Below are 57671 nucleotides of genomic sequence, written 5' to 3' on the forward strand. Positions count from 1 at the left end.
TTAATTTATCAGCAACTTCCTTTGCATATTCCAGATGCACTTGAGGTGATACTGGAATTACCTTCACTTGTACAGGAGCAAGCCAAGTTGGAAATGCACCTTTATATTCTTCAATTAAGAATGCGACAAAACGTTCCATTGTAGAAACCACCCCACGGTGAATAACAACTGGACGATGTTCCTTTCCATCCTCACCGATATAGGTTAAATCAAATCGTTCAGGTAATAGCACGTCTAATTGCACAGTTGATAATGTTTCATCCTTACCTAAGGCAGTTTTAACTTGTACATCTAATTTCGGACCGTAGAATGCCGCTTCCCCTTCCGCTTCCACATAATCCAATTTTAAATCTTCCATTGTCTGTTTTAAAGTAGACTGTGTTTTTTCCCACATTTCATCATTATCGATATATTTTTCTTTATCTTCAGGATCACGATAAGATAGACGGAAATAATAATCCTCAATGCCAAAATCTTTATAGACATGTTGAATTAACTCGATTACACGAACAAATTCTTCTTTTAATTGATCAGGTCTAGCAAAAATATGTGCATCATTTAGTGTCATTGCACGCACACGTTGTAGCCCTGCTAATGCACCACTCATTTCATATCGATGCATGGTCCCTAGTTCTGCTATTCTTACCGGTAGTTGACGGTAACTCCACAATTGATTTTTAAATACCATCATATGATGCGGGCAGTTCATTGGACGCAACACTAATGTTTCATTATCCATTTCCATCGGAGGAAACATATCTTCCTGATAGTGATCCCAGTGTCCACTTGTCTCATATAATTCCTTACTACCAAGTACAGGTGTATAAACGTGGTCATATCCTAAACGTTCTTCCAAATCAACGATATAACGTTCAATGTTACGACGGATTGTAGCACCTTTTGGTAGCCATAATGGTAATCCTTGTCCAACTTTTTGGGAAACAGTAAAAATACCTAGTTCTTTACCTAATTTACGATGATCACGTTCTTTACGTTCTTCTAAAATATGAAGATACTCTTCTAATTGATTTTGTTTTTCAAACGCTGTTCCATAAATACGTTGAAGCTGTTTATTATTACTATCTCCACGCCAATAAGCCCCAGAAATACTTAAAAGTTTGAATGCTTTGATTTTACTAGTGGAAGGGACATGAATTCCTCGACATAGATCAAAGTATTCACCTTGTTCATAAATAGTAACTTGTTCCCCTTCTGGAATAGCATCGATTAATTCAAGTTTCAATTCATCACTAATTTCACGGAATCGTTCCTTCGCCTCTTCGCGAGAAACTTCTATCCGTTTAATTTCAAGATTCTCATCAACAATACGTTTCATTTCTTTTTCAATCTTTGGAAGATCCTCTGGAGTGATTTTATGTTCCATGTCTAAATCATAATAAAATCCTTCCTCAATTACAGGACCGACACCAAATTGAACATTTTTATATAATCGTTTAATCGCTTGAGCCATTAAATGCGCTGTGGAATGACGCATTATATCAATAGATTCAGCATTTTTATATGTTAGGATTTCTATTTTTCCACCATGATCAAGCTCACGTCTCAAATCTACTTGTTCCCCATCTAATTTAATCGCAATTGCTTGTTTCTTTAATCCTGGGGAAATAGATGCTGCAATCTCCTCACCTGTTGTTCCTATTGGAAACCCTTTTTCATTACCGTCTGGAAATATTATTTTAATTTCTTCTGCCATGTTGATTGCTCCTTTCTTTCTGCTAACCAAATATAAAATTAAAAAACGCCCATCCCAATTGCATGAAGCAAAAGGGACGAGCGTTGGATATACTTTCGTGGTTCCACCCTAGTTTCCGCTAAATAAAGCGGCTCTAGATCTTTAACGCAGATGATACGCCATTCCTTACTGAAAAAATTTTCGGGAAAGGAGTTCAAAGGTGGTAATTATTAAGGTCTATAGAGGAAGCTTTCAGCCAAATGACTTCCCTCTCTAAACTATAATTCCAAAATAATCATGTCCTTATCAATACTTTTAATTTTGATAACGAATCTAAATTGTATTATAGCCCTATCAAATTATAATTGCAAGTTTATTTTATTGGTTTTTATGAATATAAAAAGGAAACTCTCGAGTAGATTGAAACTCCACTTTTTCTTGAAAAACATTAATGACAGTTAATGTTTTCGGTTCAGCGGGGTCATCTCCATAGATTTTCACTTTCTCTGGTGCCATCGCAATTAGCGGTGATAAATTCAGTTCACTTTCATCTAAGCCGAAAAGATATAAAGGTTCCTTCTGCATTAAAGCTTGTAAATCCACTTTTGAAAGATTTTTTCCATCTTCTAAAAAAAATGAAAATGTACTACCTTGTAAAATATGAATGACTGGAATTCCTGGATCCTTTTTACTAATGTAGGTGCGCAGAGAGTTAATAAACTCTTGATGCTCTTCTTCTCTCTTGTATTCGTCTATAGCCAGCCCTATATAATTAATCATTTCATCCCTAAATTCTTTTAATCCAAATTTCACTATAGAGTCATAATGGATTGTGTTTGTATTTTTTATATTATTTAGGAACAAATTTTCTAATAAATTCTCCGGGAAATCCCTTTTTATTCTCTCCGTTTGCAGAAGACTTACTGCATTATTTCCAGACAATATCCCATTTGTTATTTCATGAATCCTTTTAATTTCTTCACAATCTGAAAAATAATAGTTTTTTTTAATAATGTTTTTAACAATAGTTCCGAAGCGATGTGCAATGAATACTTCAGCCATCAATTTCGCAATAAATTCTATGAAGTCGGAGTCTTGTATTTCTGATTCAATTTGGAGAAGAATCCCCCATTCTTTTTGGTGTTTCCAATGTAATTCAATATTTTTATCAAGATAAAATAATTTTTCACAAAACATTAGTACTTCTTTTTCTGATTCAAAATATACCCTAAGCAATCACCATCACCCTCACCCACAATCAAACTGTTACAATTATATGGACAAAGGTGCGAAAAAATGATTAAACCACAGAAACTAGTATATTTCCTAACTATAAAAAGTAAAAACTAGCACTATTCCATGCTAGTTTACGTTAATTTCTTCTATTTTCGCCATAAATCGGCACTTCTTTACTTACTTGTCTTATTCGTTCGATAATTCTACCCGCTTTAACTTCTTCAACGCCATCTCTAGTCGAAGCTAATATACCTTGTAACTGTTCTAAACTATAGTTACTTGTAAAACAAACAGGTAACTGTTCCATCATTCGATATTGTAAAACAGAACCTAAAATCTCATCGCGAAACCATGATGACTGCATTTCTGCACCAATATCATCTAACATTAATACATCTGCTTTTTTAAAGTATTCTATTTTTTCATTTGTTGTATCATTTTTAAAAGACGACTTTATTTCACGGACAAACTCTGGCATATAAATAATCATAGATGAGATATTCATTTTCTTTAGTTCATTTGCTAATGCACCAAGAAAATAAGTTTTACCAACGCCAAATGGTCCATAGAAATAAATTCCCTTACGAGGCAATTTACCATTTGCCTCACGCAAAAAGTTAAACATTTCCATAACACCATTATTTCGACTATTATCATCTTCAATATTATTTATCGATGCTTGTAAAATTTCCTTAGGTACATGGACGCTTTGTACAAGTTTTTGTTGTGATTGCTCTTTTTCATACATAACACGGCTATGACACTTTTCATAGGCTAGATGAATTTCTCCATTTTCTACTTGTAAAATAGGCGAATATCCTTGTAGCATATTTTTACATTCATTAAGAGAGCTACATTGATCACATTGCTTGGATTGAGTCTTATACTCATACAACTTGACTAAACTTTTATTTAGTTCCCTGTTTGATATTTCTGGATGTAAAGATAAAAATTCCTTAATTTCAGGGTCGTTTAAAACTTCACTCTTTATTTTAATGAAATTTTCCTGAAAATTTTTATTCTCTTTCATCCACTTTGATAAAGAGTTCTGAATAGGTTCCATTTAAACCATCCTTGAGATCAATTATTTTTCTGATTTAACAAAGCTTGTAATTTTTCTTTTTCTTTTTCTAAGTTTATTAATGGTTGCTTCGGATTTATTTCTGGCTTTTCTATTTGAATTTCTTTGCGATTACCGTTTCTTTCCTTAAACCAATCCGGAATAATTTCCTTAGAGTTCTTTCTTGTATAGGTCGGATTTTGTTTTTTATAATTCGTTTTCTGAAATTTATCTCTTTCTTTTTTAGCAAATTCCATTGCCTCTTTTGCTGTCTTAATTTTTGCTCGTGACCAGTGACTTGCAATCTTTTCCAAATAAGCCTTTGATAATTTCATATTCGATTGTAATAATACGTAATGTATAAGAACATTCATGACTGGTGATGGTAATCCTTGAGAAGTCATTACATCTCGTATAATCCTCATATCTTGTTCAGAAGCTTGATGTCCACCAGACAAGTCTTCTAACAACTGTTTTGGTGTAATAGTTTCTAATTTATGAATTAACATTTCCTCTTTCGTTTTCGGCTTTGTTTGTTCCTTTTGTTTCGGAAAAGCAATTCTTTCCGTTAATTTTATAGTTGAATTATTATGTTTTGATTTAAATAAATCATGACAGGCATTTTTGAATTCATCACTATCTAAAAGATTTTCCTCGTTTAATGCCCATAGAATCGATTTTTCAACCTCATAATTATCCAAATCATACAGTTCCATCATTTGTGAAATTAATTTCCGATTTTCAAGTGTTAAGACTTGCCCAACAGGGATCATTCTTTGTTTTAACATTTGTTCCATCCATCGCAAGTCAACGGAAATCGATATATCATTTAAATCATTACTAGATACAGGTTTTACAACTTCTAATGTTGGGGTAATAGTTTTAAATACGTCGTTAAAGGATGCGGTAATATTTTCCCCTAAATCCTCATGAGTAATCTCTTTATATCTGTTTTTAAGCATAGAAAACTTCTCATCACCCAACTGATGAAATAGCAATTGAGAAAGCATCGCATCATGAAAGAAATCACTAGGCGAAAAAGGACATTGTATTTCATAAGTAAAAATTGTAGCCTGCTCTAATTGTTTTTTATAAGTCTTTAATAAGCCAATTCCTTCTAAATTTAATCTTGCTTTATATATTTCATCCAAAGGAATGTTTAAGTAATTCATTAGCGTATGATGTGTTTGTGGTGAATCACTTTTCTGAAATTCTAACTCGTGTAAAAGAGTTTGATACAGCATAGCTGCTTGCATTCCTATTAACGGTTGATACAGATGAGTTAATGATGTTGTATAATCAGCGGTTAATTGGCCCTTTAATAATACATAGTACCCATCAACTGGTAATACTCGTCCAATAAAGTTCAAATTTCCTCACCCTTATCTAATGTAGTACTCTTTATTCACTTTTCCTGTCAACGTTAATAAGGTCTTTTAATTCATCTAAAAATACAGTAATATCTTTAAATTGACGATAAACAGATGCAAAACGGACGTAAGCCACTTCATCGATTTCCGCCAAGCGGTCCATCACTTTTTCGCCAACATCCTTGCTATCTACTTCAGAATAACCAGCGTTTCTTAATTCTTTTTCAACTTCTAAAGCGATTAATTCAATTTTCTCTAATGGTACAGGTCGCTTTTCACAAGCCCTTATTAATCCCCTTATTAATTTATCCCTTGAGAATTCTTGTCTGACACCATCTTTTTTCACAACAATTAAAGGTGGCTCCTCCATTCGCTCAAAGGTAGTAAAACGATAATTACATTTTTCACATTCTCGGCGTCTACGTATAGATCTTCCTTCGTCAGTGGGACGTGAATCAAAAACTTTTGTGTTTTTATATTGACAGTTGGGACACCTCATTCTTACAACCCCATTCATTGTTACCAAACTTCATATAATTAAAGTTGTGGTAACTCTTTATTTAACTTATCATACAATCGATTAATTAACTTAGTAATATATCCAAAATTCAATGGAATCGCGGAGTCTAATGAAACCGAAAAATCAACAGCTGTTTTATTTGGACTTACCATAATGACTGTTATAACAATAAAGGCTTTTTTTCCTTTTTTCGTAATAACACTCATCTCACCACGTTCTTTTGATAAAGAATTTATTTCAAATTCAGAACTGGCTTGAAATAAATCTTCAAGTGTGTGAAAAACTTTATCTTTCATCGCTTTATAATAACGTGTTTTTAATGACTCATCTAAACGGTCTTCACCTGTTTCTAAATGGTTACCAAAATATTTACGTAATGTGCTACTAATAGACATCTCCATTCTCCCCGTCCTATTGTTTACCCTATATTGTAACACGTTTCACCTATTTCCTCCATCAAAAAACGGAAGCTTTAAATCACATAATTAAAGGGCTGACGTGGAAAGTCAGCCCTTTTATTCGTATTTAAAATCGTATTTATGATTAACTTATTTTTTATTTATTAATATACTTTTTCGAAATTCTTTAGTTTTATCGGACCCATTCCCCGTGGTAATTCCACACGATCGTAAGATTTACATTCTAGTACATCAGCAATATAATCTGCTGCAATATTTGGGTCTATAATATCTCCACAAGTATATACATCAATACTTGCATAACCATGTTCTGGAAAACTATGAATCGTTAAGTGAGATTCTGAAATGATTACTACACCACTAACACCTTGTGGCGCAAATTTATGAAAAGCAACTTCACGAATTTCTGCCCCAGCTTTTAAGGCAGCGTCGACAAAAATACGTTCAATTAACCCCATATCATTTAATTTATCTACATTACATTCCCATAGTTCAGCTATCACGTGTCTTCCCATTGTATCCATTACTGCATTCCCCCTCAACACTAGTATTGGTAACTTTTTTCATTTTATTTTCTGCCACGGGGGAAAGTTAGTACGGATGAGGCCCTAACCCTTTAAGCAGAAAACATCATTCAGTTTTCAAATCGTAACATGAGAAGTATATAACGTTTTTCCTTCATTTGCAATACAAAATCGCATTTTAAATATTGCAATTCACCGAAGAATAAAAAACCATCTATTTCCTGTTAAATAGATGGTTTAAGCGTATTATATTTTAGCGTATTCCTTTAAACTCCTACCGACTAATTTTGTTAAATCAAGAACTCGATTCGAATAACCCCATTCGTTGTCATACCAAGCCAATATCTTTATTTTATTTCCTTCCATTACCATTGTAGATAACCCATCAATGATAGATGAAAATTCGGTTGTCGTATAATCTATCGATACAAGGGGTTCTTCGCTGTAGTGAACAATGCCATTCAATTCATGTTTAGAAGAATGTTTAAATGCGTTATTCACTTCTTCCATTGTTACACTTTTTTCCACGTCTACAACTAGGTCAACTAATGAAACATTTGGTGTAGGAACTCTCAAAGCCATTCCATGCAATTTACCATTTAAGTGTGGTAAAACCTCCCCTAATGCTTTTGCAGCCCCGGTTGATGTTGGAATAATGGATTGGCCACAACTTCTTGCACGTCTTAAGTCTTTATGGGGATTATCTAAATTATTTTGATCGTTAGTATACGCATGAACAGTAGTCATTAATCCATTTTTAATTGTAAAATGATCATCTAACACTTTCACTACCGGTGCTAAACAATTCGTTGTACAGGAAGCATTAGAAATCACATGATCCAATTCAGGTTGATAAGTGTGTTCATTTACCCCCATTACGATTGTCTTATCCACTTTTTTACCCGGCGCTGTGATTACGACTTTTTTTGCTCCTGCTTGGATATGTAATCCAGCACTTTCTTTCGTATTAAATTTTCCTGTAGCTTCAATTACTACATCTATATTTAGTTCTTTCCATGGTAATTTATTTGGTTCTCTTGAATTTACAACTTCAATTATTTTGTTATTTACTTTAATAGCCGATTCAAGCGCATTAACCTCTTCATTAAAAACACCATGAATACTGTCATATTTAATTAAGTGTGCAAGCGTTTCAGTAGGATATCTAGCATTAATCGCAACAACTTCCATATCTTCATCCACAATAGCCTGCCTAAAAACCATCCTTCCAATTCTCCCAAAACCATTAATCGCAACACGTGTCTTCCCCATTAGAATCATATCCCCCTATTTATGTTATACTTATTTCCCTTTTATAATAAATAGTATAACATATATTAGTTAAGTGTGATTCATTTTTTATAGAAATATTCAAAATTAGGTTAATGATATAGCATTAAAACAAAAAATAAGCCTAGACTGTTATGTCCAGGCTTATTATTAGATAACATCCCATTTTCTTAATATATCTTCAAGCTGTTCAAATGAAGCTGTTTTCGAATTATTATTATTTATGACTTCATCTGCTAATTTCGCTTTTTCTCTTACAGGCATTTGAGATTTAATACGTTTTAATGCTTCACTTTCCGTAAACTCGTCTCGTTCCATTAATCTTCGTAACTGAATGTTCTCATCCACATAGACAACGATTGTTTTATCAACATAATTTGTTAATTTACTTTCAAACAATAATGGAATATCTAATACGACACATGAAGCACCATCTTGAACAAATCCATCTCGTTTTTCTATAATCCTTTTCCGTATTGCCGGATGAACGATTTGATTTAAAGCTTTTAATTTTTCTTGATCATTAAATACAATATCTCCAAGTTTTTGTCGATTCAATGTTTTATCATCTCGTAATATATGGATTCCAAATGTCTCTATAATTTTGTTATACGCTTCTTCGCCTGGATATACTACCTCTCTGGCTATTTTATCGGCATCCACTACTGGAATTTGAAATTCATCAAACATTAAACTAACCGTACTCTTTCCACTTGCAATACTACCTGTTAGACCAATAATTAATGCCATCTCATAATCCCCCTATTCTTTTTGGCAATCAGGACAAATATGTGTACCTCGTCCAGCAACCTTTGTTTTATAAATTAGTTTTCCGCATCGTTTGCATTCTTTATTTTCTTGTCCATAAACAAATAACTCTTGCTGAAACATCCCCATTTCACCTTGGCCATTAACATAAGAACGGATGGTTGTTCCGCCTTGTTCAACTGCATCGGATAACGTAAGGATGGATTCATCATGAATTCGTTCAACTTCTTTTTTTGTTAATTGGTTCGCCTTCTTACTAGGGTGTATTTGTGCACGAAATAATGTCTCATCGACGTAAATATTTCCGAGGCCTGTTACAACCGTTTGATCTAATAATGCTGCCTTAATAGGACGTACAGTCTTTTTCAACTTCTCGTATAAATAATCTAACGTAAAATTCTCGTCAAATGGCTCAGGCCCTAATTTTTTTAACGGTTCGCTTTCGAATTCCTGACCAATAGGATAAACATGCATTGTACCGAATTTACGTACATCATTGTAACGAAGGTCTTCACCATTAGTAAATTTGAAAATAACATGAGTATGTTTCTCTTTTTGTTCAGTTGAAGGAACGACACGATATTTCCCTTCCATCCTTAAATGGGAGATTAAAACGACATCATCGAAATAGAATAATAAAAATTTTCCTCTTCGTCCCATTCTTTGAATCGTTTGCCCTTCTAATAACAATTTAAAATTCTCCACATCATCAGGGACTTTCACTATTTTGGGCCAGTATACTTCTATTTTATCTATTGTTTTATCAGTGACTAGTGGAATAAGCGTTTTTCTAATTGTCTCCACTTCAGGTAATTCTGGCATAACTACTTCTCCTTACTTTGCATCGAACCAACTATCCCCAAAGGCATAATCCACTTTAAGAGGGACCTTTAATTCTACAGTACTTTCCATCATTTCGGGTACGATTTTCTTTAATTGTTCCACTTCTTCCTTTGGAGCTTCAAGAATTAATTCATCATGTACTTGAAGTAACATACGCGCTTGCATTTTCTCTTCAATCAATTTCGTATGCAAATCAATCATAGCTTTTTTAATGATATCTGCAGCACTTCCTTGAATAGGAGAATTCATCGCTGTCCGTTCAGCAAAACTTCGCACATTGAAGTTTCTACTGTTTATTTCCGGTAAATACCTTCTGCGATTCATAATTGTCGTTACATACCCATTTAATTTAGCTTCTTGCACAATTTCTTCCATATAATTTTGTACACCTGTATAAATATCAAAATAACGTTCAATAAATTGTTTTGCTTCTTTTCTAGAAATTTTTAAGTTTTGCGATAAACCAAAATCACTAATCCCATAAACAATGCCAAAGTTTACAGCTTTCGCTTGCCTACGCATGTTCGCTGTCACTTCGTCCGCTTCGACATGAAAAACGTCCATAGCAGTTTGTGTATGAATATCTAAGTCATTTTGGAATGCCTGAATTAGTTTTTCATCATTTGAGATATGGGCTAATACACGTAATTCAATTTGAGAATAATCCGCAGCAAACATGATCCAATCTTTTTTCGACGGTACAAATGCTGTACGGATTTTTCTACCTTCTTCTAATCGGATTGGAATATTTTGTAAGTTAGGATCAACAGAACTCAATCTTCCGGTTTGTGTTAATGCTTGATTATAGCGAGTATGAACTTTATTCGTTTCCTTATTGATTACCTTTAATAATCCTTCAATATAAGTCGATTGGAGTTTACCCAATTGTCTGTAAAGCAATAATTTCGGAATGATTTCATGTTCATCTACTAATTGTTCCAAAACATCTGCAGCAGTGGAATAACCTGTTTTTGTTTTCTTAATAACCGGAAGTTCTAACTTTTCGAATAAAATGGGTCCTAATTGCTTTGGAGAATTAAGGTTGAACGTCTCCCCCGCCAGTTCATGAACCTCTTTCTCGAGATTGTCGAGTCTTGCTTTTAAATCTTCGCCCATTTCTTTAATTACATTTGTATCAACAAGTACTCCCCGATGTTCCATTTCTCCTAAAATAAGGGCAAGGGGCATTTCCAATTCATTTAATAATGTGAATTGCTCATTTTCTTTTAATTTCTCTTCCATTTTTTCTTTTAAATTAAACAATGTGTTTGCCTTACGCACAATATGCTCAGCTAGTTTTTCTTGTTCAGGAAGCTTCCACTTTGCGCCTTTTCCATATACTTCTTCATCAAATAAGACATCCTTAAATCCCATTCGACTTGCAATGGCGGGTATATCATGATTATTTTCTGAAGGGTTCAACAAGTATGACGCCAATAACATATCAAATTGAATTCCTTTAATATGAATTTCTTTTCGTAATAAAGTTACTAACGTTTTTTTAGCATCAAAAACATGTTTTTCCTTTGTTTCATCTTCTGCCCATTTTTTAAATTCATCTGAATTTAAAGCAACATCAACCGGTACAAAAGTTTTAAAATTTTCATTTACAACACTAAACCCCAAAATATCATCAGAATGATAATTCTCCCCAGCCAATTCTACGATAAACGCATCGTGATTAGTAAATAATTCTTCATTTACCTCATCAACAATCGTAAATTCAATCTCTGTTAATTCTGTAGGGGCATCACTATCGCTTGTTTCTGTAGAAACTTTATTTAAAAGGGATAAAAACCCTAATTCTTTAAACTTAGTACTCACTTCATTTTCTGGATAACCTTCATATGCAATATCGTCTATTTTTATTTCAACAGGAGAGTTCCGATTGATAGTTGCTAATTCTTTACTCATAAATGCGTCATCTTTATGTGTAACCAATTTTTCTTTTAGTTTTTTTCCGCTGACATCCTCAATATGCTCATAAATTTCCTCTAAAGTAGGGTGTTGTTTAAGTAGTTTTGTAGCCGTTTTTTGCCCTACTCCGGGTACACCCGGAATATTATCCGAACTATCTCCCATTAAGGCTTTCAAATCTATAATTTGTTCTGGTCTAACTTCCAATTTTTCCATTAAAAATTCTGGTGTGTATTGATCCACTTCACTTATCCCTTTTTTCGTAACACTTACGGTAACTTTATCTGAAACGAGTTGCAGCATATCCTTGTCACCTGATATGACTGTTACGTCATAGTCACTTTCTTTCCCTTGCAAAGAAAGTGTTCCAATAATATCATCGGCCTCATATTGATCTAATTGGTAATGCTTAATTTGAAAGGCATCCAATAATTCCTTCAAAACAGGAAATTGTTCAGAAAGTTCTGGTGGAGTTTTTTGACGGCCTCCCTTATATTCTTTATACGTTTCATGCCTAAAGGTTGTTTTTCCCGCATCAAATGCTACTAATAAATGGGTAGGTTTTTCATCTTGTAATATCTTTAATAACATCGTTGTAAAACCATAAACAGCATTTGTATAAACCCCTTTATCATTATTCAATAACGGGAGCGCAAAGAATGCACGATAAATAATACTATTTCCATCAATTAAGACTAGTTTTTTTGTTGTCATGTATAATCCTCCAATTATCATTACACTTAAAGATTATTTTATCATTTAAAGCAGAGGAAAGAAAAACAAACACCTACTTTGTAAGTAGATGTTATTTCCTAGGTAGATAAATATGGATAGTCGTTCCTTTATTTATTTCACTATCAATTTCTATTTTACCATCATGGACATCCACAATGTGTTTAACGATTGCAAGACCTAACCCTGTCCCACCAGTGTTCCTACTTCGCGCTTTGTCGACCCGATAAAATCTTTCAAAGACACGTGGTAAAACAGCCTTATCAATCCCCATACCAGTATCAGAAACTTTAATATGTATGTATTCCTTAGTAGAAGTAATGGTTAAAGAGACTTTCCCTTGTTCTTGTGTGTAGTGGATTGCATTATCTAATAGATTAATAATAATTTGTTTAACTTTTTCCTTATCCGCTTTAAATTTTACATTTTCTTCCACAGAAAAAGCAATACTTATCTTTTTCTTCATTGCCTTCATTTGATACGCCGGAATGATGACCTTTAATAACTCTTCCGCCTCAATTTCATTCACAACAAGCTGAAAATTCTCCTGCTCTAAACGAGACAATGTAAGTAAATCTTCAATTAATAATTGCATTCGATCACTTTCGTTATAAATAATAGTTAAGAATTCTGTCGCAACTTCTCTATTTTTTAAATTATCTTCTAATAACGTCTCAGCAAAACCGCGAATAGAAGTAATTGGAGTTCTTAATTCATGAGAAACATTAGCAACGAAGTCTTTTCGCATTAATTCTAACTTTTTCAATTCTGTTATATCATGAATGACGAGCACAGCACCTTTTAAGCGATTTTTTTCGTTAAAAATGGGAACTCCAATGATTTGGTAATATACTTTTTCCGTTCCTACATCATGTGTAAATTCATTTTTAACATTTACTTCATATAAGAAGGCGTTTTGAATGGTTTTATGAAACACTTCTTCTTTCAACACTTCATAATAAAGATAACCTATATAATCCTTCATCGTTTTCCCATAAATCGTTAAAAATTTCCGATTCACTAAATGAATATATCCTTTTTCATCGATTAACACTATCCCATTTTCTGTGTTTTCAATAATGGTCGTTAATTGTTCCCGTTGCATTTTCTCTTGAATGGAATATTCACTCATATTTCTTGCTAAAGAGTTTATTTCTTTGCTTAACGCGCCAATAATATTGTCATTGGAAAAGTGAAACCTTACCCGATAATTGCCTTGATTGATTTCAGAGAGAGTATGAACTGCTTTCCTCAACGGCTTCATATGATTTACGATAAAGAACTGCAGAAATAATGTTAAAATAAAAAAATTAATAATAAGGATAGCAATAAGCATGATTAAATTATCTACTATAGGAAATAAAAGAATTCCAGTAATTACATTAAGGATAAAAAATACAACCACATAATTTGCAAATGGTTTTTTTAAAAGACTTTTCATACTATAGGTTCCTCCAGCTTATAACCAAGACCACGTACTGTCTTAATATAAACTGGCTTTTTTGAATTCGGTTCAATTTTCTCACGTAAATGACTTATATGTACATCAACGATTCGAGTATCCCCAACAAAATCATAATCCCAAACCCCACTTAATAACTGATCCCTTGAAATGACCTTTCCTTTATTAGTTGCCAAAAAGTATAGGAGTTCAAATTCTTTCCTAGTAAATGTAATCATATTTGAATTCATTTCTGCTTCATATCTTTCAGGATATATGATTAATTCTCCTATACGAATTGTAGAAAATTGTGTGGTCGGAGTCATATTAGACCTACGCAGAATTGCTTTAATACGTGCAATGACTTCTTTTGGGCTAAAAGGCTTCGTTAAATAATCATCAGCTCCTAGCTCTAAACCAAGTACTTTGTCAAATTCATCGTCTTTAGCTGTCAACATTAAAATTGGTGTATCGTTTTTATTACTGCGCAAATGTTTGCAAACTTCCATCCCATCTATTTCCGGAAGCATTAAATCTAAAACTACTAAATTATAATCATTATTTTGTTCTATTTTTTGAATTGCCTCTTTCCCATCAAATGCTGTATCAGTTACATAGCCAGCTTTCTCTAAGTTATAATTTAATAATGTTACAATTGATTTTTCATCGTCAACAATTAGAATTTTTTGCGCCATTTAAAATACCCCCTATAGAAGTAAAGTTTTCTTTAAAACAATATTACCATTGAATAATGACAAATAGGGAACCGTTCAGTAAATTTTACACTGTCTTTACATTAAGAGTCCCTATTTATTAAAAATTATTTAGTTTTATACAAAAAACAAAAACTTCTACTTAAATATTAAGTAGAAGTTTATATGACCTCTTATTCTAAAACATTAAGTACCTTTTTTACTGATTCGGCTGATTTATCAAGGGCTGCTTTCTCTTCTTTCGTTAGGTCTAATTCAATAATCTCTTCAATTCCATTACCACCTAATATGGTTGGAACACCTAAGTATATATCATTGTATCCATATTCGCCTTCTAAGTATGCAATAGATGGAAGAATTCGTCGTTGATCTTTAAGTATAGCTTCTGCCATTACCGTTAGGGACGCAGCTGGAGCATAATATGCGCTTCCATTTCCAAGTAAGTTAACAATCTCACCTCCACCAGTACGAGTACGTTGAACAATTGCATCAAGACGATCTTTAGGAATTAATTTTTCTAAAGGAATACCACCAGCATACGAATAGCGAATGAGTGGGACCATATCGTCACCATGTCCTCCAAGAACAAAGCCAGTTACGTCTTTTACGGATACATTAAGTTCTTCCGCAACAAATGTTCTAAATCTTGCTGTATCCAAAACACCAGATTGACCAATAACACGTTCTTTAGGGAAGCCAGATTCCTTATAAACGGTATAAGTCATAGCATCAACCGGATTCGTCAAAACAACAATCGTAGTTTTGGGTGAATACTTAACGATTTCTTGCGTAACAGATTTCATAATTTTTGCATTTGTATTTACTAAGTCATCACGGCTCATTCCTGGCTTACGGGCAATACCTGCAGTAATGATAACTAGATCAGAATCTTTTGTATCTGCATAATTAGCTGTTCCTATTACCCTTGCATCATACCCTTGGACAGGAGCGGCTTCCGCCATATCTAGCGCTTTACCTTTAGTGGAATTTTCCATATTCGGAATATCTACTAAAACAACATCCCCTAATTCTTTCTGTGCAATCATTAAAGCGGTAGTTGCTCCAGTAAATCCAGAACCGATAACAGAAATTTTATTACGTTTTAATCCCATAAAAAATTACCCCCTTTTAGCCTTTAATACTAGTTAATTTCCTTTTAATAGAAAGGAAGGGTTCACCACAGATTACGTGGTGATACCCAATACTTTACCAGATTAGATTTATCCTAGATTTTTAATTAACTCATCAGCGAATTCAGAACATTTCACTTCTGTAGCGTTCTCCATTAGACGCGCGAAGTCATAAGTAACAACTTTGGATGCAATTGTTTTATCCATAGAATTCATAATTAATTGTGAAGCCTCTCTCCAACCTAAATGATCCAGCATTAAGCAAGCGGATAAGATAACTGAAGATGGGTTTACTTTATCAAGTCCAGCATATTTAGGTGCTGTTCCATGAGTTGCTTCAAAAATAGCATGTCCTGTGTTGTAGTTAATATTAGCTCCAGGTGCAATACCAATTCCACCCACTTGAGCAGCTAATGCATCGGAAATATAATCACCATTCAAGTTCATTGTTGCTACTACATCAAACTCTCTTGGACGTGTCAGAATTTGCTGTAAGAAAATATCTGCAATAGCATCTTTAACTAAGATTTTACCTTGAGCTAATGCTTCATCTTGTGCTTTATCGGCAGCATCTTTTCCATCTTTCTCAACGATTCGATCGTACTCTGCCCATGTAAATACTTTATCACCGAACTCTTCTTCAGCAACTTCATAGCCCCATTGCTTAAATGCACCTTCCGTAAATTTCATAATGTTACCTTTATGTACTAATGTAACACTCTTACGATTCTCATCTAAAGCATATTGGATTGCAGAACGTACTAGACGTTTCGTACCTTCAGCAGAGACAGGTTTAATTCCAATTCCAGATGTTTCTGGGAATCGAATTTTATTAACGCCCATTTCAGTCTTTAAAAATTCAATTACTTTCTTAACTTCATCAGAACCTTCTTGCCATTCAATACCAGCATAGATATCTTCTGTATTTTCACGGAAGATTGCCATATTTACATCTTCTGGACGTTTAACTGGGGATGGTACACCATTAAAATAACGAACCGGACGAAGACATGTATATAAATCAAGTTCTTGTCTTAGCGCAACGTTTAACGAGCGGAACCCACCACCGATTGGAGTTGTTAAAGGCCCTTTAATTGCAATTTTATACTCATCAATTTTATCTAATGTATCCTGTGGTAGCCATTCACCAAATTTATTAAATGCTTTTTCACCAGCATAAACTTCTAGCCAATCAATTTTCTTAGAACCATCATATGCTTTTTCCACTGCGGCTTCAATAACTCTTTTCGCAGCTGCCCAAATATCAGGACCAGTTCCATCTCCTTCAATAAATGGAATGATGGGATTATTCGGTACATTCATTTGTCCATTCTCTACTAAAATTTTTTCTCCTTGTGTCATGAAAATTACCTCCTAGTATTATACAAACTGAATAGTAGGGATAACTTTAACCTACTATTCAATATTCTAATAGATTCATAAGTAATGGTAAAATAATAACTATTTTATTAATATTTAGACTACGAACGTTGAGTTATAGGTACATATTTCTGTTTTTGCGGGCCAATATACTCAGCTCTCGGACGAATTAAACGATTATCCTCATACTGCTCTAATATATGAGCTAGCCAACCTGAAGTACGGCTCACTGCAAAAATTGGTGTAAATAAATCATAATCTATGCCTAAGCTATGATAGACAGAGGCACTATAGAAGTCAACGTTTGCAGGTAATCCTTTATTTTTCTTAATATAATCTTCTATTTTAACAGACATGTTATACCATTTTTCTTGCCCTGTTAATTTAGTTAATTGTTTAGACATCTCTTGCAAATGTTTAGCACGCGGATCACCAGTCCGGTACACACGGTGGCCCATACCCATTACTTTTTCCTTATTTGCAAGTTTTTTCTCAATGTATGGGATTGCATTTTCCTCTTCGCCAATTTCCAATAACATTTTCATAACTGCTTCGTTAGCTCCGCCATGCAACGGCCCTTTTAATGCACCAATTGCTGCAGTAATACCAGAATATATATCTGATAATGTTGCCACACACACCCTTGCAGTAAATGTAGAAGCATTTAATTCATGATCCGCATGTAAAACTAACGCTTTTTCAATTGCTTCTACTTCAATAGAATTTGATTCTTTTCCGTTCAACATATATAAGAAATTTTCTGAATAGCTTAAGTCCTTTTTAGGTTTAACAGGTTCTTGCCCTTTACGAATTCTAGCAAATGCTGTTACAATTGCAGCAATTTTAGCTTGAATACGAATTGCTTTCCGCTTGTTTGCATCCGCTTCCATAACATCAGCTTCTTCATCGTATAATGCAAGCATCGATACAGCAGTTCTTAAAGCAGCCATCGGATGTACTTTTGACGTGTCATAAGATTTTAAATGCTCATAAATCTCATTCGGAACTTCCATATTTTCGGCAAGCTCTTTTTTAATAGCATCTAGTTCTTTTTGATTAGGCAATTTTTTATTCCACAATAAAAAAACTACTTCTTCAAAACTAGCATTTTCAGCTAAATCATCAATAGTATATCCAACATACGTAAGTTGGTCATCTATTATCGAACTAATTTGGGTTCTTGATGCTACTACCCCTTCAAGCCCTTTCGTAGTTGTTGTCATATGAAACATCTCCTTTTCTATATATATATTACTTATAACTTTCAGACAATATTTATATTATTTAGTATATCATTAATTCAATTTTTAGGAAATATTCATTTATTTGGTTATAAATATTGTCTCCCCCAAAATCAATTATAAAGTAAAATGAACAGAATGTGAATTGAAACCGTTTAACTTTTTAAATTTAACGAAAAATATCTATTAAATAATACAAATTAGTACGGTAAATTCTATGTCTATTTTTCTTGTATATAGCATAAGTAAAGTAAAAGAAAGATTGTAGTTGCAGTTCATTGGGAGGTCATTATGTATAAACAATATGGGATGCAATTTTTACGATTTTCACTTTTAATAGTTTTATTAGTGACTGGATATTTTATCCTTATTCTTTCATTTCCTTATGTATATCCAATCATTATTGCATTATTATTCGCTTACCTTATGAACCCATTTGTAAACTTCTTACAAAGATCATTACATTTCCCAAGGGCTCTTTCTGTCGTAATTAGTATTTGTATCATTTTTTTAAGTTTGTTTGGCTTTCTACTTATAGTTATCTTTGAAATTTATCAAGGGACATTATTTCTGGCGGATAAATTACCAATCTATTTCCAAGAATTCGTCATTTATATGAAGGATTTTATTAATACTACTATTTTGCCAATTCAACAAAAAATATTATCTTTTTTCTTAGCGCTTGACACCACACAACAAACTACTATAAAAAATAGCTTAGAAGAAATAATGAACCATATTGGAACAACAGGGTCAACCTTTTTACAGGACTTTCTTATCTTTATTCCAAATTTTCTAGGTTTGCTTCCTAATTCAATAGCTATTTTTATCTTTATTATTATTGGAACATTTATCATTTCCAATGAATGGTATTCATTAAAAAAAAGAGTAATAAAGCTCATTCCTAAAAAAGTTAATTCTATCTCAAAAGAACTAAGCATTCATTTTAAAAAAGGGATAGGGGGATTTATGAGGGCACAATTTATGTTAATTAGTATCTCTGGAATAACCATTTTTATCGGGCTTCTCATTCTTAATGTTGACCAAGCCTTAACAATTGCGATATTCAGTGCACTTGTTGATTTAATCCCTTTTGTTGGTATTGGTATTATATTTATTCCTTGGATTATTTATTTGTTTGTAAGTGGAAACTACGCTCTTACTATTGGTTTGTCCATCCTTTATATGATAGTTATAATTAGTAGACAAATTTTGGAACCGAAAATTTTATCATCTAATATGGGGATCCATTCGCTTTTCGCTTTAATTGGTTACTTTATTGGGTTTAAAATTTGGGGGTTTTTTGGATTGATTATTACCCCACTTATTCTCATTCTAATTAATGTATGTTATCAGACTGGTGTATTTAAATTACTTAAGACATTTGTAAAAGGATGAACGATTTACCATCTACGGAAAATAAAAGTTCCGTTATCCATTTTACTTTTTATTAGGTTGTATAAAATCTTTTTTATTGGCTTCCTCATGATTGGGAGAACAAGAGAAAGGCCGATGGCATCCGTAATAAAACCTGGAGATAATAAAAATACTGCACCAATTAAGATACAAATTCCATCCATGATTTGTTCTGTTGGGATTTTCCCACTATTCATGGATAACCTTGCTTTTTGTATAGTCTGGGTACCTTGCATCTTGGCAATCGTTATACCTATTACTCCTGTAAATAGTATTAGAAATACTACCCACAATGGCCCGATTTTTCCTCCAATCCACACAAAAACACCTATTTCACAGGCAGGAAGAATTAATAAAGCTAATAATAACCATCGCAATCGCATTTACTTAATCCACCTTATTATAACAATAAAAATCGGCAAAATAGCCGATTTTTATTGTTTGTATTATTTGAACATCCAATTAAAGAACCTTTCAAAAAGGAGGATGAAAAGGACCAAGCAATTCAAGGCGGCGTAGCTTTGAGCAGCGAAACGTATACTATTAATACGTGAGCAGCGGAAAAGCAAGGCAACGAAGAAATGCGAAGTGTCTTTTTCATCAGACTCTTTTGAATATCCTATTATAGAACCTTGGCATGGCCTTTATAAATATCACCTTTGGTCCCATCAATAGTAAGTTCTTGACCATCTTCAATAACTTCAAATGCGTTGTCAACACCTACAATTACTGGAATCCCAAGATTTAAGCCAACAACAGCAGCATGTGATGTTAAGCCACCCTCAACCGTAATAATTCCGCTCGCTTTTTCTAAAGCTTGCATCATATCACGGTCCGTACCATAGGCAACTATAATATCACCATGTCCAACTTTTGCAATAGCCTCGTCTGCATTTTTTACTTTCACTACCTTTCCATAGGCAGTTCGCTTACCAATTCCTTGGCCTTTAGCTATAACATCACCAATGACATGGACTTTAATTAGGTTAGTTGTTCCACTTTCCCCAACCGGAACCCCTGCTGCTATAATGACACGGTTTCCTCTTTGACATAGTCCTGATTCAAGACCACTGTCAATAGCAACATCTAACATTTCGTCTGTAGAAGTGGTTTCTCTTCCCATCACTGCATGAACACCCCATACAAGCGAAAGTTGACGATTAACTTTTTCATTGAATGTCACAGCTAATATACTTGCTTTCGGACGATATTTGGAAATCATACTAGGAGTATGTCCACTTTCTGTCGGAGCAATGATTGTATCAATACTGAGATTCATTGCAGTATGAGAAACAGATTGCGTAATTGCTTCTGCAATATTCATATCCACTTCTTTAGAACGTTCTTCTAAAATAGCATGATGATCTAGTGCTGATTCTGCTTTTAAAGCAATATTATTCATTGTTTGAACCGATTCTACTGGATAATTACCTGCCGCTGTTTCACCAGATAACATAATAGCATCTGTACCATCAAAAATAGCATTAGCAACGTCTGAAGCCTCTGCTCTTGTAGGACGTGGGTTACGCTGCATAGAATCTAACATTTGTGTAGCTGTTATAACTGGCTTCCCTGCATTATTACATTTTTTAATTAGATCTTTTTGTACTAGCGGAACATCTTCGGCTGGAATTTCAACACCTAAGTCTCCTCTAGCAACCATTAATCCATCACTAACTTGTAAAATGCGATCGATGTTATCAATCCCCTCTTGATTCTCAATCTTAGGGATGATTTTGATATGGGCTGCATTATTATTCTCTAATACCTCTCTAATTTCCAACACATCGGATGCACGACGAACAAATGAAGCAGCGATAAAATCAACATCTTGTTCAATCCCAAACTCAATATCTTTTTTATCTTTTTCGGTTAAACCAGGAAGTTTTACAGAAACATTCGGTACGTTTACACCTTTTTTATTTTTAATGGTGCCGCTATTTAATGCGGTTGTTCTAATTTCATTAGTATGTTTATCTATAGCAGTTACTTCTAATTCAATCAATCCGTCATCAAGAAGAATTTTAGAGCCTTCATGAACATCATCAATTAAACCTGGGTATGTAACTGAAAAACGTTCTGCTGTTCCTTCTATTTCATTCATGGAAATATATACTGTTTTACCAGCAATGATTTCATCTTGTCCATTTACAAAATTACCTGTTCTTATCTCAGGACCTTTTGTATCTAAAAGGATTGCTACTGTTTTCTTTTTATTTTCTGCTGCTTTACGAATATTTATTATTCTTGCGCTATGTTCATCAAAATCCCCATGCGAAAAATTTAATCGAGCCACATTCATTCCAGCCTCGATTAGCTTTTCCAATGTTTCAATAGACTCAGAAGCCGGTCCAATTGTACAAACAATTTTAGTATTTCTCATTATTGAATTCCTCCTCAGCGGTAATTAAATCGATAACTCTTTGGATAAATTATACATCCCCTTATTAAGATGGTGTTTACCTGACAGAATATCATTGATGTCATTATCCACTATTTCATTTTGTTGTATTCCTACCATTCGGTCGGATTTATTCTCGATTAAAAGTTCAACAGCTCTGGCACCAAGACGACTTGCTAACACTCTATCTTGAGCAGTTGGAGAACCTCCGCGTTGAATATATCCTAATACAGTAACCCTTGTTTCTATACCTGTTTCCTTCTTAATTCGGTCACCGTATTCGAAACCATTTCCAACGCCTTCTGCTAAAACAATTATACTATGTTTTTTACCTCTCTCACGACTGCGCTCCAACCTATGACAAATATCTGCAAACTCTTCATCCATCTCGGGAATAATTATACTTTCTGCACCACCAGCTAATCCAGCCCATAAAGCTAAATCACCTGCGTCTCTACCCATCGTCTCAATAATATATGTACGCTCATGAGATGTAGCTGTATCACGAACTTTGTCAATTGCTTCTACGACTGTATTTAGAGACGTATCGAAACCAATGGTAAAATCTGTTCCAGGTATATCATTATCAATCGTCCCTGGCACCCCAATGCACGGAAATCCTTTACTTGTTAATTTTTGTGCACCACGGAAGCTACCATCTCCACCGATAACAACAAGGCCTTCAATTCCCCATTTATTTAGTTGTTCGATAGCCCTCTGTTGTCCTTCTTCTGTTTTGAATTCCTGACTTCTAGCTGAAGCTAGGATAGTACCTCCACGATGAATAATATCACCAACAGAACCGATATCCATTCTTTTTATGTTACCCTCCATCAATCCTTGGTAACCATATTTAATTCCGTATACTTCAACATCGTGGTATATTGCTTTTCTAACTACAGCACGAATTGCTGCATTCATACCAGGTGCATCTCCACCACTTGTTAACACACCAATTTTCTTAACCATTTTTCCACCTCAGTAGACTTAAATTTTATTTATAAGAGCTGTACTAACTCATTTTAAACAACTGTTTCATAATAATCTATATATGTTTAAGATAAATTAAAACTCTACAAATATCAACAAATATCCTTGAAAATAGTCGAAAAATAAATTTTTGAAATAAAGAGAAAAATGAAAGACTGACAAATATCTTATCAGTCTTTCATCAGTTTTGATTATAACAGTTTATAATCACCTATATTTTTATATTTTTCCCATCTTTTTTCTAATAATTCCGATGTTGACAAATTATTTAATTCCTTTAGCGAGTTCTCTAGAGATAAATCAATATTTTTAACTTGTTCTTGTATGTTTTGATGTGCGCCACCTTTTGGTTCCGGAATAACTTGATCAATGACATTTAGTTCTTTCAAATCATTAGCGGTGATTCTCATAGATTCCGCTGCTTTTTTAGCTAAAGTAGCATCTTTCCACAAAATGGAAGCTGCTCCTTCTGGCGAAATGACAGAATATGTAGAGTTCTCTAACATATGAATATGATCACCAATACCCAAACCTAAAGCTCCGCCACTACCACCTTCACCTATAACAATACATACAATAGGAACAGTAAATCCAGCCATTTCCATAAGGTTTTTGGCAATGGCCTCACTCTGACCACGTTCTTCAGCTGCTCTTCCGGGATATGCACCTTTAGTATCAATAAATGTAATAATTGGGCGATTGAACTTTTGAGCCTGTACCATATGACGTAAAGCTTTACGGTACCCCTCTGGATGTGGCATACCAAAATTTCGTTTAATATTTTCTTTCGTATCTTTTCCTCGTTGGTGACCTATAACTGTTACAGGATTGTCCTTATAATATGCAATACCCGCCACAATAGCATGATCATCACCAAAACGACGATCCCCGTGAAATTCAATAAAGTTAGTAAATAGATGTTGGACATAATCAAGCGTAGTTGGTCTTTCAGAATGCCTTGCCATTTGAACACGGTCCCATGGTTTTAAATTGCCATAGATATCATCTTCTAACTGTTCCAACCTATTTTCCAATGTTTGTATTTCTTCAGTTAAGTCAATCTCACTATCTGCTGTAAACTTTTTCAATTCGGCAATTTTTTCTTTCAAATTAATAATCGGTTTTTCAAACTCGAGGATTTGCTTCACGTCAATCAACCTCCTTTTGATGCATCTCTAGAATCGTCGTAAGAAGGTCTTTCATTTCGTGTCTGTGAATAATTTTATCTAACTGCCCATGTTCCATTAAGAATTCCGACGTTTGAAAATCCTTAGGGAGCTTTTCACGGATGGTCTGTTCAATTACTTTTCTACCAGCAAATCCTATTAATGCTCCCGGCTCTGCAAAGTTATAATCCCCAATCGATGCAAAGCTAGCTGAGACTCCACCAGTTGTTGGATGGGTCATAATAGAGATCATTAAACCACCATCATTACTAAACCTCTTAATTGCTATAGAGGTTTTTGCCATTTGCATTAAACTAAGAATTCCTTCTTGCATTCTGGCTCCACCTGAAGCTGTAAAAATGATGAAAGGGAGAGATTCTTTCCTAGCATTTTCTATTGCTCTAGCAATTTTTTCTCCGACAACAGAACCCATGCTCCCCATTCTAAAGTATGAATCCATTACAGCGAAAGCAGTTTTTTGTCCATTAATCATCCCTTTACCTGTTACTACCCCTTCATTTAGTCCAGTTTTTTCACGGTCTTTTAATACCTTTTCTTCATATCCTGGAAAATTTAAAGGGTTTGACGAGGTTATATTGGCATCCCATTCTTTAAAGGTATTATCGTCAAATAAAATATCAACGCGTTCCCAAGCTGAAAGCGGATGATGATATCCACAATTGGGACAAACGTTTAAAGACTTTTCCATTTCTTTACGGTAATATATTTTGTTACAATTTTTGCATTTTTGCATTAATCCACGTGGTACATCAATCTTACTATTTTCATTTGGAATTGTTGCATATTTCTTTCTTTTTGTAAAAATTTCTTTAAGCTGCAAAATGTTTCCTCCTTTGCTCTGCACATCTCTACCTTTTCATTAGAAATATTTGACCATTGCTAAGATAACAAAGATCTGTCAATGATAGACTTTCCTGAAGTATAACAAAAGGCATTTAAAAATATTGTCATAATTACGGGAATAAGAATATATTTAACTGAATAACTGTTTCATGAATAAATTTTCAATTAGTGAATAATCTTCTTTAGTATAGAGATGAACTAATTGTTGATAGAATTGAGATTCATATAATTCATTATCAAACGTTTGGGAGAACTCCATCATCAGTTGCCAGATTATCAACAATAGTTCATTCTCTGTTTTATTTAAAAGAAGAGAGAAAAAATCGATGTGCATTTGCTTTGGATTATTATTTAAGTCATGAATTATTTTTTTAAATTGTATAATATCTTTATCTTCTAATTTTCCAATTGCTAGTTTTGCTGCTTCTTTTTCTATTAATTTGCGTGTTGCAATAATATCATCTTTCGTACTATTATTACCTAAAATAAAGGATGCTAATATTTCAACTGTTTGAAAAGGACGGTAGGAACCTAAAAAAGTCCCTTCCCCTTTCCTAGTTTCGATAATTCCTAATAATTCAAGTGCACGAAGCGCCTCACGTACGGAAGACCTTCCCATACCTAAAGTTTCTGCAAGTTCTCTTTCAGATGGGAGTTTATCACCTGGTTTTAAAAGGTTTTTATGAATAAAAATACGAATTTGCTCTAGTACACCATGGTAAGCTTTCTGATTTGGTATCCTTGACACAATCAGTATCTTCTCCTTTAAAGGATTGACCGGAATTTTATTTTTTTGTTAGTTTTCTTGTTTTTTCAGCAATTTCTTCTGGATCCAGTGTAATTCTTGCCACTCCTGTTTTCATCGCAGCTCTTGCGACACTTGCTGCAACAGCAGGAGCAACACGTTCATCAAAAGGAGCAGGAATCACATAATCATCATGAAGTTCTTTTTCTGTAATAAGGGAAGCTATAGCCTCCGCAGCAGCAATTTTCATTTCCTCATTAATTCTTGTAGCACGAACATCTAAAGCACCACGGAATATTCCTGGAAATGCCAAAACGTTATTTACTTGGTTTGGAAAATCAGAACGTCCTGTACCGATAACTTTAGCTCCCGCTTCCTTTGCCACTTCAGGCATTACTTCAGGCTCTGGGTTTGCCATCGCAAAGATAATAGGGTTATCATTCATTTTTGAAATCATTTCTTTAGTTAGTGCCCCACCAACAGAAACCCCAATAAAAACATCGGCTCCTTCTAATACTTCGTTTAAACTACCTTCGATTTTGTTTCTATTTGTATATTTTGCTACCTCTTCTTTCACACTGTTCATTCCATACGTTCTACCTTCAAATATAGCACCTTTAGAGTCACACATAATCACATCATGCACTCCAAAATGTTTAAGCAGCTTAATAATAGCAATACCAGCAGCTCCAGCACCATTAGCCACTACACGTATATTTGAAAAAGATTTTTCAACAAGTTTTAATGCATTAATTAATCCAGCTACCGTTACAATTGCAGTACCATGCTGATCATCATGGAATATAGGAATATTTGTTTCATTTTTAAGTCGTTCTTCAATAATAAAGCAATTAGGAGCGGCAATATCTTCTAAATTAACACCACCAAAAGTTGGTTCCATTAATTTAACAGTTTCCACAATTTTATCTACATCATGCGTATCTAAACAGATAGGAAATGAGTCCACACCCGCAAATGCTTTAAATAATACAGATTTACCTTCCATGACAGGAAGAGCTGCCTCAGGACCAATATTTCCAAGACCTAATACCGCTGAACCATCACTAACTACAGCAACCATATTCCCTTTCATTGTATAATCATATACTGTTTCTTTGCGATCATGTATTTCTTTACAAGGCTCTGCCACACCTGGTGAATATGCTAAACTTAGATCTTTTGAATTTCTAACTGGAACTTTAGATTCAATAGTTAATTTTCCTTTATTTACCTTATGCATGTGTAGTGCTTCTTCTTTTAGACTTGCCATTTTTATTATTCGCCCCTTTGATTTATAAATAAATATAATAACAATTGCCCCTAGTGGTCTGACCACTTATAATCCTACATTATATCAGATGGATGAATCATGTAAAGTAACGCCTTTTTTATTTATCGAAAAAACTTGCGCTTTCCAGAATGCACTATAATACTTCAATTATTTTTTTAATACTACATTTACATCACCAAAAAAATGTTTTAATGCTTTTAAACTTTCATAATTAGCATGAATATTATAACCTTGAGAAAGTTGATAAGTTTGTTTCGTTTCCTCGTGATAAATAATGATAGATGTACTCCCAGGATATTTATTAGCGATTTGCTGAATAGTTTGTAAAGCATCATGTTTTTTATTCGGCAGAACTTTAACAAACATTTTTTTATTTGAATTTTGATCTAAATCATTTGCTCTAAATGGTTGAACATCCTCCAAGACCCACTGTAATTTGTTATTTCTATATTCTACTTTTCCTTTAATAGTGATCATTAGCTCCTCTTTCAGCCATCGGTTAATGTTACGATAAAGTTCTGGGAATACAACAGCATCCACCTCACCCGTCTCATCACCAACTACAAGAAATGCCATCGAATCTCCACGCTTCGTTCTAATTTCTCTAAGTGATTGAATAAGTACAACGGAAGAAATATGACGCTTACCAATAAATCTTTGTACTTCCCGCAAAGCGAGATAGCCATTTCCTCTGAGGTCTGGACGGAATTCCTTTAACGGGTGACTTGAAACGAATGTCCCTATCAACTCTTTCTCATCGGCTAATTTTTTTGCTATACTAAAATCTTCAATTTGCACATAATCCATTTCGAATAAAAGTTCATTTCGAAAGAAACTAGATTGACCTGAAAATTCACTAAATAATTCACCTTGTTCTCTCGCTTGATCCAAGGATGCTAATAAACTTGCGCGATTTGAATAACTATCGTCAAACACGCCGGCCATAATTAAATTTTCCATCGTTTGTCGATTAACAAGTTTTAAATCTACTCGTAAACAAAAATCATATAAATGTTTAAAGGCACCGTTTTTCCTAACATTTAGTATTTCTTTAATCGCTTGATTACCCACACCTTTAATTGCTGCAAGTCCGATTCGAATTTGTCCTTTTTCAACGGAATACCTACCATAGCTTTTATTTATGGAAGGTGGAAGAATGTTCATATTCATTTCTCTTATTTCTTTCAAGTAAAGATTCCATTTTTCCTGCTGATTTCCAAAAGAATTTAATAATTCGGCAAAAAAATTAGCTGGATAATGTGCTTTTAAGTAACCCAAATGATACGAAATCTTACTATATGCCACTGCATGACTTCTAGGAAAACCATAATTAGAAAATCTAACAATCCAACTAAATATTTCGTTTGCTACCCTTTTTTCATACCCGTTCTTCATACAACCTTCTATGAAGGCCTCTTTTTGTTCTTCCATCACTTGATGATTCTTTTTACTAACAGCCCTTCTTAAAATATCAGCTTCCCCTAAACTAAATCCAGCAATTTTATTAGCGATTTGCATAATTTGTTCTTGGTACACTAATACACCATATGTCGGTTTCAAGATAGGTTCCAAGTCTGGATGTGGATATTGAATGGATTCACGTTTCTCTTTACGAGCAATATATACCGGAATAAAATCCATTGGACCGGGACGAAACAGCGCATTTACCGCTACAATATCTTCAAAGGAATCTGGCTTTAATTGAGTTAATACGCTTTTCATTCCTTGAGATTCAAGTTGAAAAATCCCATTCGTTTTCCCGCTTCGTAATAAAAAATATGTTTTTTGATCATATTCTGGAATTTGATCAAGAGTTACTCTTTTATAATCTGTAAACTGGATTGATTTTAATATTTTTTCTATAAAGGATAAATTACGTAATCCTAAAAAATCCATTTTTAACAAACCTAATGACTCTAGATCATTCATCGTAAATTGCGTTAATTGTGTTTCATTCGTTCCAATAGTGAGAGGTATATGGTCTAATAATGGATTATTACTAATAACAACACCAGCCGCATGAGTTGATATATGTCTTGGAATTCCTTCTAGTTTTATTGCCGCAGTAAATAGCATTTTTAATTTAGTAGAAGAAGTAATATATGCCCTCAATTCTTCTGACTCTTTTAAAATTACGGTCAGACTCTTTGATGACTGTTGTGGTAATTTATTTAAGATAAAATACATGTCTTGTTGTTCCACATTCAATGTTTTCATAAGTTCCCTAAGTAATGATCGTGCCGCAAACGTACCAAAAGTAATAATTTGCGCAACATGTTCAACACCATATTTGTTCCGTACATATTCAATCACTTCATCACGACGTTCATCCGAAAAATCCACATCTATATCTGGCATTGTTTTTCTTTCAGGATTTAAAAAACGTTCAAATAAAAGATTATATTTAATTGGATCGACATTCGTAATACCTAAGAGATAGGCAACAAGGGAACCTGCAGATGATCCTCTTCCCGGTCCAACCAATATATTTTTTTCTTTCGCATACTGTATAAAATCTGCAACAATTAGGAAGTAATCACTAAATTTCATCTTTTGTATTGTTTCTAATTCGTATTCCAATCTTTTGGAAATAACATCCGTAACAGTAGTATATTTTTTCTTCACATTTTCCCAACAAACCTTTTCTAAGTGCTGATCTGCACTTATATTATCAGGAAGAGGAAATGAAGGTAATAACTTCTTATTAAAGTCAAAAGCTACATTACATTTATTTTTTATAATCTCGGTCTCTTCTAACACTTCAGGCCACTCACTTTGGAAAATATGTTCCATTTCCAATGTCGACCTTAAATGTTTACGTTTTACGCTTGGTGAGGACAATTTCATATCCCATTGTTTTCCCTTTTTCATGGACTGCAAAATATCAAAAGCTACATCATCTTTTTCATCTAAATAACGTACATCACATAAAGGAACGACGGAGATTCCTGACATATCTTGAAATGATTTTAATGATAGAAAGAGTCTTTGTTCATCCGGTTGAATCCCTAAATAAAAATCACCTACTAGGAATAACTCCAGCCAATCCCCTAGGAAATGTTGCATTTCCCCATGTGGTTGATGAATCAACAAATTCTCTATTACAGGATTATTTGTTGGTAATATTCCGATTACATCATTAGTAAATTCCGATAACATCTTCCTTGAAATAACATGTTGTTGATTTAACTGTATGTGCGAGCTTAATTGAGTAAGACTTTGATAGCCATTATTATTTTTAGCTAAAAGAACCAGCTCGAACATATTCTCATTCTGTTCGACAAAAACAGTCATACCTATAATGGGCTTTATACCATTTTTTACACATGCCTTGTAAAATGGAATAACCCCATAAAGAACATGTTCATCAGTTAAGGCTAGTCCATTAAATTGCAGCTTTTTAGCCTTTTCTATTAATTTATCAATCGTTATTGTACTATCCATTAAACTGTAGCCACTTCTAACATGTAAATGTGTAAAAGCCATTTTAAATCACGCCTTCTTTCTATATCCTATTATACCAATTATAAAAGAACATGCATCCGGTAAGATTCCGTTTAGATCCATACAGAATATCATAACTCGTCCATCGATTTCATAAGATGTGTTAGAACCTTGAACAAAAGCGCAAGCGCTCGTTTAGCGACGTACGGACTGCGCCTGGCCATGCCAGGTGGTCCGATGTTGCCGCGCAAAGCGGCGGTCTTAATCGGACATTCCCTGTCGTAGGAGATTAGATAAACTTGATTTTACGAATGTAAAATCATAGTGAATCTTATGCTGGATGCGAAAAGGAAACACGCCCCTTCATAGGGGTGTGCCGACGTTGGCCGCAAAGGCCGTTCTTAGTCGGCCTTCCTTCTTCTGTGAGTCGATGTTGACTTTCACCGCAAGGGTATAAGTGCAACTAAGCCTCTGGTTTCACCAATCGGCAAGTCTTCTTTATCGTACGGAGGTGAAGGAAGTCTCGCTAGTCGCTGAGCGCTGGAGCTGGACGTGGCCTTCCCAATAAAAAGATTTAATAGGCTAATTTTTTACACTTTCTTATTTGTCCATAAAGGAGGTAAAAATATGGAAGAGCGTTTTTTTGATACTTTTATCCACTGTTACTTCATTGCGTTTGGGTTAATTATAGGTGGTTCTATAATAGGAAGTATCGCAGCATTTGCAATTGGGGAGGCACCAGTTAGTTCCATTACTCGAATTGCAAATAATTTACGAATATGGGCTATTGTTGCGGCCATTGGAGGAACATTTGACGCAATAGAAAACTTTCAGAAGGGCTTGCTTGATGGATCAACATTAGATTTATTTAAACAAGTTCTTTTAATACTCTCCGCAATGGGAGGAGTTAAAACAGCAACTTTACTACTTGAATGGCTTATCCAAGGAGAAATTTCATAATGCATATTCCACCTTACTATAAAAAACCTTCATGGCAACGTTTTTTTGTCGGAGCAGTTTTAGGTGGGATCATTGCATATGTCATACTTTTGTATATGCACGGATCGATGTATGAATCGTTATTAGAAGAAAACCAACAATTAAAGTCTAAAATTAGTGAACTAACGTTACAAAACGAAGCATTAACAAAAAGTAATGAAGATTTGAATGAAAAAACAAATAAATCTCCTATCGTTGAGAGTATTGAAATAAACATTGACAACTGGGAAAAATATAAGTTGGACCGATTAACCGTATATGAACTGGAAGAATTGGTTAAAGATGAAATTAATCATTTAGTTGGAGAAAAAGTTTCCATCGTCGCTGAAAGTGATTTCCTTTTAGAACGGGCTATTGAAAACAAAAGTTATAAATTGAATGACGTTACTTATTATTTTAATACTTCTAAAATGATTATTTCTGAAACGTTAAAATTAACATTAGAAGCAAAATTAACGGAATAAAGGGAGATGGAATTCCACCTCCTTTTAATCATTTTTACAAGCCTTATCTAAATCACTAATCACAGCCTCCGCTTCATCCCATGAATAAATTGTTGCACCGGATGCTAATGGATGACCTCCTCCATTATATTTTTCTGCAATGGTATTAATGATAGGCCCTTTCGAACGCAATCTAACACGGATTTGTTCTTCTTCCTCAATAAAAAACACCCATGCCCGTATCCCTTCCACATCACTGATTACATTAACCATTTGTCCAGTTTCAGAAGGTGTAACACCAAATTTGGCCAAAATTTCCTTTGTTAACTTAATAACACATAGACCTGATGAGTATAGGTTAAATTGTTGTAGTATATACCCTTTTAATCTAGAAATATTATCCTTTACACTATATAAATCTGTAAATAGTTTCGTTCTATTAAAATCATATGTAATTAGTTCAGAAGCATATTGAAATGTTTTTTCAGTAGTATTGGGAAACATAAATCTCCCTGTATCCCCAACTATCCCAGCAAATAATAATCTTGCAGCTTCAGAATTTAGTTTTAAACTATATTCCTTACCTAATTTATAAAATTCATAAATCATTTCACTAACTGAACTTGCTTCCGTATTTTCCCAACGAATATCACCATATTCATCTACAATTGGATGGTGATCAATCTTGATTAGCTTTTTCCCCATATTATATCGTTGGTCATCAATACGAGGCGAGTTTGCTGTATCACAAACAATTACTAAGGCATTTTCATAATAAGAATCTTGTACTTCATCCATTCGTATTAAAAACGTTAAATCGGGATCATCTTCACCAACTACATAAACTTGTTTTTCTGGAAAGGATGCTTTTATTATTTCTTTTAATCCACCTTGAGAACCTAATGCATCAGGATCTGGACGAACATGACGATGAATAATGATGGTTTCATAGGATTGGATGGAATCAATTATTTTATCGATAGACATGTAAAAACTCCTCTTTTCAGTAATTTCATTGTTAATATCTAGCAACCCTGCTTAAAAAAAGATACAATAGGATTGTATTTCATTTTACCTAGGAGAGATAATATGATTATTTTACCAATTCTTATTGTTTTATCACTTGTACTCTATGTATATTATAAAGTTGCTATCCTTAAGAGTAAAGATGGCCTTACTCAACATTATTTTAATGCGAGATCAAAAATCTGTCTTGGTAGTTTTGTTTTTTGTTTCGGGATTAATCAATACTTTTTCTATCTAACTCGTATTTCTTTATTTATCGGAATTATTTTCGTATTACTCGGAATGTATCAAATGTACGATGGATTCAAACAAAATAAACATTACCGTAACGAGTGGAAAAGATTGAATCCTTATAACTAAACCATGAATAAACCAAGCTGAACGATTCAGCTTGGTTTTTTCTTTTTTAACAAACGTCATTTAACGATGGATTAGTTGAGCCATGATTAATCCTTTTCCTACTAATTTATTTTCGCTAAATACTTCTACATCTATCTTTGCGTATAATCTCCCTACACCTAGGACAGTTGGTTTGATTGTTAATATACTTTCAATTTGCACAGGCTTATTAAAATAAACCGTTATATTTTCAATTGCGATATCCGCTTTTCTATCTTTTTGCAATAATCTTGAACTAGCTTCTGTCATAAGTGCTGTGAAAACCCCATTCGACAATGTCCCCAACTGGTTTGTCATTTGCGGAATTACTTCTGTCGTATATACTTCTTCATCCTCTAAAAATTGCAAGTTACGCGAAACAATATCATCAATCGTTTCTCCTACTTGCGGTTGTCTTTGTACATACTGAAGTGCCTTTAGCACATCTTGTCTGGAAACAACCCCTTTTAAAATTCCGGAACTGTCAACTACTGGAACCACTTCTATCCCTTCCCAAACCATCGTATGGGAAACGGAAGCAAGAGATGTTTTTGATTGTACAACTAGGGGTTTCTTACTCATCACCCGGTCAATAATAATATTTTTATCTTTTCCTACAATATCTTTAGAAGAAACCATTCCTATCACACGTAATTTTTCATCAACTATCGGAAAACGAGAATGCCCTGATTTTTCATTAAGTTCATACCATTTTCCAATCGTATCCTTTGTTTTTATATAACTCGTTTCCTCCAAAGTAGTGGCAATGTCACCAACAAAAATAATTTCCTTCTTAATTAATTGGTCATATATTGCCCGGTTAATCATAGCCGCCACAGTGAACGTATCATAACTTGTGGATATAATTGGCAACTCTTTGTCATCTGCTAATTTTTTAATATGTCCCTCTGTATCAAATCCACCAGTAATTAAAACAGCGGCTCCTTCATTTAAAGCTAACTCATGCGCTTTAATTCGGTTCCCTACAATAAGTAAAGAGCCCGCCTCGGTATAACGCATCATCGCTTCAAGTTGCATCGCACCTATAACAAATTTACTTAACGTTTTATGAAGACCATTACTACCACCTAATACTTGTCCATCGATAATATTAACAACTTCAGCAAAGGTTAACTTTTCAAAGTTCTCTTTCTTCTTACGCTCAATACGAATCGTTCCTACACGCTCTATCGTACTAACGAGTCCTTGATTTTCAGCATCTTTAATCGCTCGATATGCAGTTCCATCACTCACATTTAATTGTTTGGCAATTTGCCGTACAGAAATTTTATGGCCAACATCTAATGAAATGATATGTTGAATGATTTGTTCATGTTTTGTTGTCACCATTAACATCACCAGCTTTCAACTGTACTATCTCATCTTTTAAATAATATTATACAGTTGAAACTGTAGAATCTCAATGCATATCTACCTGCCTTGCAGTTAGCTCCTTCTGTTCCATTACAGGTGGTTTAGTCATTTGTAAAAGCGTGGCTAAATTCGCTCCTATCACAAGGAATAGAAATACTAGCCAACTCCCCCAAAATAGTTTTTCTACAGTCGTTGCAGCATACGGAAAATACGGCCATGCTACATAAAGGAAAAACGCAGCTAATAGTAAACGTAAAATTGCGTAGTTTTTCATAAAATCCCCCTTTCTATCTATAAATATGAAAACCAGAACCCTTTAGAACTTATTATTTTAGACAAGATGATCATTGTAAGAGTTGTAAGGAAAGAGTTATTATTCGGGCAAAAAAAATAAGCCTGCTTTGGCAAGCTTTATCCTCTTTGTTCTTGAAGAATAGAGATGTCCGCTTTTGCTTCTAATAATTCGTTGGAAAGGAGTGTTACTTTCTTGTCCACTTTTCGAATATCTTGCTTAAGTTCCGTTCTCATTTCTTTTACTTCATTTTCTAGATTAGAAACTCGTCCTTCTAAATTGGTTAATCTTTTTTTACACTTCCTAATCTAACATTAATTTCTTTAACCGTATTAGCCACTTCTTGTATCGCCATAAATAAATCATTATTTGAAACTTCCGCCAATTCGATTCCCTCCTTCTTCTATGGTGCTCAAATATTAGCATGTGATACTTATTTCAACAACAACCAAAAAGACAAAACAAACGACATTTGGAATTCAAAAATATAGTTTCACTCTAGGTAAAAATCGTTTTCGAACATGTATGCATACCTATTTTTAAAAAACAAACTAAGATTATTAGTAATCTTCCACCACCAACGCTGTACAGCAGTGGGGATTGACAGTAGATTAAAATAGCCCCCTTCCTAAGAAAGAGCTATCCTTTATAAAATATGGTAACCGTTAATGTAAGATAAACATCTGTATCCGTTTGTTCTATATTTACCGTATCAATTCTCATAAGCCTATCACTTGTAATGACTTTATCCATAAAAGAGTTTATATCTTTTAAATTTCTACCTTCTACGTCTAATGCATAAGACCTTTCCTGCAAATTTGTATCTTCTTCGTCATGATCGCCTTCTAATTCTGATGAAGAAGCGATATTGTCTATATTGACATTTGCAGAACTAGCAATATTGTTTATATTTATTAACATACTGTCTGGGGAAGGTTCATTTGGAACAAAATCGGCAACCCGTAAAAGTTCGTCATCTAAATCTTCGGTTGTTTGATTTTGTAATTTATCTAATTGGTTTTCATACATAGAAACCTCTGTAGCTAGTGCCTCTTTATCTACTTTAAGCGGCTTTATTATTGTAAAGTACGAAATACCATAAATGGCAAATACAGCAGCAATTACCGCTACTAATATATATGTTCGCTTTTTCGGCCAATTTTTAATCATCTGTACTAAACTCCTTTAACAAAGCAGCCTGATCAATAGTTAAAGTTAACGTAGCTTCATATGTGGATTCTTGTTTACCAATATTGGTTAATTCCGTTTCTCTTACATAATCTAGATTGGATAAAGATGAAATATTTTTAGCAGCATCATCCAGTGAAGTGAATTCTGCTCGAATCACAACTGTATCTTCCCCAGAAAAATCATAGTTCAATAGATCGTCCGAATTGATGATGTTTAATAAATCATGATAAAGAGGAACAGTAGGAATTGTTTCACTTTGTAAGACCTGAATATCTTTTTGAAGCTGCTTAAGTTCCCTTTTTCCAGTATATTCCTTTTGTATTTCTAAGATAGATGCTTCGATTTGCTCCTTCTGATTATTCAAGGAAGCCATTTCTGTTGTATATTGATTTTTTTGATAAAGTAACATACCAACTACCACGAGTAAAAGGATTATAAATGCTATTCCCCACCAAAGGAAAGCTGAATATTTATTTGTCTTTTTTTCAATAAAATTTATCTCTGTATTCATCGCTTTCCTTACACATCCTTCTTCAAAGCTAAACCTAGCACATCCACATAGGTTGCTTTCAGTTCATCTCTTTCAAAGTTCTCTATTGGTATTTCCACCATCTCGAATAATAACTGTTTTATTTTTGCCAAATACAGAAAATCACCAGATAAAATCAATTGGTTAATCTGGTATTCACCTTTTGTAATAGAATAACGATAGAAATCAATTATTCGATTAATTTCAATAAGGTAATCATTAACATACTGCATCAACGATTCTTCCTCTAAATCCGTACTGATATCGTTCACTTTTATATGTCGGGTAAAGACAGCCTTATGTTCCTGAATAATGGTCAAACTTAATGAATCATTATTCCAATGGATGAGCAGAACATGCTTTTTGTCATCAGATTTATTTTTATAATAGTATCGATATATAGATAGAGAAGTTAAGTCCGCAGCCGTTGGATTTAATCCTGCATTTTGAAAGGCATCTATGTATTCTGTTAATTTTTCTTTTGGATAAGCATATAAAAGTACATGGTGTTTACCTTCCTCTGTATCCAATAATTCGATATCGATAACTGGATTAGAAAAAGGTAAATAAATTTGATTTCCAATTTGTGTATAGATATAACTTTTTGCTTCATCCTTCGTTAAGGAAGCAGGTATTTGAATTTGTCTTATCACAACCGTATCATCCGGCATAGCAATAAAAAGATTTTTACGTTTCCATTTATGTTGATGGACTAACTGATTGACAACTTCTGTAAATACGGCCTTATTTATTAATCTTCCATCTTGGATGGTACCCTGTGGTATTTCAATCTGTCCATGTTCCATTAATCCGTTCATCGTATTTGATTTGTGAAAAGCATAACGCAAAACATGATTCGTTATAGCAATATTGACCCTACCTTTATTTAAAAAACTCATGCTGTCACCTCTTATAGCAAGTTTATATACCAGTTTAATAATGTATCACCGTAAAAATACGCAATAAGTGATCCAAAAACAATATATGGTCCAAATGGGACTGGCTGTTTTCTTCCTACTATTTTAGTTAATAGTAAAAAAACGCCAATAATAGCACCGATCATACAAGATAAGAAAAAGGCCAATAAAACCTTTTGTACACCAAGCACAATGCCTAACACACCAAAAAGTTTCATATCTCCAGCACCCATTCCACCACGACTTAAAATAATAATAATAGCCAAAAGTACTACCCCAATGATAGCACCTATAATCGGTGACCACCATGGTTCAAGCGGAACTAGGACTCGCATCAAAATAAAAAATGGCAGAAAGAAAAGTAAAACTTTATTAGGGATTAGCATATATTTGATATCTGAAACAAATATAATCATGAGCATGGATACAAGTAATAGGGCTGTGATCAATTCGAATTTAAAACCAATGATTGAAAAACTCAATGCAAATAGAACACCTGTGAATAGTTCTATAGTTGGATAGATATATGAGATTTTCCCCTTACAATGTCTACATTTCCCACGTTGAATCAGGAAGGAAAAGAGCGGAATATTTTCGTACCATGTCAGTTGATGATTGCAATATGGACAAGCGGAACGGTCATTTGCGAAGGGTATATTTTTTGGAAGACGTAAACCGACGACGTTGAAGAATGAGCCGAAAACGAGGCCTATGAGGAAGAAAAGTAATATATTGATAAAAATCATTATTTTGCTCCTTCGTATTGTTAATTAAAGAAAACGCCCTAGAGTTAGGGCTAGGGCGTAAATTATTAATTAAAAAAAACCTATATTTTTATAAAAAACATAACTACAATAATCTATCTAAAAGGGTTAATAAAAAATTTCTATAATCAACCTAGGACTAACCTTGTCCATCCTAACCGTTAGAACCTTTAGTAAACTTGAATACCCCGTCACTCTTGGAAACAGATCCAGAATACGCATTATCTGTTGTAGGATCAATTGGAACTTCTTCTAGATATCCTAATTCATGTAATTTATCAACTGTCATTCCTTCTGTAAACTCACCACTGACGTCTGCCAACCTTGCTGCGTTTTCTATTAATTCTATGTTAGCTTCATCTGCATCATCTTTTGACTTACTTACTATGTTCCCAACTGCTGGAATAGCAATGGCCAAAATAATCGCCAAAATCGCAATAACTGCTAGTAACTCAACTAGCGTAAATCCTTTCTCTTTCTTTACCATCTTTTTAATGCGTTGTAACATTAAAATCGACTCCTCTCTTTTTTAAAAATCTAAAATGTATGAAGTCGGCCGGTTGCACTACTTGCTCCAGATTACCAAAGTGCCCAAATAACAGTAATCTATCATCACTTCCTACTTATTACCTACTTAAATTATATATGAATCTATTAAAAATAACCATACATAATATGACAAATTTATTAAAAAAACACTAAAATGTTTCAAACATACTAAACATCGGAATAACCATTGCAAGAACAATTCCGCCAACTAATAAACTAAGAATAACAACCATAATTGGCTCGATTAACGTTTTAATTCTATCAGATAATTGATTCACTTCTTCTTCATAAAATTCAGCAGCCTTCCTTAACATGTGATCCAATGTACCGGTTCTCTCTCCGATTTGGATCATTTGTACAATGAGTGGTGGAAATGCCCAGTGTCCTTTCATTGCCCTTGCTATGGATTCCCCGGAAGTTAGTTGCTCCCTAGCCTGTCCAATGACATCCCGGATGACACGATTTCCAACTACTCTTTCGGTAATTTCCATAGACTGTAAAATTGGAACAGAACTGTTTACCAAAGTGCTAAGGGTTTGGGTCATTCTAACTAATGCCCCTTTATGTGCTAAAACACCTAATAGAGGAAATCTCATTTTAATCACATCTACTTGATAAGCGAAACGATCAAATTGTATGAAATATTTATACAAAACAGCAGCAAGAATTACAACAGCAAATAGAATCCACCAATATTTTCCAACCCAATCACTTAAATTCAGTACAAATTGTGTATAAGCGGGAACCTCCTCCCCCATCGAACCAAACATATTAACAAAAGTTGGTACGATAAATACGAGAAGAAAGATACTTAATAATATCGTAATGACCCCAACCACACTCGGGTACATAAGTGCTGAAACAACTTTCTGCTTATTACGATAATCTTTCTCATAATAATCAGCCATTTCATTTAAAATATCATCCAGTTTACCGCTCGCTTCTCCTGCATGAATCATATTAACTAGTAATGAGGGGAATACTTTTGGATGCCTCTCTGCTGCCTTTGATAGTGCTACCCCACGACCTAATTGTTTATCAATGTCAGTTAATGCAGTTTTTAATGCGTAGTTCTCCGTTTGCTCTATCATCGTTTTAGTTGAATCGGAAATAGAAATCCCAGCTCGTATTAATGTAGCATACTGCCTTAAAAATACGACAAAGTCTTTTACTTTAACTTTTTTATTTAAAATAATATCCTTATTCCAAGGTTTTGTTTCTTCAATATTTAAAATGATAAGACCACTAGATTCTAATTCACGCAAAGCTTGTGCCTTAGAATCTGCATCAATTTTCCCTTTTATTTTCTGACCAGATATTCGTTTTCCGCTATACTGAAAATTCATAACTAATATTCCTTTCATTTAAAAAAGGTGCGGCAGTTTCAAATGTAATTTGGTCTTCTTGGACTAAACGTTTCAAATCCATTTCCAATGTATGCATCCCTTGTTCCCGTGAAGTTTGTAAAACATTCTGCACTTGGTGTAATTTTTCATTACGGATTAAATTTTTAACAGCAGACGTGTTCAATAAAACTTCCGTTGCCACCCTACGTCCAGTCTGATCTTTGGTAATTAATAATCGTTGAGAAATAACAGCTCTAAGAATAGTAGACAGTTGAATACGAATCTGTGTTTGTTGTTCTGCAGGAAAAACATCTATAATCCTTTCAATTGTAGAAACGGCATCTGTCGTATGTAAGGTAGCCAGCACTAAGTGCCCAGTTTCTGCAGCTGTTATCGCAGTTGAAATCGTATCTAAGTCACGCATTTCTCCTACTAAGATGACATCAGGATCCTGTCGTAAACATGCTCGTAATCCTTGAGAAAATGATTTTGTGTCAAATCCGATTTCCCGCTGATCGATAATCGACTTCTGATGTTTATGCATATACTCTATCGGATCCTCCAGGGTTATAATATGATTCTCCATTCCCTGATTCATGTAATTTATCATCGAAGCTAGAGTTGTACTTTTCCCGCTTCCTGTAGGACCAGTGACCAATACTAATCCTTGGGGATAATGCATGATATCTTTTGCAATTTGCGGCAAATATAATTCTTCGATAGATGGTATCCTTGTCGGAATCGTACGAACAGCAAGAGATAGCTCTCCACGCTGATAAAAAACATTCATACGAAAACGAGATAAACCTTCAATTCCATAAGAAAAATCAAGCTCCCGTTTATCTTCTAATTTTTTATATAAATCATCTGACAATATTGCCTTCACAATATCTCTTGTATGGGAAGGGATTAAAACAGATTCACTAGTTTGTTCTACTAAACTACCATTAATTCGAAAGATAGGGGCCTTGCCAACGGTTAAATGTACGTCAGATGCATTTACCTCACATGCTTCTTTTAGCCAATTATCAAATATCTGTTTCATATATATCCCCCTATTCAGAAATAGAAACTTGGATAATTTCATCCATTGTTGTTAATCCCGCTTTTACTTTTTCTAACCCATCTTGCATGAGAAATGACATACCATTCATTTTGGTATGTTCTTTAATATCTGCCATAGAAGCATGATTTAAAAGCAATCTTTTTACTTCATCATCTAAATCTAACACTTCATGTACAGCTAACCTACCTCGATATCCTTTTTGGTGACATGCACTGCATCCCTTACCATAAAAGACTTTGTCTATTTCTACACCATTCTTTTTAAAAATTTCTTTTTCCATTTCTGTTAAATCTCTTTCCGTTCTACAATCCCGGCAAATCCTTCTTACTAACCGTTGTGCAACGACACCGGATAAAGAAGAAACTACTAAATATGGTTCAATCCCCATATCAAATAAGCGCGGGATTGTTTCGATTGCATTATTTGTATGCAACGTACTAAACACTAAATGTCCTGTTAAGGAAGCACGAATAGCAATTTCAGCGGTTTCTTGATCACGTATTTCTCCCACCATGATAATATTGGGGTCTTGTCGTAAAATGGAGCGTAACCCTTCAGCAAATGTCAGTCCCACTCTACCATTTACCTGAACCTGGTTAATCCCTTCTAGTTGATATTCCACAGGATCTTCAACGGTAATGATATTAACATTTTCTTTATTTAATTGGTTAATAGCTGCATATAACGTTGTTGATTTACCAGATCCGGTTGGTCCTGTTAACAGAACAAGGCCAGATGGTTGAGCGAGGAATTTTTTAAACTTTTGTTCATTCTCATTAGAAAAATCTAGTTCACTTAAGTCTAATAAAGTATTGGTTAAATCTAATATACGAATAACTACTTTTTCTCCATATACGGTTGGTAATGTTGAAATACGTAAATCAACAGGTGTAACACCAACAGTTGTTTTTATCCTTCCATCCTGAGGCAAACGAGTTCTCGTAATATCTAAATCAGCTAAAATTTTAATTCTAGCAATTAAAGAGTTTTGCAACTGTTTAGAAACAATTTTTTCCGTTTGTAATTGTCCATCAATACGATATCTTACGTAAACACTTGCTTCATGCGGGTCAATATGAATATCGCTAGCTTTTAATTGGACTCCTGTTGTTAGCAGTTGGTCCAACAACTTAATAACTGGAGATTCATCCCCTTCGTTTTCATTAATTGCTAAAGCTTCTGCTTCATTTTTATAATAATATTTATTTATCGCATATAAAATATCATCTCTTGCCGCAATAACAGGTGAAATACTAATACCTGTGGATAATTCTAAATCATCAATAACGAAATAATCCATCGGGTCTTTCATGGCAACCAATAGTTCATTATCTTGAATCCGTAATGGCATAATATAATGTTCTTGTGCCATTTCTTTAGAAATAAGTCCGAGTACATTTTCATCTATTGGGTAACGATATAATGATACATGCGGAATACCTAATTGATATTCAAGCACTTCAATTAATTGTTGTTCTGTTATATAACCTAAATCAAGCAAGGCGTCACCGAGCTTTTGATTTTCATTTTTATTTTCTAAAGCTTCTCTAACTTGATCCTCTGTTACCAGACTAGCTTCTTGAAGTAAATCCCCCAGGCGTTTACGAACTAACATGTTCTATTCCTCACTCTCTGACTGCAATTGAAGTACTATTTGTCCATCTACTGATTTAGATTTTCGATATGCCTTTCCGCCACTTTTACTAGTAAACTTAATCGTTATTTCATTATTATCTTCATCATATTTGGGATTTTCTTTCAACTCTATTTCGAACCATCGTTGTTGACCATCTACAGGAATCTTAAGCTCGGATTTATTAATAATGTCTATAATTTCATCTTCTAAACTACCTAAATTATTACTATTATCATTTGCGATCATTTGTAATTCCTCTTGATGTCCTTCTATTTTTTTTTGAAAATAGGTGATCCCCATCTCAGCAACTAATTGAGCATCCATTTGCTGTTCCATTGTTGAAACTTGTCTAGTTGTATTTGTTATTTGTGTAAATAAGCCTAATATAAAAATAGATATTAATGTAATAATAAAAAGACTATATATCAAAGCTATCCCTTGCTCATTCTGTAATTTCATCATTTTGATCACCTGAAATATAAGTAAAGGACTTACTGATTGGTTCTCCTTTACTATTATAAATGATAATTTCGGTTCGGTATAAATCAACATCTTCTCTGCATGCTTTTAATTCAGCACTGAAGAGACTATTTTTTGTAGGATAAGAAACCATGGTTGTATAATTCTCATTATCACATGTTTTCTTATTTACTTTAGATCCGAAAAGACTATCAGCTTCTTTTTCTTGAATTTCATAAGCTACTTGACTTAATAAATTACTTGCAATTAATTCATCTTCTGTATTTTGATTCCAACTCATCATTTGTGGAAAAAATGGCATAAGTACTAGAACGATTATACTTAATATCGTAATTGATGCTATAATTTCAATTAGGGTGAATCCTTTACTATTTATTTTTTTAAATTTAAGATACACTAGAATTCACTCCATTTATCATACTTTTATCCTATTATATCATTTTATAAGGTGTGTAAATATGAAAAATCGACATTTTTTTAACCAAAAGGGGTTGACTTTAGTAGAGTTGCTTGCAGCACTTGGTTTGTTTGCTGTTGTTATCGCACTATCAGCTACGGTCATTGTTCAATTTATTGGAAGTAATGAAAAGACTAGCGGGCAAATTTCGTTACAACAAGAAGCGAATATAGCTATTAATGAACTCCGAAATCAATATATTCAAGGGCAAGATAAACTCTGTATAAGTCAGTCAGAAATTGACTTCACATTTGAAAATGTCAAAAATGGAAATGCAATCAATGAATGTATAGAAGTAACTGGAAATCCACTTAGCTTCTCCTTGGGGGCAACTAGCCACTCTGATGATTCTATAATTCTACAAACCACGTTTAATAATAAAAAAGAGGAATTAGTTATACCTTTACCTATTAAAAATAATGATGAAGGTACGGAAACACCTAAACCACCTGAGGATTTTGATAATGAAGATAATATGAATAAGTGTACTTTTCCAAATGATGTTCAATTTAACAAATACGTCTACATTGCAAACGGAAACAGTACTAAACGGTGTCCAGATGGATACTTATTCAAAAAGAATGCAGCCTTTACGAACGGTTTTTATATTCACAACCATAATAAAGTAACTGTAGAAGGTAATTTGTACGTATTAAGTGAATTTTATATTAGTAATCATGTAGATGTTGTTGTTTTAGGTAATTTGTATGTAGAGGATAGAACCGTAATAAAACCGAATGGAAGTTTAGATGTTAAGGGGAAAATTTGTCAGGTCAATGACATTAATAATATAGAAGAGATTGATGGTTGTGAAAAAGAAATCGAACTTTAATCGAAATTAACAGTATGTAATTTGCATAACTAAGAAAAACACGCATTGTTTGAATTTCACCACAATGCGTGTTTTTAATTCTATTCGCTTAAGAAGATAGCAGTTACATTTTTTACAACTCTATTCCTTCCCCTACCTTCAACACTCTACCTTCCCCAGTCCTCACCTTACTTACAAAATCATCCGGATCCTGCTCAATAACTGGGAACGTATTATAATGTACAGGAACAACAATCTTCGCATTAATCCAATCCGCAGCCACTAACGCATCGTCAGGTCCCATTGTAAAATTATCACCTATTGGAATAAAGGCAACATCAATATCATTCATTTCACCGTACATTTTCAGATCTGTAAATAATGCCGTGTCTCCAACATGATAAATCGTCTTACCTTCTACCGTTAGTAGAATCCCTCCCGGCATACCGCCATATACGACATTGCCATCTTCTTCTGTATAAGAGGAGCCGTGAAATGCTTGTGTGAATTTAACTTTTCCAAAATCAAATTCACGTGAACCACCAATATGCATTGGATGCGCATTTAAGCCTTTAGAAGACAGATAATTAGCTAATTCATTTGGAGCAACTACTAATGCATCATTACGTTTTGCTATTTCAAAGGTGTCTCCAACATGATCGTTATGTGCATGTGTTAATAAGATAACATCAGCCTTAACAGTACTTGCATCCAAATCACATGCTTCATTGCCAGATATAAACGGGTCAAATAAAATCGTATGATTCGTTGTTTCAACTTTTACAACAGAATGTCCATGATAAGATACTTTCATGTTTGTTCAACTCCCTTTAAGAATGTATATTTTTCATTCTACTAGAAGATTATTAATTCTTCCAATGTTTAATAGTTTTGCCATGATTTCTCATAAATACCAATTAAATGCGGATCAATTAAGGTATTTGGCTTGAGCTTAATCTTTTCTCCTTTTTTTGATTCAATCTGTTTATCTTCATCTTTTCCAAAATAGGTCAAACTAGGTAATATATCAGTTGTCAAAAATTTAGTTGGAGCATGAATGTCGATACGATTTACATCTATTTTCTGCCTAGAGGCCATGACAAAGCCCCAATTACCAAAGCTTGGTATATCCACATGGAAATTCTCCACTTGTAATCCTGTTGATGCAACGGTTTCTGATATCGTCCAGTATACTTCTGTTGCAAATACGGGACTTGTACCTTGAATCATTGTTGCTCCATCTGGGGATAAATGATTCCTTACTAATGAATAAAACTCCCATGTATACAACTTATTTAAACTTTCATCATTTGGATCTGGTAAATCCACAATAATGACATCATATATTTCATCACTATTTTCGAGAAATTGAAAAGCATCCGTGTTGATTACCTCAACCTTTTCATTTTTTAGTGAACTCTCATTTAATTCTAGAACTAGACGATTGTTATTGGCTAATTCAACAACTGCAGGGTCTAAGTCTACGAGGGTAATCTTTTCCACATCATCGTATTTTAGTATTTCTTTCGTGGCAATTCCATCTCCCCCGCCGAGAATAAGAATATTTCTTGGATGTTCCACATAAGACATCGGCGGATGAACTAATACCTCATGATATCGATGTTCATCAGCGGAACTAAATTGCAAGGAACCGTTTAAATAAAGCCGTACATCATTTGTGTGATAATCTTGGGTAAGAATAATTTTTTGATAACTACTTTCCTCCATATGTATCATGGGATCCTTATATAATTTTTGTTCAAAATGAAAGGCCGCTTCTTCCCCAAAGAATATACCAATAATGAGAGCAATTAATATTGCTATCCCAAGGAAGGCATGTATACCAAACCTCTTAATTTCATAACGGAACAGCCATAGAACTGTAAGTGCAATAATTACATTAACGCAACCAACGAAAAAGGCAGATTTAACTAAACCGAACTGTGGACGAAGTAAAAAGACGAAGAGCAAACCTCCAATTAACCCACCTGCGTAATCGGAAAATAACACCCTTGCCGTACTACGATTTAACTGCACCCCAATATCATTAGCTTTACGAATGAGAATTGGCAATTCGAATCCTGTTAATGCACCGATAATAATAGTAATAGCGTATAAGAAAAAGGCATCCGTTCCCTCTGGTGCAAATGCGGTTATTCCGAACATCATAAAACTAGAAAAACCACCAATTAAGCCTACAGAAAATTCTACCCACACAAATGCTAAAATTAAATTTTTCATTACCTTTTCACTAAGACTAGCCCCAATTCCCATCCCAGTTAAAAATAAGGAAATGGTTAAGGTATATTGTTTTACCCCATCACCTAAAATATAAGAACCTAACGCACCAAATAACACTTCAAAAACAATTCCACAAATAGAAACAATCCCACTAGACCAATAAATAATATTACTTTTTCGTATTGCCTCATGATTCATCTTTTACTTCACTCCGAAACCAAAATACATGCTAAATAAACAACGAATAAAGAAGACCAAGCATTTGCCTGGCCATTAACTAAAGAATTTTTATTATGTAATTGATGCTCCCACTACGAAACCAAGACCAATCGAAACACTCATAGACAATATACCAACCGCAATATTATTGTTTTTTAACTGTTCTTCAATCGAAAATGTTCGTGTCAATAGTTCCACAATAACATAGGCAACCATTTGTAACACAACCCCAACAAGTCCCCAAATGATCGTGTCGTAAATGTGGGCACTATTATAAATCGCAAAAGCAAGAATTAAACAAATTCCTATTATTTTTCCTGATACAGATAAGGAAACTGCAACATTACCATTTTTAATTTCTTCATAATCTTTATACTTTCGGGTAATATTTTCAAAAATAAACAATCCAATTAGGACAATTACTATTGATATAAAGAAATACACTATTGTTCCTATAAATGCATTCATTTATAAACCTCCTCTTATTTACCAGCTCCTGGTCCACCACCACGATAAGTCGAGTTCCCACGATTAGGTGTTCCAGACATAGAACCGCCATAATATCCCCCAGTGTAACCACCATAACAACCATGATTCACACATTCTTGGGATCTTCTTGAACTCCAATTATTGCCAAATAAACTGTCTAGCATTCGTATCGTAAAATATGTACTTAAAAAACTAGGCGAATAATTCCTCTTAACGAATGTTTCGCTCGCCACTTCAATTAATAAGACATCACGATCGGCTTCACTTAGTTTTAAAGTGACAAAGTAATCTGGATAAATAAACATTTGTGAATCATCTACAACTTCACTTACCTCATTGGGTTGCACTTTTTCAGTTAATAAAGTACTCAATTCATTTAATTGAAATTGTGTTGTAGCATAAATTTCCGCCATACTATCATCTTCCATCACAACATCTACCTGAGGAAAATTAGAAGCAATAATCGCATCAATTTGATTACTAGGACTTTCTTTTAAGTTATTCAAAATAGTTTCTTTCGGCGATTGTTCAGGAATATCTTCGGCCATAATCTCCATGTTTTCTTCCATTCCACGGTTCGAACTATCTGGCATAGGGGATGAACATGCTGTAATAAGTAATAAAAATAAAATAAGCCCAGTCCAAACTATCCACTTTTTATACAAAGTAATCCCCCCTTCAACTATCTTCTGAAAATAAAAGGAGCAGCAATAACTGCTCCACTTCTATTTATTTCCCTAGTTTTTCTTTAAGGGCTGCCAATTCATCATCAATATCATTTGTTTCTAATTCTTTAAATTCATCATCAAGGGAACGACTTTCTCTTGATAAATCTTCACTTGTTTCAGCTTCTGCTTCATATCGTAACACTTTCTCTTCCATACGTTCAAACCCTTGTTTGGACTCATCATTTCCAATCGATGACATGGTACGGTTGATTTTCGTTCTTGTTTTTGCGGATTCTGCACGAGCTTTCAAGGAATCTTTCTTCAATTTCATTTCATTATATTCTTTTTTCATTTCATCTAATTTATCACGAAGCATGTCTGCATCTTGCTTTGCTTGCTCCCAAGATTCATTTAAACTTTGAGCAGTTGACTCATGATCTTTTTTATCTTGTAATGCTCGACGTGCTAATTCGTCATTCCCGGCTTCAATAGCTTTTACAGCTTGTTCCTGTCTCTTTTCTACCATGGCATTTGCATCGTTCGCTTTACGCTTCAGCATTTTTTCATTTGCAATTTGTTTTGCGACCGCAGCTTCTACTTCGCGAATATCCTCTGCCATATCACGCATGTATTGATCAAGCATTTTTACTGGATCTTCCGCCTTTTCTAGTACTGAATTCAACTCTGAACTAACAACTGTTTTAACGCGTTTGAAAAAATTAAACATATATTTTCCTCCTTAAAATGATCCTGCTATAATTTTTAATTCATAGGCTTCAATAGAATAACCAAGGCTAACTTCAACCTCAGTACCCCATGACTCAACACTTAAATAACCTTCCTCATTCTTATCAACATAGTCCGCATAGTGAGTTTCCATTCCTTGAAGATTAGAACCTCTTCCTTCGCCGAGCACGCGTGCAGTTCCTTCTTCCTCTTTAAAATATGTTTTATTTTCATATGTTATCTGTTTAGGATATGGTTTAGATACTGGAACTTGAACTCTTTTATATATGCCTAGTTCTAATTCATCATCCATTTCTGCGGATAGCCAAATCGTCTGATGTCCACCCTCTTCCAGCAATTGATAGCTTAACCACTCATACCCACCATCACGATATGTGATTTTTCCTACTACTTCATAATCTCGAAGATCGTAGGTAATAATATCACCAATTTGTATGTTCAAAGCATTTCTCTCTTTTGGTTCAACTTTATCTGCTTTTTTACTAGAAAAAAGTTTTGAAAATAATCCCACAAATTCACCTCAATTCACTCATTTATCATCTTTAATTAGTAATACGGTTCTAGTTTAAAAAGGTTTCAAAAAACATTTCATAAATTTTATTTTTTCATCTTTTATTTTATCATATGTAGGGAGATGTATGGCAAGTGGGGTAGCATTTTATTTTACTACGAGATTGATCTTTTCGAGGTTTTAAAATTCATATTATCGCGGTCTTTACAATTAAAGCCCAATAAAAAAGGAAACCTTAAGGCTTCCTTTTTTATATTACGCTTTTCGATTATTAAAATGATGGATTCCAATATTATTTTGTAATTCATCTTCCACCACACCACTTTGATAACTTTCCATCAGTTGATTCTGTACAGCTTGAATCCCATCTTTATCTTCAATAAATTCTCGCTTCACATTGTTGATCATTTGTGAATCCACATTATTTTTATTAACTTTCGTCACCACAATCACCTCCGTAAAATTAGTATGTCCTAAAATGTTGTACTAATGTTGTAACATTCTTTCCAAAAATTAGATTGTAGCGCTTACAAATTGGGTATATAATGAAAGTGAAAGGGGAGATCCAGATGGAATATAAAAATATTGTAGTTGCTGTAGATGGTTCAGAAGCTGCGGAAAAAGCTTTTAAGAAATCGATTGAAATAGCTAAACGAAATGACGCTCGACTAATTCTTGCTCATGTCGTAGATTCACGCACTTTTGCTACTGCTGAAACGTATGACCGATCTTTAGCTGAACGTGCCGAAGAATACGCTAAAGAATTATTAAATAATTACGTGAATAAGGCTAAAGATGCTGGAGTTACTGATGTAATACGATGTATTGAATATGGTTCCCCGAAAGTAAAAATTTCAAAATCAATTGCGAAAAATTTTAATGCGGATTTAATTATTTGCGGTGCAACTGGCTTAAACGCAGTTGAACGTTTTATTATTGGTAGTGTATCAGAAAGTATAACAAGACATTCATCGTGTGATGTTTTAGTAGTTCGTTAATTATTAAAAAAGGTTTTGTTAAGTTAACAAAACCTTTTTTACTCAAAAATAAGAAATTATAATAATTTAGTTGATCCTACATATTCGCTAAACGCACTGTATCTCTTGCAATCATTACTTCCTCGTTTGTTGGAATGACGATGACTTTTACTGGTGAGTGTGGATAGTTGATAAACTGTTCTTTACCTCTTATATTATTACGTTTTGGATCCCAATACACACCCATAAATTCTAATCCGGTGAGAATCTTTTCACGCATTGTTATACTGTTTTCCCCAACACCTGCTGTGAAGACAATTGCATCAACACCTGACATTTTAGCAGCATAAGATCCAATATACTTATGAATTCTTCCAGCGAATACATCTAATGCTAGTTGCGCACGTTCATTTGTTTCTGCTTCCGCTTCAATATCACGAAGGTCACTTGAAAAGCCAGATAAAGCAAGTAGTCCACTTCTCTTATTCAAGACATTGACAACTTCTTCTGCTGTTTTTCCTGTCTTTTCCATAATGTATGGAATTAATGCAGGGTCAATGTTACCTGAACGGGTTCCCATAGTTACACCAGCAAGTGGTGTGAATCCCATCGAAGTATCAATAGACTTTCCACCTCGTACCGCTGTAATACTTGCCCCGTTTCCAATATGACAGGATAATAAACGTAGGTTTTCTAAAGGAACTCCCATCAATTCTGACGCGCGTTGTGTAACATATTTATGAGATGTACCGTGGAAACCATATTTACGAATGCCATATTTTTCATAGTATTCATAAGGCAAACTATACAAGTAAGATGATGACGGCATCGTTTGATGGAATGCTGTATCAAATACTGCTACCATCGGAACATTTGGTAATATTTCTTTAAATGCATGAATCCCTGTTAGGTTTGCTGGGTTGTGTAATGGTGCAAGTTCTGAAACCTTCTCAATGTTCTGGATTACTTCATCTGTAATTAATACTGAGTCATTAAAATACTCACCACCATGTACGACACGATGTCCGACAGCATCAATTTCATCAAATGATTTCACTACCCCAGTAGATATTAGAGATTCTAATAGCATTTTAACTGCTATTCCGTGATCTGGAATATCTCCAACTTTTTCTTCTTTCTTACCATTTGCTTCGATAGAAAAAACAGAATCATTTAAGCCAATTCTTTCTACTAAACCAATTGCAGCCACTGATTCCTCAGGCATTTGAATCAATTGGAACTTTAAAGACGAACTCCCTGCGTTTACTGCTAATATGTTACTCATTGATGTCACTCCTACTATTCATTTCATTATTAGTATGATACTTTTTGAACCATGCATTCATTTGGCCTAAAATATCCGCCATCGCATTTGCATTTTTAAAAGAGGGTAATTGTACGAGTAAAGGTTGTTTAATTTCCTTCGTGTCATTACCTTTCTTTTGTAAAATTAAAATACTTTTTGCATTATTTTTTGACTTGAAGGCAGTTTCTGGCAAACGTATAACTCCAATAATATGAGCATGTTTATGAAGAAATTGATTAAGCTTGTCTGACTGATCACTATCAAACAAGAATTCAGGTATTACTAAAATTAAATATCCTGCTTCCTTCGTATACATTAAGCTTTGCTCTATAAATAAGTGATGCGCGTATGAATGTCCATTATTAGCTTTCAATTCATATTTGCTCGCTTGTAAATCATCAGGATAATATCCTACTGGTAAATCAGATATAACTAAATCTACAGGATCTAACAAAAATGGACGTAAACTATCCTGTTGAAAAAACTCAATCTGCTTCTTTTGCAGGTTTGAATTGGAAACGGCTAAATGAATTAATGTTGGATCCACTTCACTAGCATAAGCATCTACATTTTGTTTTAATTGCTCAAGTACAGTTGTCAACAAGTTAGCTGTTCCACCTGCTGGGTCAAATAAACGGATATGTTCCTTTTTTTCCATTAACTTGTCTGATAAGTATCCAATAATCATAGATACTGTCTCAGGTGTTATTAAATGCTGTTGTTGTGTAGTGTCTTTCATACCTTTTAATATAGCTAATTGCACAGCTTTTCTAATTTCAATCGTTGAAAAAGTTGAAAGATCTATATCATTTAAAGCATTTTGCAATGTATTTGTTATATGTTGATCCATATCTTCATGTACTTCTTGATAAAATAATAAGTCCAATGTATCAGCCAAACTATCAAGATATGGTTCATTCAAATGTTGTTGAATTGCCACCGCTGTTTGGTCTAACCAGCTAAAAAGTTTTTCAACATTTACTTTTTCCATGACAAAATCCTCCAATCGCTTCCTCTACAACTAACTTATTGTAACAATAAAGTACAATTATGTAAAAGATTTCATTATGATTTAAATAATTACTCAAAAAAAATTAGGGAATACGAGAGAGGTATGAACATGAGAATGGCCTCCCAACAAAATGGGGGGCCATCATTAGTTATTTTGCACTTTTAGCAGCTTCTATTGCAGCTTCATAATCCGGGTGATCAGTAACTTCTGGAACATATTCAACATAAGTAACTTCATTATTTGAATCTACTACAAAAATAGATCTTGCTAATAAACGATTTTCTTTCATTAGCACACCATAATTTTCACCAAAAGATGCATCTTTATGATCTGATAACGTATCTAAGTTCTTGATTCCTTCCGCTGCACACCAACGTGCTTGTGCAAAAGGTAAATCCATACTAATTGTTAATACTTGTACATTTTCCAATTTAGCCGCTTCTTCATTAAAACGTCTAGTTTCAGCAGCACATACTCCTGTATCCACTGAAGGAACTGCTGCAATTAACTTAACTTTTCCATTATAGTTATCCAATGTTACTTCCTTAAGCCCATTAGATAAAACAGTAAAATTAGGAGCCTTATCCCCAACCTGTACCTCGTTTCCTACTAAAGTTACTGGTTCTTGCGAGAATGTTACATTTGCCATATGATAACCCCTCTCTAATAATTTCTACAATCTTATTATGAATATAACTCTTGATTGTGTCCAATGAAAAGATTACGGATTCGCAAAATCTTCACGGGGTCATATTATATATCATAATTTATATTTTCATCTTTTTTTTCTTTCTTATCTTCAGATACTGTTTCTTCACCCGGTTCCTTTTTATTTTCACTCTTTGGCTTTTCTTGTTGATTCTCTTTTTGTCCCTTTTGTTTCGGTAAACTTAGACCAGATTCCTTTAACATCTCTTGGATTTTCTGAAATACTTGTGGGGCATTATTTAATAACTTCTCATACAGGTGCGTTTGTTGGTCCAAATGAACCATTTTGATACCATTTTTCCCCAATACTAAAAATGCGATTGGTGTAATAGAAACACCACCACCACTACCACCACCGAAAGGCAGTTGAGAATCCTCACCACCACTTGAGTTAAATTCACTTCCACCTGCCGCAAAACCGAATCCCACTTTTGAAACAGGTATTATAATACTTCCATCTGGTGATTCTACTGGATCCCCTACAATAGTATTGGCCTCAACCATGTCCTTTAAGTTTTCCATTGCTGTTGTCATTAAACCTTGTATTGGATGTTCTTCCATTAGTAATATCCTCCTATCAACTTGTTTTGTATATGCGTGTAAGTTTAATAATTCCTTGTATAGCTTTTCCTATTCTAATGGAAACCATGCAATTCAAGTTTGTTTCAAAAAGTTCATGTTGAAACTTTGGATGAACTTGAATATCTGGATTACACATTAGAATAAGCTTTTCAACAAAATATCCTATGACAGTTCCTTTTATCGACCAGAGCACACCACTAACTAAGCCTGTAGTACTTGCGTCCCCTGTACCTATATTCGTTGACCAATTCAGCTGATGAAGCCTTGTATTATGTAAAATAGATTGTACAGCCTCTATTCCTTTACGAATTGCTTTTAAAATCGAATCTATTTTTGAGTTATCTAACATAGAGTCAATATCTTTTGCAATTGGCGACTTTTCTATATCGTCAAAGGTCAGAGCTTTATTTAATAACTTAATTTTGGCTAACGATAAAGATATATGGAGTAGTTGTTCTTCTCCTTCATAAGAATAATGAATGCTGATATAAACTCTTAAAAACCAAATAATTAAGAATAACAACATGAATAGGACTAGCATAATTCCAGCTATAAGCAACAACATGAAATGCACCTCTACATAAATTTGCCTTTCTTTATGCGGTAAGAAAGTCTACGCCCAGTTCCAGCATCCAGCGACAAACGAGACTTCCATCACCTCCATACATCACTATCTGAGCATTTACACTATTGTTCTTATTTTGCTACTCTTTTCCAGTTTTTACTCATGATTTTTCATGATTTGGGACAAGCTTATAGAAGCATGATAAAATAAACGTATAGTAAAACTTTTTAGAAAACTTGGTATTTGCCAAGCCTTTGGCAAATACCTTAGTTGCACTTATGCAGATGGAAAGTTTACTTTCTTATCTGCCCATTAACAAATTGGAGGATGAAAAAAATGACAGAGAGAAATAATATTCATTTCTACTATCATAAAGACAAAGAGATTGTTAATAAATTGGATCCTTTATTTGATTTAGTTAAAAAAAATAATTTTAATATTGTAGATGACCACAACAATGCCAATGTAATTATAAGTATCGGTGGAGACGGTGTATTTTTAGAAGCAGTTCGTAAGACTGGGTTTAAGCAAGATGCAATTTATGCCGGATTTTCCCTAGGCGATTTATCAAGTTTGTATTGTGACTTTAGTTTAGATAATTTTAGTGATTTACTAGAAACCATTTCACGTGAAGAGATGGAAGTACGAAAATTCCCTGTTATAAAGGCACAGGTAAATGGTTTACGGCCTTTTTATTGTTTAAATGAATTGACGATTCGATCCACCATCGTTAAAACAATTGTGCTTGATGTATTTATTGATGAGGGACATTTTGAAACATTTCGTGGGGATGGAATGGTGATAGCAACACCGACTGGTAGTACTGCTTATAACAAATCCAATAAAGGAGCAGTTATTGATCCACTTATTCCTTGTTATCAAGTGTCGGAAATTTCTTCGATGAATAATAATAATTACCGTACATTGGGATCGTCTTTTGTTTTGGATAAAAACCGTAAATTAACATTAAAAGAAATTGAAGACGGAAACGATCATCCGATTATAAGTTTTGATAATGAAGCATTTCCAATTCGAAAGATAGATAAGATTGAAGTTACCATGGATGATACCGTTGTAAAAACAGTTCGATTAAAAAATAATTCTTATTGGGATCGAGTAAAAAGGATGTTTTTGTAATCAAAATTAAGGGCTATCCAAATGGATAGCCCTTGCCATATATATTAAGTTTTTATATTATTCACCAAAATGGCCATTCATTTGTTGTTGAGCCATTGAAACTAGGCGTTTTGTAATTTCTCCACCTACAGATCCGTTTGCACGTGAAGTTGTGTCTGCACCTAAGTTTACGCCGAATTCTTGAGCAATCTCAACTTTCATTTGCTCTAGTGCTTGTTCTGCACCAGGTACTAATAATTGGTTTGAATTGTTACTATTGTTATTTGCCATTTTTGTTTTGCCTCCTTTGGTTTTTGCAAAGATGCGGCTAATTATTTAATTTGACCGCCGAATTGTTGTTCAGCCATTGAAACTAAACGTTTCGTAATCTCTCCACCAACAGAACCGTTAGCGCGAGAAGTAGTATCTGCACCAAGTTGAACTCCAAATTCCTGAGCAATCTCAACTTTCATTTGTTCTAGCGCTTGCTCTGCACCAGGAACTAACAATTGGTTTGAGTTGTTGCTGTTGTTATTTGCCATGTTGTTGTTCACCTCCTTGGTACTTGTAATTTGTGCACAATTCGGTGAAAACATTCATTTTTTTTACTGGCAAATCCTGGGAAAAACCAATGAGGTAACAAACAAATTTCCGTTATTCCTTTAAAAAGGATTACAATAAATCACTAAAACTGTCTAAAGTCTTATCTGTTATTTTCGTTGTTTCTATACCTTCTAAAGCTTCTTGAATAGAAGGGCTAAAATCATATGTTGATTCATAATAATTCACTTTATCGCGTTTTGGTTTCGTTTTTGGTGATTTTGGTACAAAAATAGTACAACAATCTTCATATGGAAGGATGGACGTTTCATATGTTCCAATATCATGAGATATATTAATTACCTCTTGCTTATCCATTGTAACAAGTGGTCTAATAATCGGATAATTGGTCACTTCATTAATCGTATGCATACTATCCATTGTCTGACTAGCAACCTGACCAAGGTTTTCACCTGTTGTAAGGGAAAGAATTCCTTCCTTTTTACAAACTTCCTCACTTATTCTAAACATCATTCTACGCATAATTGTCATAGCATATGCATCGGGCATTTCCCTAAAAATTTCTTGTTGTAACTTCGTAAAAGGTACAATGTGAACTTTTATCGATTTACCAAATTTAGTAAGCTGTTTTGCTAAATCAAGAACTTTTTGTTTTGCACGTTCACTCGTATATGGTGGAGAATGAAAGTGAATAGCCTCAATTTCCACTCCGCGCTTCATTGCAAGAAATCCTGCAACTGGGCTATCTATACCACCGGACAATAATAATAGCGACTTTCCAGAAGTACCTACCGGAAGACCACCTAAACCACGGGTAACACCCGAAGTAATGTAAGTAGCTTCTTTACGGATTTCTACTTTTACCTCTACGTCCGGATTATGCACATCGACCGTAATTCCTTCTGTTTTTGATAATAAATGTCCACCTAATACTTGATTCATCTCTTGTGAACGTACAGGAAAGTCTTTATTGATACGTTTCACACTAACCTTAAAGGTGTTTACACTTTCTTCTTGTTTCAAAGCATAAAGTGCTGCTTCCTTTACCTTTTCCACTTCATTATCAACTTTAATAGCTAAACTTAAACTCTGAATCCCAAATATCTTTTTACATTTT

The 57671-nt window shown here is 34.0% G+C and carries 59 protein-coding genes, 1 pseudogene, 1 riboswitch and 1 other annotated feature (2 of these 62 only partly in view); of the genes and pseudogenes, 7 read left to right on the plus strand and 53 right to left on the minus strand.

Annotated elements, in window-relative coordinates; genetic code table 11:
• From thrS to citZ, 16 genes are all read right to left on the minus strand, one after another.
• Positions 1-1714 carry the 5' portion of a threonine--tRNA ligase gene (thrS, locus tag A9178_RS09300; RefSeq protein ID WP_068674608.1) on the minus strand. It extends 236 nt beyond the left edge of the window, so the window shows 1714 of its 1950 coding nt (coding positions 1-1714); its start codon is at positions 1712-1714; its stop codon lies beyond the left edge, outside the window.
• Positions 1715-1783: 69 nt separating this feature from the next.
• Positions 1784-2012, minus strand: a binding site (T-box leader).
• A gap of 59 nt (positions 2013-2071) precedes the next feature.
• Positions 2072-2929 carry a sporulation protein YtxC gene (ytxC, locus tag A9178_RS09305; protein WP_068674610.1) on the minus strand — a complete coding sequence of 286 codons (858 nt, stop codon included), beginning with the start codon at positions 2927-2929 and terminating at the stop codon, positions 2072-2074.
• Positions 2930-3065: 136 nt separating this feature from the next.
• Entirely contained in the window at positions 3066-3992 is a 927-nt protein-coding gene (gene dnaI / locus A9178_RS09310) for a primosomal protein DnaI (protein WP_068674612.1), read from the minus strand.
• Positions 3993-4009: 17 nt separating this feature from the next.
• Entirely contained in the window at positions 4010-5359 is a 1350-nt protein-coding gene (locus A9178_RS09315) for a replication initiation and membrane attachment family protein (RefSeq protein ID WP_068674614.1), read from the minus strand.
• 31 nt (positions 5360-5390) lie between these two features.
• Complete coding sequence (nrdR, locus tag A9178_RS09320) at positions 5391-5858, minus strand: transcriptional regulator NrdR (RefSeq protein ID WP_068674616.1); 468 nt, start codon at positions 5856-5858, stop codon at positions 5391-5393.
• A gap of 38 nt (positions 5859-5896) precedes the next feature.
• A complete protein-coding gene (locus A9178_RS09325) occupies positions 5897-6274 on the minus strand; it encodes a hypothetical protein (protein ID WP_068674618.1) in 378 nt (125 codons plus the stop codon).
• 167 nt (positions 6275-6441) lie between these two features.
• A complete protein-coding gene (gene speD, locus A9178_RS09330) occupies positions 6442-6822 on the minus strand; it encodes an adenosylmethionine decarboxylase (RefSeq protein WP_068674620.1) in 381 nt (126 codons plus the stop codon).
• A 246-nt stretch (positions 6823-7068) separates the two neighbouring features.
• The gene (locus tag A9178_RS09335; protein WP_068674622.1) at positions 7069-8094 is read right to left on the minus strand and encodes a glyceraldehyde-3-phosphate dehydrogenase; all 1026 of its coding nucleotides are present in this window, start codon (positions 8092-8094) and stop codon (positions 7069-7071) included.
• A 168-nt stretch (positions 8095-8262) separates the two neighbouring features.
• A complete protein-coding gene (coaE, locus tag A9178_RS09340; protein ID WP_068674624.1) occupies positions 8263-8862 on the minus strand; it encodes a dephospho-CoA kinase in 600 nt (199 codons plus the stop codon).
• Between the two features lie 12 nt (positions 8863-8874).
• The gene (gene mutM, locus A9178_RS09345) at positions 8875-9702 is read right to left on the minus strand and encodes a DNA-formamidopyrimidine glycosylase (RefSeq protein WP_068674626.1); all 828 of its coding nucleotides are present in this window, start codon (positions 9700-9702) and stop codon (positions 8875-8877) included.
• Positions 9703-9714: 12 nt separating this feature from the next.
• Positions 9715-12354, minus strand: a complete 2640-nt coding sequence (gene polA, locus A9178_RS09350) for a DNA polymerase I (protein WP_068674628.1) — start codon at positions 12352-12354, stop codon at positions 9715-9717.
• A gap of 91 nt (positions 12355-12445) precedes the next feature.
• Complete coding sequence (gene pnpS, locus A9178_RS09355) at positions 12446-13813, minus strand: two-component system histidine kinase PnpS (protein ID WP_068674630.1); 1368 nt, start codon at positions 13811-13813, stop codon at positions 12446-12448.
• Entirely contained in the window at positions 13810-14508 is a 699-nt protein-coding gene (locus tag A9178_RS09360) for a response regulator transcription factor (RefSeq protein ID WP_068674632.1), read from the minus strand. Before A9178_RS09360 ends, pnpS begins: the two co-directional genes overlap by 4 nt.
• A 191-nt stretch (positions 14509-14699) precedes the next feature.
• Positions 14700-15638, minus strand: a complete 939-nt coding sequence (gene mdh / locus A9178_RS09365) for a malate dehydrogenase (protein WP_068674634.1) — start codon at positions 15636-15638, stop codon at positions 14700-14702.
• Between the two features lie 108 nt (positions 15639-15746).
• Entirely contained in the window at positions 15747-17018 is a 1272-nt protein-coding gene (gene icd / locus A9178_RS09370; protein WP_068674636.1) for an NADP-dependent isocitrate dehydrogenase, read from the minus strand.
• 119 nt (positions 17019-17137) lie between these two features.
• Positions 17138-18259: a citrate synthase gene (citZ, locus tag A9178_RS09375; RefSeq protein ID WP_068674638.1), complete on the minus strand. Its 1122-nt coding sequence runs from the start codon at positions 18257-18259 to the stop codon at positions 17138-17140.
• A gap of 309 nt (positions 18260-18568) precedes the next feature.
• Between citZ and ytvI the strand changes: the two genes are divergently transcribed.
• Positions 18569-19675, plus strand: coding sequence for a sporulation integral membrane protein YtvI (gene ytvI / locus A9178_RS09380; protein WP_068674640.1), 1107 nt, complete (start codon positions 18569-18571; stop codon positions 19673-19675).
• Positions 19676-19680: 5 nt separating this feature from the next.
• Here ytvI and A9178_RS09385 read toward each other — a convergent pair whose 3' ends face one another.
• The 8 genes from A9178_RS09385 to dnaE form a co-directional block, all read right to left on the minus strand.
• Complete coding sequence (locus A9178_RS09385) at positions 19681-20076, minus strand: FxsA family protein (RefSeq protein WP_068674642.1); 396 nt, start codon at positions 20074-20076, stop codon at positions 19681-19683.
• Between the two features lie 239 nt (positions 20077-20315).
• Positions 20316-22076 (minus strand): pyruvate kinase, encoded by a 1761-nt coding sequence (pyk, locus tag A9178_RS09390; RefSeq protein WP_068674644.1) that lies wholly within the window; start codon positions 22074-22076, stop codon positions 20316-20318.
• Positions 22077-22100: 24 nt separating this feature from the next.
• Positions 22101-23063 (minus strand): 6-phosphofructokinase, encoded by a 963-nt coding sequence (gene pfkA / locus A9178_RS09395; protein ID WP_068674646.1) that lies wholly within the window; start codon positions 23061-23063, stop codon positions 22101-22103.
• Between the two features lie 212 nt (positions 23064-23275).
• Positions 23276-24232 (minus strand): acetyl-CoA carboxylase carboxyl transferase subunit alpha, encoded by a 957-nt coding sequence (accA, locus tag A9178_RS09400; RefSeq protein WP_068674648.1) that lies wholly within the window; start codon positions 24230-24232, stop codon positions 23276-23278.
• Position 24233: 1 nt separating this feature from the next.
• The gene (gene accD / locus A9178_RS09405; RefSeq protein ID WP_068674650.1) at positions 24234-25091 is read right to left on the minus strand and encodes an acetyl-CoA carboxylase, carboxyltransferase subunit beta; all 858 of its coding nucleotides are present in this window, start codon (positions 25089-25091) and stop codon (positions 24234-24236) included.
• A gap of 153 nt (positions 25092-25244) precedes the next feature.
• Positions 25245-25862 (minus strand): FadR/GntR family transcriptional regulator, encoded by a 618-nt coding sequence (locus tag A9178_RS09410; protein WP_068674652.1) that lies wholly within the window; start codon positions 25860-25862, stop codon positions 25245-25247.
• 37 nt (positions 25863-25899) lie between these two features.
• Positions 25900-27129 (minus strand): NADP-dependent malic enzyme, encoded by a 1230-nt coding sequence (ystJ, locus tag A9178_RS09415; RefSeq protein WP_068674654.1) that lies wholly within the window; start codon positions 27127-27129, stop codon positions 25900-25902.
• Between the two features lie 168 nt (positions 27130-27297).
• The gene (gene dnaE, locus A9178_RS09420) at positions 27298-30636 is read right to left on the minus strand and encodes a DNA polymerase III subunit alpha (RefSeq protein ID WP_068674656.1); all 3339 of its coding nucleotides are present in this window, start codon (positions 30634-30636) and stop codon (positions 27298-27300) included.
• A gap of 585 nt (positions 30637-31221) precedes the next feature.
• Here dnaE and ytrH point away from each other — a divergent pair.
• Entirely contained in the window at positions 31222-31554 is a 333-nt protein-coding gene (gene ytrH, locus A9178_RS09425) for a sporulation membrane protein YtrH (protein WP_068674659.1), read from the plus strand.
• Positions 31554-32057, plus strand: coding sequence for a sporulation membrane protein YtrI (gene ytrI / locus A9178_RS09430; RefSeq protein ID WP_068674662.1), 504 nt, complete (start codon positions 31554-31556; stop codon positions 32055-32057). The genes ytrH and ytrI overlap by 1 nt, the downstream gene beginning before the upstream one ends.
• A gap of 24 nt (positions 32058-32081) precedes the next feature.
• Here ytrI and A9178_RS09435 read toward each other — a convergent pair whose 3' ends face one another.
• A complete protein-coding gene (locus A9178_RS09435) occupies positions 32082-33023 on the minus strand; it encodes a DHH family phosphoesterase (RefSeq protein WP_068674664.1) in 942 nt (313 codons plus the stop codon).
• 102 nt (positions 33024-33125) lie between these two features.
• On the opposite strand from A9178_RS09435, the gene A9178_RS09440 reads away from it, so the two are divergent.
• A complete protein-coding gene (locus A9178_RS09440) occupies positions 33126-33422 on the plus strand; it encodes a YtpI family protein (protein WP_068674666.1) in 297 nt (98 codons plus the stop codon).
• A 60-nt stretch (positions 33423-33482) separates the two neighbouring features.
• Here the strand turns inward: A9178_RS09440 and A9178_RS09445 are convergent, their stop codons facing one another.
• The 13 genes and pseudogenes from A9178_RS09445 to A9178_RS09500 all read right to left on the minus strand — a co-directional run bounded on the left by A9178_RS09445 (position 33483) and on the right by A9178_RS09500 (position 43981).
• Positions 33483-34787 carry a DRTGG domain-containing protein gene (locus tag A9178_RS09445; RefSeq protein WP_068674900.1) on the minus strand — a complete coding sequence of 435 codons (1305 nt, stop codon included), beginning with the start codon at positions 34785-34787 and terminating at the stop codon, positions 33483-33485.
• Positions 34788-34860: 73 nt separating this feature from the next.
• Complete coding sequence (locus tag A9178_RS09450; protein ID WP_068674668.1) at positions 34861-35088, minus strand: hypothetical protein; 228 nt, start codon at positions 35086-35088, stop codon at positions 34861-34863.
• A gap of 657 nt (positions 35089-35745) precedes the next feature.
• Positions 35746-36276, minus strand: coding sequence for a type 4a pilus biogenesis protein PilO (gene pilO, locus A9178_RS09455; RefSeq protein WP_068674670.1), 531 nt, complete (start codon positions 36274-36276; stop codon positions 35746-35748).
• A complete protein-coding gene (locus A9178_RS09460; protein WP_068674672.1) occupies positions 36269-36808 on the minus strand; it encodes a hypothetical protein in 540 nt (179 codons plus the stop codon). Before A9178_RS09460 ends, pilO begins: the two co-directional genes overlap by 8 nt.
• A gap of 8 nt (positions 36809-36816) precedes the next feature.
• The gene (gene pilM, locus A9178_RS09465; RefSeq protein WP_068674673.1) at positions 36817-37725 is read right to left on the minus strand and encodes a type IV pilus biogenesis protein PilM; all 909 of its coding nucleotides are present in this window, start codon (positions 37723-37725) and stop codon (positions 36817-36819) included.
• Between the two features lie 11 nt (positions 37726-37736).
• On the minus strand, positions 37737-38225 hold the full coding sequence (locus tag A9178_RS19640) for a prepilin peptidase (protein WP_369801969.1): 489 nt from the start codon (positions 38223-38225) through the stop codon (positions 37737-37739).
• Between the two features lie 3 nt (positions 38226-38228).
• A pseudogene (locus A9178_RS19645) lies at positions 38229-38489 on the minus strand (prepilin peptidase); the annotation flags it as partial.
• Between the two features lie 172 nt (positions 38490-38661).
• The gene (locus A9178_RS09475) at positions 38662-39015 is read right to left on the minus strand and encodes a prepilin-type N-terminal cleavage/methylation domain-containing protein (RefSeq protein WP_068674675.1); all 354 of its coding nucleotides are present in this window, start codon (positions 39013-39015) and stop codon (positions 38662-38664) included.
• Between the two features lie 37 nt (positions 39016-39052).
• Positions 39053-39136: riboswitch (cyclic di-GMP riboswitch) on the minus strand.
• A 69-nt stretch (positions 39137-39205) separates the two neighbouring features.
• Positions 39206-40402, minus strand: a complete 1197-nt coding sequence (locus tag A9178_RS09480; RefSeq protein WP_068674676.1) for a type II secretion system F family protein — start codon at positions 40400-40402, stop codon at positions 39206-39208.
• A complete protein-coding gene (locus A9178_RS09485; protein ID WP_068674677.1) occupies positions 40386-41447 on the minus strand; it encodes a type IV pilus twitching motility protein PilT in 1062 nt (353 codons plus the stop codon). Before A9178_RS09485 ends, A9178_RS09480 begins: the two co-directional genes overlap by 17 nt.
• Positions 41448-41457: 10 nt before the next feature.
• Positions 41458-43083: a GspE/PulE family protein gene (locus A9178_RS09490; RefSeq protein ID WP_068674678.1), complete on the minus strand. Its 1626-nt coding sequence runs from the start codon at positions 43081-43083 to the stop codon at positions 41458-41460.
• A gap of 3 nt (positions 43084-43086) precedes the next feature.
• The gene (locus tag A9178_RS09495) at positions 43087-43563 is read right to left on the minus strand and encodes a hypothetical protein (RefSeq protein WP_068674679.1); all 477 of its coding nucleotides are present in this window, start codon (positions 43561-43563) and stop codon (positions 43087-43089) included.
• Positions 43547-43981, minus strand: coding sequence for a type IV pilus modification PilV family protein (locus A9178_RS09500; RefSeq protein ID WP_068674680.1), 435 nt, complete (start codon positions 43979-43981; stop codon positions 43547-43549). The genes A9178_RS09495 and A9178_RS09500 overlap by 17 nt, the downstream gene beginning before the upstream one ends.
• 61 nt (positions 43982-44042) lie before the next feature.
• Between A9178_RS09500 and A9178_RS09505 the strand changes: the two genes are divergently transcribed.
• Entirely contained in the window at positions 44043-44873 is an 831-nt protein-coding gene (locus tag A9178_RS09505; RefSeq protein WP_068674681.1) for a type II secretion system protein, read from the plus strand.
• A 112-nt stretch (positions 44874-44985) separates the two neighbouring features.
• Here A9178_RS09505 and A9178_RS09510 read toward each other — a convergent pair whose 3' ends face one another.
• The 7 genes from A9178_RS09510 to A9178_RS09540 form a co-directional block, all read right to left on the minus strand.
• On the minus strand, positions 44986-45666 hold the full coding sequence (locus A9178_RS09510) for a metal-dependent hydrolase (RefSeq protein ID WP_068674683.1): 681 nt from the start codon (positions 45664-45666) through the stop codon (positions 44986-44988).
• 68 nt (positions 45667-45734) lie between these two features.
• The gene (locus A9178_RS09515; protein ID WP_068674685.1) at positions 45735-47291 is read right to left on the minus strand and encodes a polyamine aminopropyltransferase; all 1557 of its coding nucleotides are present in this window, start codon (positions 47289-47291) and stop codon (positions 45735-45737) included.
• 93 nt (positions 47292-47384) lie between these two features.
• Positions 47385-47780, minus strand: coding sequence for a DUF350 domain-containing protein (locus A9178_RS09520; protein WP_068674687.1), 396 nt, complete (start codon positions 47778-47780; stop codon positions 47385-47387).
• A 14-nt stretch (positions 47781-47794) separates the two neighbouring features.
• Positions 47795-48466, minus strand: a complete 672-nt coding sequence (locus A9178_RS09525; protein WP_068674689.1) for a DUF4247 domain-containing protein — start codon at positions 48464-48466, stop codon at positions 47795-47797.
• A 64-nt stretch (positions 48467-48530) separates the two neighbouring features.
• Positions 48531-49196: a PspA/IM30 family protein gene (locus A9178_RS09530; protein ID WP_068674691.1), complete on the minus strand. Its 666-nt coding sequence runs from the start codon at positions 49194-49196 to the stop codon at positions 48531-48533.
• 12 nt (positions 49197-49208) lie between these two features.
• Complete coding sequence (locus tag A9178_RS09535; RefSeq protein ID WP_068674693.1) at positions 49209-49727, minus strand: DUF4178 domain-containing protein; 519 nt, start codon at positions 49725-49727, stop codon at positions 49209-49211.
• 255 nt (positions 49728-49982) lie between these two features.
• Complete coding sequence (locus tag A9178_RS09540) at positions 49983-50171, minus strand: hypothetical protein (protein ID WP_068674695.1); 189 nt, start codon at positions 50169-50171, stop codon at positions 49983-49985.
• A 125-nt stretch (positions 50172-50296) separates the two neighbouring features.
• Between A9178_RS09540 and A9178_RS09545 the strand changes: the two genes are divergently transcribed.
• Positions 50297-50725: a universal stress protein gene (locus A9178_RS09545; protein WP_197482172.1), complete on the plus strand. Its 429-nt coding sequence runs from the start codon at positions 50297-50299 to the stop codon at positions 50723-50725.
• A 76-nt stretch (positions 50726-50801) separates the two neighbouring features.
• Here A9178_RS09545 and A9178_RS09550 read toward each other — a convergent pair whose 3' ends face one another.
• From A9178_RS09550 to A9178_RS09570, 5 genes are all read right to left on the minus strand, one after another.
• The gene (locus A9178_RS09550) at positions 50802-51989 is read right to left on the minus strand and encodes an acetate kinase (protein WP_068674698.1); all 1188 of its coding nucleotides are present in this window, start codon (positions 51987-51989) and stop codon (positions 50802-50804) included.
• On the minus strand, positions 51982-53001 hold the full coding sequence (locus A9178_RS09555) for a class I SAM-dependent methyltransferase (RefSeq protein ID WP_068674700.1): 1020 nt from the start codon (positions 52999-53001) through the stop codon (positions 51982-51984). Before A9178_RS09555 ends, A9178_RS09550 begins: the two co-directional genes overlap by 8 nt.
• Before the next feature lie 169 nt (positions 53002-53170).
• Complete coding sequence (gene tpx / locus A9178_RS09560) at positions 53171-53671, minus strand: thiol peroxidase (protein ID WP_068674701.1); 501 nt, start codon at positions 53669-53671, stop codon at positions 53171-53173.
• 104 nt (positions 53672-53775) lie between these two features.
• On the minus strand, positions 53776-54291 hold the full coding sequence (gene ytfJ / locus A9178_RS09565) for a GerW family sporulation protein (RefSeq protein ID WP_068674702.1): 516 nt from the start codon (positions 54289-54291) through the stop codon (positions 53776-53778).
• Positions 54292-54307: 16 nt separating this feature from the next.
• Positions 54308-54877: a DUF2953 domain-containing protein gene (locus A9178_RS09570; protein ID WP_068674703.1), complete on the minus strand. Its 570-nt coding sequence runs from the start codon at positions 54875-54877 to the stop codon at positions 54308-54310.
• A 336-nt stretch (positions 54878-55213) separates the two neighbouring features.
• Here A9178_RS09570 and A9178_RS09575 point away from each other — a divergent pair, with 336 nt between their 5' ends.
• The gene (locus A9178_RS09575) at positions 55214-56014 is read left to right on the plus strand and encodes an NAD kinase (protein WP_068674704.1); all 801 of its coding nucleotides are present in this window, start codon (positions 55214-55216) and stop codon (positions 56012-56014) included.
• A gap of 57 nt (positions 56015-56071) precedes the next feature.
• On the opposite strand, the gene A9178_RS09580 is transcribed toward A9178_RS09575, so the two are convergent.
• From A9178_RS09580 to thiI, 3 genes are all read right to left on the minus strand, one after another.
• Positions 56072-56284 (minus strand): alpha/beta-type small acid-soluble spore protein, encoded by a 213-nt coding sequence (locus tag A9178_RS09580; protein WP_068674705.1) that lies wholly within the window; start codon positions 56282-56284, stop codon positions 56072-56074.
• A gap of 41 nt (positions 56285-56325) precedes the next feature.
• Positions 56326-56535: an alpha/beta-type small acid-soluble spore protein gene (locus A9178_RS09585; RefSeq protein WP_068674706.1), complete on the minus strand. Its 210-nt coding sequence runs from the start codon at positions 56533-56535 to the stop codon at positions 56326-56328.
• Positions 56536-56665: 130 nt separating this feature from the next.
• A protein-coding gene (gene thiI, locus A9178_RS09590; RefSeq protein ID WP_068674708.1) for a tRNA uracil 4-sulfurtransferase ThiI crosses the window boundary here: on the minus strand, positions 56666-57671 show its 3' portion. The gene runs 191 nt beyond the window's last position; 1006 of the gene's 1197 nt are visible here — the last part of the coding sequence; the start codon falls outside the window, past its right edge — the gene reads right to left on this strand; its stop codon occupies positions 56666-56668.

It is taken from the genome of Oceanobacillus sp. Castelsardo, assembly GCF_001659985.1.
Taxonomy (GTDB): Bacteria; Bacillota; Bacilli; order Bacillales; family Amphibacillaceae; genus Oceanobacillus.

What these genes read in the sequence shown, in the direction of transcription:
- A9178_RS09585 (WP_068674706.1), bottom strand. Translation starts at nt 56,535, where the DNA reads ATGGCAAATAACAACAGCAACAACTCAAACCAATTGTTAGTTCCTGGT.
- ytfJ (WP_068674702.1), bottom strand. Translation starts at nt 54,291, where the DNA reads ATGGAAGAACATCCAATACAAGGTTTAATGACAACAGCAATGGAAAAC.
- dnaE (WP_068674656.1), bottom strand. Translation starts at nt 30,636, where the DNA reads ATGGCTTTTACACATTTACATGTTAGAAGTGGCTACAGTTTAATGGAT.
- ystJ (WP_068674654.1), bottom strand. Translation starts at nt 27,129, where the DNA reads ATGGCAAGTCTAAAAGAAGAAGCACTACACATGCATAAGGTAAATAAA.
- A9178_RS09485 (WP_068674677.1), bottom strand. Translation starts at nt 41,447, where the DNA reads ATGAAACAGATATTTGATAATTGGCTAAAAGAAGCATGTGAGGTAAAT.
- mdh (WP_068674634.1), bottom strand. Translation starts at nt 15,638, where the DNA reads ATGGGATTAAAACGTAATAAAATTTCTGTTATCGGTTCTGGATTTACT.
- icd (WP_068674636.1), bottom strand. Translation starts at nt 17,018, where the DNA reads ATGACACAAGGAGAAAAAATTTTAGTAGAGAATGGACAAATGAATGTA.
- pilO (WP_068674670.1), bottom strand. Translation starts at nt 36,276, where the DNA reads ATGATTAAAAATTGGCCGAAAAAGCGAACATATATATTAGTAGCGGTA.
- A9178_RS09530 (WP_068674691.1), bottom strand. Translation starts at nt 49,196, where the DNA reads ATGTTTAATTTTTTCAAACGCGTTAAAACAGTTGTTAGTTCAGAGTTG.
- A9178_RS09575 (WP_068674704.1), top strand. Translation starts at nt 55,214, where the DNA reads ATGACAGAGAGAAATAATATTCATTTCTACTATCATAAAGACAAAGAG.
- ytvI (WP_068674640.1), top strand. Translation starts at nt 18,569, where the DNA reads ATGTATAAACAATATGGGATGCAATTTTTACGATTTTCACTTTTAATA.
- ytrH (WP_068674659.1), top strand. Translation starts at nt 31,222, where the DNA reads ATGGAAGAGCGTTTTTTTGATACTTTTATCCACTGTTACTTCATTGCG.
- pilM (WP_068674673.1), bottom strand. Translation starts at nt 37,725, where the DNA reads ATGAGTTTTTTAAATAAAGGTAGGGTCAATATTGCTATAACGAATCAT.
- A9178_RS09515 (WP_068674685.1), bottom strand. Translation starts at nt 47,291, where the DNA reads ATGAATCATGAGGCAATACGAAAAAGTAATATTATTTATTGGTCTAGT.
- A9178_RS09570 (WP_068674703.1), bottom strand. Translation starts at nt 54,877, where the DNA reads ATGTTGTTGCTTATAGCTGGAATTATGCTAGTCCTATTCATGTTGTTA.
- A9178_RS09335 (WP_068674622.1), bottom strand. Translation starts at nt 8,094, where the DNA reads ATGGGGAAGACACGTGTTGCGATTAATGGTTTTGGGAGAATTGGAAGG.
- A9178_RS09550 (WP_068674698.1), bottom strand. Translation starts at nt 51,989, where the DNA reads ATGAGTAACATATTAGCAGTAAACGCAGGGAGTTCGTCTTTAAAGTTC.
- A9178_RS09435 (WP_068674664.1), bottom strand. Translation starts at nt 33,023, where the DNA reads ATGTCTATCGATAAAATAATTGATTCCATCCAATCCTATGAAACCATC.
- pnpS (WP_068674630.1), bottom strand. Translation starts at nt 13,813, where the DNA reads ATGAAAAGTCTTTTAAAAAAACCATTTGCAAATTATGTGGTTGTATTT.
- A9178_RS09385 (WP_068674642.1), bottom strand. Translation starts at nt 20,076, where the DNA reads ATGCGATTGCGATGGTTATTATTAGCTTTATTAATTCTTCCTGCCTGT.
- A9178_RS09480 (WP_068674676.1), bottom strand. Translation starts at nt 40,402, where the DNA reads ATGAATTTTCAGTATAGCGGAAAACGAATATCTGGTCAGAAAATAAAA.
- A9178_RS09510 (WP_068674683.1), bottom strand. Translation starts at nt 45,666, where the DNA reads ATGAAAGTATCTTATCATGGACATTCTGTTGTAAAAGTTGAAACAACG.
- coaE (WP_068674624.1), bottom strand. Translation starts at nt 8,862, where the DNA reads ATGGCATTAATTATTGGTCTAACAGGTAGTATTGCAAGTGGAAAGAGT.
- A9178_RS09580 (WP_068674705.1), bottom strand. Translation starts at nt 56,284, where the DNA reads ATGGCAAATAACAATAGTAACAATTCAAACCAATTATTAGTACCTGGT.
- pfkA (WP_068674646.1), bottom strand. Translation starts at nt 23,063, where the DNA reads ATGGTTAAGAAAATTGGTGTGTTAACAAGTGGTGGAGATGCACCTGGT.
- citZ (WP_068674638.1), bottom strand. Translation starts at nt 18,259, where the DNA reads ATGACAACAACTACGAAAGGGCTTGAAGGGGTAGTAGCATCAAGAACC.
- A9178_RS09475 (WP_068674675.1), bottom strand. Translation starts at nt 39,015, where the DNA reads ATGTTACAACGCATTAAAAAGATGGTAAAGAAAGAGAAAGGATTTACG.
- A9178_RS09325 (WP_068674618.1), bottom strand. Translation starts at nt 6,274, where the DNA reads ATGTCTATTAGTAGCACATTACGTAAATATTTTGGTAACCATTTAGAA.
- A9178_RS09490 (WP_068674678.1), bottom strand. Translation starts at nt 43,083, where the DNA reads ATGTTAGTTCGTAAACGCCTGGGGGATTTACTTCAAGAAGCTAGTCTG.
- A9178_RS09450 (WP_068674668.1), bottom strand. Translation starts at nt 35,088, where the DNA reads ATGAAAAACTACGCAATTTTACGTTTACTATTAGCTGCGTTTTTCCTT.
- A9178_RS09545 (WP_197482172.1), top strand. Translation starts at nt 50,297, where the DNA reads ATGGAATATAAAAATATTGTAGTTGCTGTAGATGGTTCAGAAGCTGCG.
- A9178_RS09505 (WP_068674681.1), top strand. Translation starts at nt 44,043, where the DNA reads ATGAAAAATCGACATTTTTTTAACCAAAAGGGGTTGACTTTAGTAGAG.
- A9178_RS09360 (WP_068674632.1), bottom strand. Translation starts at nt 14,508, where the DNA reads ATGGCGCAAAAAATTCTAATTGTTGACGATGAAAAATCAATTGTAACA.
- nrdR (WP_068674616.1), bottom strand. Translation starts at nt 5,858, where the DNA reads ATGAGGTGTCCCAACTGTCAATATAAAAACACAAAAGTTTTTGATTCA.
- polA (WP_068674628.1), bottom strand. Translation starts at nt 12,354, where the DNA reads ATGACAACAAAAAAACTAGTCTTAATTGATGGAAATAGTATTATTTAT.
- A9178_RS09520 (WP_068674687.1), bottom strand. Translation starts at nt 47,780, where the DNA reads ATGAATGCATTTATAGGAACAATAGTGTATTTCTTTATATCAATAGTA.
- speD (WP_068674620.1), bottom strand. Translation starts at nt 6,822, where the DNA reads ATGGATACAATGGGAAGACACGTGATAGCTGAACTATGGGAATGTAAT.
- tpx (WP_068674701.1), bottom strand. Translation starts at nt 53,671, where the DNA reads ATGGCAAATGTAACATTCTCGCAAGAACCAGTAACTTTAGTAGGAAAC.
- pyk (WP_068674644.1), bottom strand. Translation starts at nt 22,076, where the DNA reads ATGAGAAATACTAAAATTGTTTGTACAATTGGACCGGCTTCTGAGTCT.
- A9178_RS09495 (WP_068674679.1), bottom strand. Translation starts at nt 43,563, where the DNA reads ATGAAATTACAGAATGAGCAAGGGATAGCTTTGATATATAGTCTTTTT.
- dnaI (WP_068674612.1), bottom strand. Translation starts at nt 3,992, where the DNA reads ATGGAACCTATTCAGAACTCTTTATCAAAGTGGATGAAAGAGAATAAA.
- A9178_RS09440 (WP_068674666.1), top strand. Translation starts at nt 33,126, where the DNA reads ATGATTATTTTACCAATTCTTATTGTTTTATCACTTGTACTCTATGTA.
- A9178_RS09460 (WP_068674672.1), bottom strand. Translation starts at nt 36,808, where the DNA reads ATGAATACAGAGATAAATTTTATTGAAAAAAAGACAAATAAATATTCA.
- A9178_RS09555 (WP_068674700.1), bottom strand. Translation starts at nt 53,001, where the DNA reads ATGGAAAAAGTAAATGTTGAAAAACTTTTTAGCTGGTTAGACCAAACA.
- mutM (WP_068674626.1), bottom strand. Translation starts at nt 9,702, where the DNA reads ATGCCAGAATTACCTGAAGTGGAGACAATTAGAAAAACGCTTATTCCA.
- ytrI (WP_068674662.1), top strand. Translation starts at nt 31,554, where the DNA reads ATGCATATTCCACCTTACTATAAAAAACCTTCATGGCAACGTTTTTTT.